Source organism: Paucisalibacillus globulus (assembly GCF_900184735.1).
Taxonomy (GTDB): Bacteria; Bacillota; Bacilli; order Bacillales; family Amphibacillaceae; genus Ornithinibacillus; species Ornithinibacillus globulus_B.
In genome coordinates this window covers 57,672-115,342 of sequence record NZ_LT855399.1, presented here as the reverse complement: position 1 = coordinate 115,342, position 57,671 = coordinate 57,672, and the positions used below count along the sequence as shown (strand labels likewise).

Below are 57,671 nucleotides of genomic sequence, written 5' to 3'. Positions count from 1 at the left end.
GAATAGGCGTGAAATTACCACCAACGACTGCTATTGACATAATTACCAAGGTAAGAATTCCACTTGCTGCATTTGTGTCCGTTACATTTAATGTGATGCTTGTAAATAACGCCGTTAAACCTGCGACTGTAAGCGCAAATGCCGTGATAACAAGTAGTAACCCTAACCAAAATTCTAATGACTTATCTGGAAAAACATCAAATAATAATTGGGTTATGGTAATCGTGAACATAATTTGTAACCAAGAAAGAATGAATGTGGAAAGTGTTTTCCCCATTAAATAGTGGAATGGATTGCTTCCAGTTAAAATGATACGATTAAAAACACGTTCTCTCTTTTCGGTGACTGTTTTAACTGCTAAAGTCTGTGCCATAAATAAGGCAAATAAGGTACTCATTGCGATGGTAATATATTGGGTGAAACTGAATGTTTCAACTCCCTCAATGACCTCTATACCTCCTTGTGGAAGTTTAGGTTCCTGATTCTCACCTTCTGCAATAGACCCGAGAGCAAATTCTAAATTAATTGATTCAATAAAGTCATTCATCATATTTTGTAGTGTACTTAGTTCAGTCGATTGTTCTTCTGCTTGTATAGATAAGGCAACATCCACTTCTTCCCCTAAAATAATCGAAGAGAGGACTTTATAGGTAAATTCTTCAGGAATTATTACAAAAGCATGCAACTCTCCCTCCTCAACCAACTCAAGGGCTTCCGCTTCACTCACAACTCGAGTAGTAAGAACCTGTTTTATTTCTGGATTGTTAAAAAAGCTATTCAACATCTCACTAGGATTAATAGAAGATGCTTGGGAGAGGATAGCCTCTTTCTCTGCTTCATCTATACCCAAGTTATTTAATGATTCAGCAAATTGCTCAAAACCCTCTAATGCTTGATCTTCCTCTACAATCCCAACTTGTATGTCAATTGAATCCCCATCTTTTGAGAACATGCCCGATAATGCTGTATTCAACACAACAATAAGAACAATAGGGAGTAAAAGCGCAATTAGAACTTCTTTTCGATCTCGCCAAAATATTAATAAATCTTTTTTCAAAAATGAGCCCATACCAATACTCCTCTCTTAATCTCGCAACGTTTTTCCTGTTAAATGAAGAAAAACGTCTTCTAGACTTGGGTCTTCCATTTGGAAATGGGTAATTTGAGTCCCTACATTCTCTGCTGCATGTACTAAGTCAGCTAGGATATTACTACCTTTTTTCGAAATAACTCGAATACCGTGGTTAGTATCTTCTACTTGCCTAACAGCTGCCATTCCTTTAATGGCCTCTAACAGTGCATCGCTCTTTTTACTCAATTGAACTTGAATCGTATCCTCTGTCGATAAAATACTTAACAACTCCTGCTTACTACCTGAAGCAACCACTCGACCATGATCCATAATGTATACTCGGTTACATAGCTGCTCCACTTCTTCCATATAATGACTGGTGTAAAGAATCGTCATTCCAGTTTCTTCATTTAACTTCTTTACCGTTTCTAAAATATGATTTCTAGATTGGGGATCAATTCCAACAGTCGGCTCATCGAGAATCAGAATCTTTGGTTTATGCAACAATGCTGCAGCGATATTGACCCTACGTTTCATCCCACCAGAAAAAGTCTTTACCAGTTCCTTTTGTCTTTCTTTCAAACCCACCATTTCTAATACTTCTTGAATTCTTTCTTCTAGAATGTCTTTTTTCACCTTGTAAATCTTTCCGAAGAATTTCAGATTCTCATAGGCTGATAGTTCTTCATATAAGGCAATTTCCTGTGGAACAACTCCAAGAACTTTTCGAATCTCTGATGGGTTCTTTATCGTACTTAGTCCATTTAGCTTTACATCCCCTGAAGAGGGTTTTAGTAGTGAGGAAATCATAGATATTGTGGTCGATTTGCCTGCTCCATTTGGTCCAAGTAATCCAACTGATTCCCCTTCATCTAAATACATATCAATTTCATCTACTGCTTTTTTCTCCTTAAATGTTTTACTAAGCTTTATCGTTTCGAGCATTTCCATACACTCCTTTTAATCAATCAAATCCGTTTATCCTTTTTTAATGTACAAAAAAAGAAACAACGTCACCACTATCTCCAGTCACGATGTTTCCGAATTACCATTACTTTCTTCATTTATTTTTTACATTATACCAAATTGTGGCGGATCGCATAGATGGCAAGCTGGGTTCGATCCCTTAATTCGAGCTTGTTTAGAATTTGACTTGTGTTATTTTTAACCGTACCAATAGATATAGCAAGCCGTTCTGCAATCTCACCATTGCTTAATCCTTCCCCAATACACTTTAAAATGTCTCTTTCCCTTGGTGTTAAGGTTGGATCTGGTTCGTTCCCTTCTTCCTGCTTCAATAATATCGGCATTACTTTTGCAGCCACATGATCCTCGATGGAAAGCCCCCCTGTTAAAGCACTACGAATGGAGCGAAGTAGAGATTCGGTATCTCCTGTTTTTAACACATATCCACTTACACCAATTTTTAACGATTCCAATACATATTGGTTATCATCAAATGTAGTTAAAATCAATATTTTCACATCTGGCCATCTCGAGTGAATCACTTTAGCTGCTTCGATTCCATCCATGACAGGCATACGAATATCGAGAATAACGATATCAAAGGATTGTTTCTCACAAAGTAGAATGGCTTCTTTTCCATTATTAGCTTCACCAGTTACTTTCATCTCTTCATCTGATTCAATCATTTTTTTCAGACCTTGCCTTACCATTACTTGATCTTCTGCCAATAATATCCTTACCATGTTATACCCCCATTTCAATTTTCACATAGCCTCTAAGTATAAACTGTTCATCCGTTTGGAAGACTTCCAAACCTCCACCAAATCGCTCTAGTCGATCCCTCATGGAAGTTAGTCCGAACCCTTCATGAAATGGTTGGTGTCCAGTTATGGGATTACTAATTTCAAATCGAAAAATACTACCACCAGGTGCCTCAAACATGACCTCTGCTTCCCTGGAAGTACTATGTTTCATAATATTAGTGAGTGCCTCCTGAACAGAACGAAAAATAGCAAAAGCCTGTTCACCAGTTAGTGGCGCAGTAAATGCACCATGCTTCACAGAAAAATGAATCCGCATAAAGCTTTCCATTTCTAATTTACGAATTAAGCGCAGTATTCCTGGGAGCCCTCCCGTTTCAGTCGTCTTGAGAGATTTAACAGCCCTTCTAGTCTCCTCCAGACTTTCACTTGCAAGTACTTTTAACGACTGGACTTGCTCCTGATTACTCTCCGATACATCGAGCCGAAATGCTTCTAGCTGCATGAGAAGAGCAGTTAGTTTATGTCCAACGGAATCATGAATTTCATGCGCAATCAACATACGTTCTTCCTGCCTCGTAACTTCATCATCCGATACTTTTTTCCGTTTCAGACTACGATATTCACTAAGTAATGCATCATATCGAGCCTCCAGATCATCAGCGTGTCCTTTTACTCTTTTATGGACTAGCATTGCTGCCAAAACAAGTATCCAATAGAAGATAATTAATAATTGTATGTATAAGGTCATTTCCATGCTAAAAGAAGCTACAAGGATACTGATGAAAATAAAGATGGCCAGTATCAAGCTTTCTCTACTATTCAAGTAATAAATCCCCTCCGCCATGACAAGGGTTAAGATGAGTAAAAGAAATGGATTCAATGCTTCCTCATGAATGGGATTCAGTGTGAGAATAGCAACCATTACATTGATCCCCAGTAGGATAAGTATCGCTTTTGGTTTCTGTTTCCATAACGGGGTAATGAAAAACAAAGTAAAATATAGCGCTGTTCCAAGAAGGTTTAACGTCATACCTTCTATCGACTCATCAACATATAGAAGAGCAAATGGCCAAAGTAGGATATTAAATAGTAGCCATAACCAGTAGGATTTCATCTTTTCAGGCCCCTTTCTTCCTTATCATATTTTAGCATACAACTTGTTCAGGTATTATAATTGTATGGGGCTGTTCCAATACTTCACCTCGAGTACCTAATCTATGGTAAGCTAATTGTAGCAAATTCGGACAAAATTGGCATAATAAGGTAATGACCAATTTTGAATTAATACAAGGATTTATTATGGTTTATTAGAAAAGGACAGGGAGAATACAATACATGAAACGTATTTTAATTGCTGACGATGATCCATATATTTTACAACTCGTATCTATTCATCTATCACAAGCTGGTTATCAAGTTCACCTGGCGAAGGATGGTACAGAAGCAGTAAATATTCTTATAAACAAACCGTGCGACCTAGCCGTTGTGGATATCATGATGCCTTTTATGGATGGATTCACCCTAACAAAACATATTCGCAAAAAATATGATATCCCAGTAATTCTTCTAACTGCAAAAAATGAATTGGACGATAAAGAAGAAGGGTTTCGCTCTGGAACGGACGATTACTTGGTCAAACCATTTGAGCCAAAGGAATTGCTTTTAAGAATTGAGGCTTTACTAAGGCGATATAACAAACAACCTATTGAATCCTTTATTAAACTAGGGATGACTACCATTAATAAACATAACTACGAGGTTCAAATTGGGGATCGAACGGTCATATTACCATTAAAAGAATTTGACTTACTTTATTTTCTGGCCTCTTATCCGATGCAGGTATTTACTAGAAATCAGATAATTGAGCAGGTTTGGGGATTGGATTTTGAAGGAGACGAACGAACGGTAGATGTCCATATTAAACGATTAAGGGAACGTTTTACCAATATAACGAATGATTTCCAAATTAAAACCATTCGTGGGGTAGGCTATTTATTGGAGGTAAAGTAAGGATGAGGTCACTATATATAAAATTTGTTGTTATCACCATTGGGATTATGATTTTTAGTGGTGTCCTATCCTTTTTTATATCTAATACCTATTACCAACAGAAATTAAAGCCGTATAATGATGAGAAAAACACCAACATAGCCTTAAGTATCTCTTCATTTATAGAAGACCACCCATCGATTAATATAGAGGAATACCTAAATCACCTTTCTTCTATTGGATATCAATTTTATTTAACGGACCGTTTAGGAAACGAATCCTTCTTTGGTTCACCATTTCGAGTTACGACACTTTCAGATTCCATTAGGGATGAAGTATTGAATGGGACTATTTATCATGGTATTTTACATTTTCCACAAGAGACTTTTGTAACAGGCTTCTTTGCAAATGAACTGGAGAATACGATTGGTGTGCCATTTATGTATAATAATAGGAACTATGCGCTATTCTTACGACCAGACATAAAATTACTCTTTAACGAAATGCATCTCTTATTCGGTTGGCTACTTGTATTAACCATTGTCTTAAGTATCCTTTTTGTATTATTTAGTACTAAATATTTAGTAAAACCCATATCGCAACTAACATCTGCTACAAAATCACTTGCAAAAGGAGATTTTAATGTCAAAGTTAGCACCAGCAGACAAGATGAATTAGGAGAACTATCCCATAGCTTTTTAACCATGGCGAGAAGATTAGAACAAGTGGATGACATGAGAAAAGAATTCGTCTCTAATATTTCTCATGATATACAATCACCACTCTCTAATATAAAAGGATACACCAACCTTTTGGAGAATGAATCGATCTGTCAAGAGGAAAGAAATCAGTACATTACGATTATTAATGATGAAATTAAAAGACTGTCTAATTTAACGAAACAGTTATTACTACTAGCATCCTTAGACAAAAACAATGACATTTTGAAAAAGGAATCCGTTGATATTGGAAAACAAATAAAAGAGCTAATAAGAAATTCCAAATGGTTAATAAATGAGAAGGACATTATGTTAGAGTACACCATACCAGAAGTGATAATCAAGGGCGATCCCTCCCTGCTCTATACCGTCTGGGATAACCTGTTATCCAATGCGATTAAATATAACAGACCGAATGGAAGTATTGAAATGACAATGAAGGAAAAGGAGAGTTCCGTATTAATCCTATGTAAGGATACTGGGGTTGGCTTGAACGAGAAAGATATAAATCGAATTTTTGACCGCTTTTACCGAGTAGATACGGCTCGTACAAGGTCAGTGGAAGGAACTGGATTAGGTCTTTCTATCGTTGCCACTATTGTCAAATTACATCATGGTACCATACATGTTGAAAGTAAGAGAGATGAAGGTACTATCTTCACCATTGAACTCCCTAAAAGTTAATACCATTATCATGCCATGACTCTACGAGAGCCATGGTTTTTTTATTTGTAATCGTTTGTTCATCTGTTGTTCATATTCAAAAAGTACATTAGAGATGGAAATAGAATAACGATTATTAGGAGGAATTTTAAATGAATAAAAATAGTAAAATCCTAGTACAATTTGCAGGAGTTTTTGGTTTGATAGGTGCTTTTCTTGGAGCCCATATGGCTGGTTCTGGCTCCTATGCCTTCCGACCAGTTCATGCCCATATTCTAGTAGTTGGTTGGTTAACATTATTTAGTTGGTCAGTATTTTATAAGGTATTCCAAACCACTACAAATTTGTTAACTAAAATCCATGTATGGAGTGCCATTATTGGTTCCGTTGGTTTAACCGTTGGCATGTGGTTGTACATGGTAAAGCCATTTGATCTCCCTGAAGGAGTCACATTAGCATTTTATATTGGTGGTGGAGTATTGTTATTAGTCAGCTTTTTCGTGTTTTTCTTGATTACATTATTCTACCGGGAAGATAACTAGTTGGACTAAAAGGACATGTTTGTTGTCCCTTCCATCACACATAAATTGGAGGAATAACCATGAAAATGGCCTGGAAAGAAATGCAGAAAAACAAGGCGAAATTTATCATATTAGGCTCCATCATTTTTCTAGTGAGCTTATTAACATTTATTATATCTGGCTTAGCTAACGGATTATCACACGATAATGCTGGACTGATCAAGGATTTACCAGATGGGCATTTTTATATGACGGAAGATGCAGAGGAAATGTATAATCTATCAACTATTAACAATGGAACCCAAGAAGATATTTTAATGAATCAAGAGAATTCCGTAGCCCTATCTATCCAAATGGGCTTTGTAAATGATCAGTTCGACAAGCAGCGAAGTGTTGCATTTGTGACCTCGACTGATTCTGATTTATTTGAACAAGTAAGTAGCGGTGAGATCATTCTGGATCGTTCATTAGAAGATGAAGGGATCAAAGTTGGAGACACGTTAACCCATAATCAATCTAACGGAACGTTTTTAGTGAAGGGATTTGTGAATCAAAAGAAATACAGTCATACCCCTGTTGCTTATATCAGTACGGAGGATTATCAGGACATCTATCAAACTAGTGACATGCAACTTATTTTCATCCCAGGAACAGAAAACGTACAGCAATTTACCGGCTTACAAGCTTTTACGAATCAAGAATTTCTCAAAACAATTCCAAGCTATAGTGCCGAGCAAATGTCTTTAAACATGATTGTATGGTTTCTAATCGTGATTAGTGGTATGTTATTTGCTATCTTTTTCTATATGATGAATGTTCAAAAGATCGGTCTATACGGGATTTTAAAGGCAATTGGAGTCAAAACAAGCACCTTGTTCCAAATGATGTGGACGCAAATGGTTGTTATTACTAGCATAGCATTAACAGTTTCTATTGCTGGTAGCCAAATTTTCAATTCACTTGCACCTAATGGAATGCCTTTTAGTCTAACCATCGAGACGACTTTACAATTATCATGTGTATTTCTCATTATAGGGTTTGTAGGAGCCACACTGTCCGGATTTCAAATTAAAAAAGTAGAAGCCTTACAAGCAATCCAACAAGGAGAGATGTAAGATGGATCGATTTACAATGGAAAAAGTACGGAAAACATTTACGAATGGGGAAACAAAAGAGGATATCTTAAAAGGTATCAACCTCTCCCTTATGGAGGGGGAAGTCACCGCATTAGTCGGTGCATCAGGTTCAGGAAAAAGCACACTATTAACTATTGCTGCTGGCCTTCAATCTGCGACTGAAGGCACGATACAATTTGATGGCCAAAATATTGCAACAATGAAATCGGATCAAATTCGTAAAATACGTGCAAGCAAATTCGGTTTTGTATTTCAATTTGCACATCTTGTCCCGTTTCTAACAGTAAAGGAACAACTACTATTAATGCTTGATATTGCCGATTCAAAACAAAAGAAAGTGGATAAGAAAAAGGAAGTGGATCGAATTCTAAAGCTAGTTGGAATGGAACATCGAAAAGACTCCTATCCTACCTCTCTATCAGGTGGGGAAAAGCAACGAGTTGCGATTGCACGTGCCATTATCCATAAACCGAAAGTACTGTTTGCAGATGAACCAACTGCTAGTTTGGACTCCAAAAGGTCTAGAGAAGTAATGGCATTACTACGTGACATCACTAAAACGTACCATATTGCTACCTTACTAGTTACGCATGATGAAGAAATGCTTATTTTTACCGATCGTGTCATTAAAATGTTAGATGGTAAGATCCTGGCAGAGTCTAATTAATACTATAATCGAAAAGCAACCATAAATTGGTGGCATCATTCTATCCAAAAAGATAGTTATGGTTGCCACCTTTCCTTATCTATTTACGAATTTATACTATATAGGCTAATTTTAAATGAGAAAAACTACTATCCATTCTCATTTTTGTGCATAATGTTATAATAATCTACAAATCTAGGGAACTAAGGGTGAAAAAACAATGCCAAAACTAAGACATATATTCTTTCTTTTATTGCTACTCGGTGTGCTTTGGCATTTCTACGGGGATACATTTCAGAAGTCGGGTTTCTCAGGTACCATGGATGAAATGAAGAGTGATGTAGAAGGGATAAAAGAGAATCCTAGAGTTGCGCTTACCATTGATACGATTAAACAAGAGATAGAATTACTATGGGGTAAGTTCTCACAGAACAAACAGGATGATACACCAACAACTCCGGCACCTGATGCCCCAAATTTACATCAACCAACAGAACAAACATTTTCCGTTCACAATATTGAAATAGGTGATATCCGTAGTGAAGTAGAAAAAGAAGTCGGTGAGCCTAAACGCTCCACAATAAATGAGTACGGTGTTGAGTGGGTGACCTATCATGAGAATTATCATAACTATCTTATGGTAGCTTATGACTCCTCTGACCAAGTAGCTGGACTTTATACGAATCAAGACCTAATAACCTCTACGGTAGGTATTACGTTTGATAGTACAAGAGATCATGTGTTGGCTACATTAGATGATCCGATTAAGGCCATTCGGAAAGGTAGAATACTCTATCAAGTGCAGGATACAAAAGAATATAATACGTTCTTAATCGATGATAATTACGTCACCATCTTTTATGATATCCATGAAAACAACACTGTAACTGCTATTCAAATCATAAGTGCAAAACTAGAAAAGGAAAAAGAAGGATTTTTTGGCCAGCCGAACACTGCTTTAAAAGAAGGATTAGAATATCAATTATTTGATTTAACCAATGCCGCAAGAGTAAATCATGGCTTATCCGTTCTTTCCTGGGAAGAGCCGTTACGTAAAACAGCCCGTGACCATAGTGCAGATATGGCAAAACACAATTACTTTAGTCATGAGAACTTAGAAGGTATGACCCCTTTTGATCGAATGGATGAGGATGCCATTTCCTACCGAGCCGCTGGGGAAAATCTTGCGACAGGTCAACCAAGTAGCATATTCGCCCATGAGGGTCTGATGAACTCCCTTGGACATAGGGAAAACATACTAAAAACGGAATTTAATTCTCTCGCTGTAGGGGTTGCCTTTAATACAGATGACCAGCCATTTTATACGGAGAATTTCTTAATGAAATAGTGGATGATAAATCTCCCCTTTTCCATGCTGAACTGTTAAACTGAGGTTAGGTGATATGATGACGAACGTAGTGAAAATCTCAGTTAGAAATTTAGTAGAATATGTGTATCGAAGTGGTAGTATCGAGTCGGGTTTTCGTACGTCTTCCACCATGACAGAAGGTACTAGAATCCATCAACTAATCCAAAAAAGTTACCGGGAACAAGATGAAAAGGAAGTATTCGTCGAAGCTGAAATTTCTTATGAAGACTTTATTGTGCGAGTTGATGGACGTTGTGATGGACTCCTTAAAGATGGGGATACCATCACGATTGACGAAATAAAATCTACTGTACATTCATTGGATGACATACAGGAGAATACACATCCAGTACACTGGGCTCAGGCTATATTTTACGGATATATTTATGCTGGTGACCATGACTTATCAGAAGTGACCATTCAACTTACGTATGTGCAGGTAAAAACGCAGGAACAAAAGCAATTTCAACGTGTGATGACCTATGAGGAATTGGAATCTTTTGTTTATGACGTTATCTCAAAATATGCTTCATTCCTTAAAGTGAAGCTCAAGCATAAAATAAAGCGAAACGAAACAAGTAAAGCACTAGAATTTCCATTTGATACGTATCGAGAAGGACAACGTAAACTTGCTGGCGCAGTATACAAGACTATCGCAGATAAAAAAACACTATTTGCTAGTGCTTCCACTGGTATTGGAAAAACAATCTCTACTATCTTCCCCACTATCAAAGCAATCGGCGAAGGTAAATTAGAGAAAATGTTTTATCTGACTGCAAAAACCATTACACGAACAGCTGCCGAAGAAGCATTTCGGCTATTGATTGAGAATGGTCTCGATATACAGGTGCTGACTATCACTGCTAAAGATAAAATTTGTTTTCAAGCAGAAACCATTTGTACAAGTGTGGATTGTCCATTTGCAGATGGCTTTTATGATCGAATAAATGATGCAGTTATCGATATTTTGAAGCATGAAAAAATGATGAACCGAAGCGTAATCGAACTGTATGCTAGAAAGCATCGAGTCTGCCCTTTTGAATTTTCCATAGAACTTGCCTATGCAGTGGATGCCGTTATTTGTGATTACAATTATATCTTTGACCCGAGAGTATCATTGAAGCGACTGATGGAAGATCAGAGAAAGAAAACCGCCATACTAGTCGATGAAGCACATAATCTTGTTGACCGTGCTAGAGAAATGTATTCTGCTGAAATAAATAAATCCAACTTCTTACAGTTGAAAAGAGAATTTAAAAACAGCCCTATTGGAACGTCGGCTAAAGCCATCAATGATCACTTATTATCAGTTAAAAAATCTGAGGAGTATGTACAAAAAGAATTAGATCAAGAATTAGTAGAGTTACTAGAAACATTCATCATCGATTCAGAGGCTGAACTAGTACGTCATGACCATGAGTTATTGCTAGATACGTATTTCGCCGCCCAAGCCTTTGTAAAAATCGCTACGCTTTATAATGACCAATTTGTCACGTATGTGGAAGTCCATAAGAGTGAAGTGAAGATGAAGTTATTTTGCCTTGATCCCTCTGAGCAAATTCTAAAAACGGGAAAAGGATTTAAAGCAAGAGTATTCTTTTCCGCAACCTTAACTCCGGCAGATTATTATAAAAATTTACTAGGTGGACAACCTGACGATTATGTTATCTCAGTCCCCTCACCTTTTCCAAGAGAAAATGCTGAGGTAATCATCCAACCGTTATCGACTAGATACCGGGATCGAGAGAATACATTGGAGCCAATGGTACGCTTCTTCAAAGATGTATTAGATAAGAAGGATGGAAACTTCTTAATCTTCTTCCCTTCCTATCAATATATGAGAGATGCCTATGAACAATTTATTGCGCAATACCCAGACGTGAGTACCATTATTCAGGATGTGGGAATGTCTGAGGTTGAAAGAGAGAATTTCTTAGCAGAGTTTGAGTCGGAACGAGCTAATAGATTGGTAGGTTTTGCAGTTCTAGGCGGAATTTTTTCTGAGGGTGTGGATTTAAAAGGAGAAAGATTACAAGGTGTTATTGTAGTTGGAGTCGGCATGCCACAGATTGGCTTCGAGCGAAATATTATGAAGGACTATTTCCAATCGGTTGGGAGAAATGGCTTTGATTATGCCTATGTCTACCCTGGAATGAATAAAGTACTACAAGCTGGTGGACGTCTAATTCGTTCGGATTCTGATACAGGTCTAATTGCTTTAATAGATGATCGATTTTTACAAAGGAAGTATCAGGCATTATTGCCCTATGAATGGCAGCATTATAGAGTTGTTGATTATTAATACTTACGGATAAAAATAGGGGGAGCCTAATTGACTCCCCTTTTTATATTACCGCTTTTGCATCTTTTATAGGCTAAACTTCATCCACTTTAGTTTTTCTGGAACTGTCTTTCTTGGGTCAGAAATATATATTTCTTTATGGGTCTTCTCTGCCCTTTTTAAATTGTTTTGTGTGCAATACTCTTCCATTAACTGGAAGGTCTTAGGTTCTTCATCATAACTTCTCTCATGCATTGCTTGAACACATAATCCTTCCGTTATGCTCTCGAATTGAACACTTTTAGGATTAAAATCTGGCTTTTTTTGTTGAACATGGTTTAGCGCATATTGAAACAAATCTTCTGTTACAAAATCAGGCTGTCTTATCATAAGCTTGTATACGAAATGATCTTTACTTAAATAATCTAATTTTCTACCCTCTTCATCTAAGTCCCAATGTCCCTCTAGAGGAAAAACTGTATATTCATAATAACCTTCGGGAGTGATTCCTTTTTTAGGCATCATTCTTATGGCATAGGACAAACCATAGAGGATTTCAATATGATCTTTAAAGTGTTCACTATTCGGGTTACCTTTCCCTTTTAAAGTGAAAAACTTCATTTCTGGAACATCAATTTTGGTAGGTTGCTTCTTAGGTAAATATAGTTCCTTCAATTGCTTTCTCCATTCAAACTTACTCATTATCTATCATCCTGTTCTTACGAATTTCCTTTTGAATTTTGCGAAGTGCTTTTTTGGAACCGCGTTCTATATCATGCTGCATTTTCCGTGTCTGGTAATCGATAAACAATGTTTCAAAATCATATCCCTCTGGATACAATTCCTGTGCTCGTACCTCTAGCGCGAGTCGCTTATCATTAACTTTAATAAATTCCTTGTTATAAAAGACGACAACATTATTGAAATTATCTCTTTCTTCATACACGATTCCAACGTCATCATGGTCTAATAATTTCACCCGATCCCCTTTTTTAAACTCATACACCTCTTGGTTTTTCTCTTTAACTTTTTTAGGCTTCCTTAATTTACCTTCATTTACACTGGCTAGATGATATTCTTTATTTTCCATATAACCTTTTGCTCTTTGTAGTACATTATCACGTAATCTCATTTTTTTTGAAATCCAAAGGGCATTACTTTCCCCTGATTTTCCTATTAATAGCTTATACTTCGGTTCCAATGTCTCATTATGAAATTGCATTGCTGCATTCATGAAATCCGGGTGCATTTCTGAAAAGTGTTTAATTTCTCCATAATGAGTGGTAGCAACAATAATACAACCCATATGATAAAACTCTTCTAAAATAGATATCGCAATTGCTGCCCCTTCATTCGGCTCCGTTCCACTACCTATTTCATCAAATAATAACAATGTATTATTATTAGATAAACTCATGATTTCGGAAAGATTTTTCATATGCGATGAAAATGTACTAAGGGCATTTTCCATACTTTGATTGTCGCCAATATCGACAAAGATGTTTTCAAAAATAGAAATTTCCGTTTCCTTATCCCCAGTAATATGAAAACCTGACATCGTCGCCAACGTTAATAATCCAATTGTTTTGAGTACAATCGTTTTACCACCCGCATTTGGTCCCGTAACTATTAAGCTTCGATAGTCTTGACCAATTTCAAAATCCAGCGGTACCGCGTCTCCTGATAATAGTGGATGCTTGCAGTTAACTAATTTTATATATCCGTAGTCATTTAACTTCGGCTCCGTACCGCCTATAAGTTTACTAAATTTTGCTTTTGCAAACACCATATCATATTGACTTATAAGATCCAGATTAATTTTGATAGCATCGATGTTCTCGAAGATCATACCTGATAAAGCTGCTAATATTTGATATTCCTCAATCGCTTCTTCTGCTTTCAGACTTGCAAGCTCTCCGTTTAATTTTGTAACGGTATCCGGCTCTATAAAGACTGTTGAACCCTTAGATGAAACTTCAATAATGGTCCCTGGAACTTGATTTTTATAGGAAGCTTTAATTGGTATTGTATAGCGATCGTCTTTCTTACTAATAAAATATTCTTGAATATACTTCTTATTGGTACTATGATTTAAAAATTTATCTAATCGTTCTTTAATCTTCTCTTCAACTGTTTCCATACTTCTTCTTATTCGTCTTAATTCCTTACTCGCATTTGAATCAACACGATTACCTTTTATTGAAAAATCAACCTCTTCTTCTACATTCTTAAATTCAGACATCGAATTCGCATACGAAGCGATTACCGGTGCGAAGAATTCTTTATCCAGCATGAACTGTTTAATCTTCCTACAGCCTCTTAAGAAATCCGATACACTAACCAAATCTTCCGGTTCCAGTATCACACCTTTTTCGAGATTTTGAATGATATGTTCAATATTAGAGACACCGAAAAATGGTACATTTCCTACCGCATCTAATATCGCTCTTGCCTCTGTCGTTTCATTTAAACGATTCTTCACTACTTTCATACTTGAGCTAGGTCTCAAATTATCTATCATTTTTTTCCCTAATCCACTAACACAATACGATTTAACTATTCCTTTTAACTCGTTATATTGCAACTTTTCAAAAGTCATTTCATTCACTTTTTTTGCTCCTCACTATGACTAATTTTTATCATACATGAAGATACCTCGCCGTTAGATTTCAATGAAGTTAGATTATGACTGACATGTCATGGTTAGCCACTTCATCACTTTAACCAAAATAAACACAAAAAAGCTACGGGGATACCGTAGCTTTCATTACATTTACAAGGCAAGTGTACTGTACATATTGAAATAAGCTATCTAAACGTATAGCTAACTCATCATGATTACGCGCTTTATAAAGTATTGTAGGTATCTTCACAGGTATTGAAATAAATCCATGACAAAACAAAGGGTATGAAATTCTATTATAATTCCCTCTCTGTCATCATATTTATTTCATTAAATTTCTCCTATTTAGAACCTACCGCACTCACAAATAAGCACCTCTTATTATATATAATGTTATCCATTGAAATCTAATCAACTGTAATTATTATACTATGCTTTATTAAAAAAGTGAAGTTCGGAATAGTGAAACAGGTTTGATGAATTCATCTGTATCACCTACCATCATACTTTTCTATAGATTCTCATTCACAAATTGGATTGTCTTATCGATATGTTCTTCAAAATGCATATTGTGACCAGCAAACGGATAGATTTCAATCGACTTAGGTGCCTCAAGCAAGTTATAAACTCCAAAAGTAGCCCTAGGAGGACAAATAAGATCCTTCAGTCCTTGCGATATCCTAGTTTTGCAAGTGATTTTCTCAGATAGATTTAAATTATCAAAATAGGTTAGATTATCATAAACTAACTCAATATGCTCAGGATATCGGTGCAGGAAGTTTTCTACATAAGTTAATGAGCCTTCCATTTTCTGTTCGATAGCTAAGGGGATATCACACATATTCGGCATATCAGCAATTGCAAGCTTTGGCTTGTCGTGTAGTGACGCAACCGCTAACGTAATACCTCCACCCATACTACCTCCCATGATACAAATTCTTTCAGCATCAATTTCTGGCTGAGAACAAGCAAAGTCTACCGCACGCACCCCATCTACATACACTTTCCGGTAATAATATTCTTCTTTATCTAGGATTCCTTTCGTTACCCAGGTCCCAAGTCCATCCGAAGAATACTGCGAATAATCCGCACTCTTCCCCTGTCCCCTACAATCCACTGCAATTACCGCATACCCTTGAATTAGCCACTTCATATAATCAGAGATGGATCCCTTATTTACCATATAACCATGAAAAAAGATGATACAAGGAAGAGCATCTTGGTGATTCTTTGGTAGGATATAATGAGCTTTGATTGGAGTTCCATCAAATCCATGATATGTCAGTTCAAATGCTTGAATTTGTTTAATTGGGTATGGTAATTCTTCTAACTGAGCATTTAATGGATGATGTCGAGCATCCTTCAACGTACGCTCCCAGAATGCATCATGATCCTCCCTTTTGTTGCGCTGTGGAAAATATGATTCTAGTTCTCTAATTGTTTGTTTAATATATTGCACATTTTCACCTTCTTTGGGTTTACTAAGTGAGTATTTTAACTATATAGTTCGACAGTGTGAGTTGTAATTCCTTTAACTTTTTGGGATTCTGTTGGGTGTTTTGTTTTTTAACTGAGGGGGTGGGGGCATGGGGGGACTTTGGGTACATGTTGGGGAACTTCGGGCGCATGGGTTAGAAGCTTGGGCACATGCTCTGGAACTTCGGGCGCATGGGTTAGAAGCTTGGGCACATGCTCAGGAACTTCGGGCGCATGGGTTAGAAGTTAGGGCACATGCTACGGAATTTCGGGCACATGGTTCAAAACCCTGGGCTCATGATCCGGTACTTCGGGCGTATGCTTCTTAACCTCGGGCTCATACTACGGTACTTTGGGCACATACTCTGGAACCTCGGACTCATGATCCAAAACCCCGGGCACATACTCCAATTCCTCAGTCACCTCCCCCAGAAACCCCAGTACTTTAGTTCCATTCTCCACCACAAAAGAAAACGCTTACAAAATTAATTGTGCACTATGTACAAACCCCACCAAATCACCTTATTCTATACGGTTAAACAACGTCAAACACACCAATTTGCTAATCTATAGAATAAAAGATTACTAGAAGTCCCATAATTTTAGTCAAATTGACTATAGATTTTCATCTCTATTTAAGTTAAAAATATTATAAATAATCCAAATATTAATCCTCAAGGAGGTGAATAGTTTGTTATTCTTGAATCAGAAGGATATCAAAGCTGCTGTTACCATGGAAGATACCATAAATGCTATCGATGAAGCTTACCGTTTATACGATGCTGAAAACTATACCATGCCAACAAGAATGCAAGTTGCAGATGGGGAGAATACCCTAATTCTTATGCCTTGTATGACAAACAACTCAATTGCTACGAAACTAGTAACTTCTTTTCCTAATAATACAAATCATCCTACACTTCATGGATTAGTCATTCTTAATAGTAATGAGACTGGTGAAATAAAAGCTATTTTAGATGGTTCATTTATAACTGGATTCAGAACAGGTGCTATTGGAGGATCTGCTATTCGTCATTTAGCGAAACCGAATGCTAGTAAACTAGCCATAATTGGAACAGGTGTACAGGGATTATATCAAGCATTAGCTGCTTGTACGGTAAGACCTATTACTGATATTTATCTCTACAACAGAACTCCTGAACGGGCAGATTCATTTATTCAGGAATTTAGGAAATGGAACAACTCCCCAATTACACTTCACAAAACAGAAGAGCTAGAAGAAGCAGTACATAACGCTGAGATAATTGTCACGGCTACTACTTCTTATGAACCTGTTTTACCTAATGATGCATCATTACTTCAAGACAAACTCGTTATTGGTATTGGATCCTTTCAACCGACCATGAGAGAATTCCCAGAAGCACTTTATCAAGTATCTGATCAAATATTTGTTGATTCTCATGATGCAGTGATCGAATCTGGAGATATCACGACACCTTTAGAAAACAATTGGATTCATGAAGATAGCATTCAGACCATGTCATCTTATCTTTTTCAATCAAACAAAATACAACCGAAAGCAGGCAGAAGTATAATTTTCAAATCTACAGGTATGGCATTATTTGATACCGTTACAGCAAATGTTATTTATCAACGTGCGGTGGAAAAAGGAGTTGGTACCCGTTTAGATTTCTGATGATAAGAACCACACTAAATTAATGGAGGTTATTATGAATATTATTCTCGTAGAGTTTATTATTTACTGTGTGATTATTGTTGCAGTCGGTTACTTTTTTGGAAGACGTAGTAAGACACAGTCTGATTTCCTACTAGGTGGAAAAAAGGTACCTGGATGGGTGTTAGCTTTCTCCGAACGGGCTACTGGTGAGTCTGCCTGGTTACTTTTAGGATACACAGGTTTTGTATTTATGACTGGTCTTTCAGGTGTCTGGGTTGCGGCTGGTATTGCTTCTGGTATCATTTTCTCTTGGTTATTTTTAGCAAAGAAGTTCATGCGCGAAACAGACAAGTATAAAGTATTAACCCTGCCTGACTATCTAGCTGTTCGTTTTGGAGACAAAGCAAAAGCGATACGGTGGTTAAGTGGTGTCTTAATTGCCGGGTTCTTAATGTTCTATGTTGGTGCCCAAATGGCTGGTGCAGGGAAGTTATTATTAACAACGTTTGGTATGCCGGAAATAGGTGGAGTAATTATCGCAACGGTAGTTATTATCCTAACTACATTTGCAGGTGGTTTTATCTCGGTTGCTTGGACAGATATGGTTCAAAGTATCATGATGCTAATTACATTAGTTGGATTACCGATTCTTGCATTAATTTACATTAATACAAATGATCTTTCCATTACGGAGTCCCTCATTTCAGCAGGGCCTACCTTCGACTCTTGGTTTGGAGGGGTAACAGGATTTGCAATTGGTGTACTGTTCTTTAATAACTTCTCCTGGTTCTTCGGATTCTTAGGGGGACAACCACAGCTAAGTTCACGTTTTATGGCATTAAAGAATGATAAAGAAGCTAATCACGGTAGTATCGTTGCTATTGTTTGGACATTCTTAGCGTATGGTGGAGCATTTACGATTGGTCTTGCTGCCATTGCCATGTATAACCAAGGGTCATTTGATGATGTTGAAATTATCCTTCCAACGATGATTCTTCAACTAATGCCACCTTGGATTGCAGGAATTCTATTAGCTGGAGTATTAGCAGCTATTATCACAACTGCAAACTCACAACTACTCGTTGTTACCAGTTCGGTTACAGAGGATATCATCCATAAGGCATTAGGGATTAAATTAACGGATAAACAACTTGTATGGTTATCTCGTCTATCCATCGCAATATTTGGGATTGTTGGTATGGTCATTGCACTTGTTTCAGAATCACTCGTATACCTCATTGTTGGTTGGGCCTGGGCCGGTGTAGGTTGTACCCTTTCCCCTGCCATCCTAATGACATTCTTCTGGAAACGGTATTCCGGCGCAGGTGTTATCGCAACCATTGTATCTGGTCTTGTCTCAACCATTCTTTGGATTAGCACACCACTAGAAGAAATCATGACATCTCGCTTCACTACATTCTTTATTGCAGCGTTCTTCGGGATTGTATTTAGTTTATTATTCCCAGATAAGAAGGCGGAAGAGAAGGTTGATATGGAGTCAGTGGAGAAGGTACTTTAATGAATTTGCCTGGACCTACAACTAAGAAGCTCAGGTTAGCTCCTGAGCTTCTTCTTGTTTTGATACATACTATCTTTTCCGAACTGGTAACCAAATCTCACTATATGCATAGCCTTCTTTTGGTTCATTCATTTTCGTAAATGAAAAAGTAGGTGCATTGATTACTTCATAATCGGAAGATGGAAGCCACTCCGAATAAGTTTTGGCCATTGTTTCTTGTAACGTGGAAGGGAATGGTCCTTCATTTGGAAATACTGCCCAAGTATAGGCTTCTACAGGAACAATATCTAGTTGAACACTAAATTGATCTTCTGTTGTTAGAACACCTATTAAATGCGTTAAGTCTCCCTCTTCTTTTAAGAAATTAGCATCCGCCTCAAAAGATGCATTGACAATTTCATATGGCGCGATGTTCTGAAGTGAGCGCATCTCTTCTCTTTGCTGTTCTGTAATACTTTGTGCAAGTTTTACAATCTCATTGTTTACTCCTTCAAATTGAATTGGGACACGTGCACTCACACCAACTAAGTTAAATGCTGGTTTCTTTTCAATTCTAAATTCCATCGTAACTCCTCCTTGAACGGTTATAGTAAATGAAAGTTTGGGAAATGATTTACTTACGCCACTCTTACCAACATCTGAAGGTAAGAATCCACTCCACTTTTTAAATGCTCTTGTAAAGCCATCCATGGATTGATAACCATATTTAAAAGCGACATCGGTTACTGTTTCACCTTGTAATAATTCTTTATTTGCCTCTGACAACTTCCTATTTTTGATATATTCATTTAGAGTCATGCCCGAGAGGTAGAAGAAGATCTTTCGAAAATGATAGTCAGAGACACCCGCATATTCAGAAATCATTTCAAGAGATAAATCTTCGGTTAGATGCTCTTCAATATAATCCATCACTTGATTTAATTCTCGTAACATGATTTCCCTCCTTTCATGTCTTAATCATACCGGAGCAATTCTTATGATACTCGACATTTCTTATATAAAAAATATCGACTACAACATTTATTTCTTAGTTTCAAACCTTTGAGGAGACAGGAACCGTAGCTCTCATTGAAAAGAATATCAGTCGCACATTATAGAGTATGGATTACTACCATTACCAATAATTAAAAGCCTGATTTAGTATCAGATTAACATAATTTATCTAGAATCATATAAAAAAGAAGGCCCGTTCTCACTTTAAGAATTGGCCTTCTTGTCGATCTATAAACATTATTTAATTAGCCTCGATTAATGGTATCGTTCAACTTCGTGCGGTATTTATCCATCCAAGTATTGTTATCCTTCATTAATTCATCACAAAAAGCTGCCACATCATTACCGGTAAGTTCTGTGACTTTCTTACCTTGCGGAGCTCCTTCTTCAAAGAGGTCAAGAATACCACCGAATATCCGTTTTATATCTTTCCAGTCAGAAACGCCACCTGAGTTCCACATATATTTTTGACTAGCATTGTAAGCGTTCCGGTATTCACTTGGAAGTGCCTTTGCTCGTTCCTCCAATGCCTTCCATTCTTTTTTCTCTTCTAAATCTCCAATTATCTTCTCAAAAATATTCATCTTATTGCTCCTTTTCATTTTGGTTTTGTTTTAATTCGTTAATTTTACTGGAGACAAATTCCCACTTTCTCCAGAAGACTTCTAGATGCTCTTGACCTGCTGCATTGAGGGTGTAGAATTTCCTCGGTGGTCCCATTGTGGAACGCTTTTTCTCGATATCCACTAGATTGTATTTCTCGAGTCTCATGGTAATCGTATAAACTGTACCTTCCACCACATCTGTAAATCCAAGTTCTCTCAGTTGTTGCGTAATTTCATAGCCATACGTTTCACCTCGACTAATGATTTCAAGCACACACCCCTCGAGCACCCCTTTCAGCATTTCAGTAATATTTTCCAAGTTTATCCCTCTTTTTTACTATTTTCACTTCTGCTATACCAGCAGTATTCAGTGATACTGGTAATAAGTATTACCGACTACAAGTATATAGTAATACATAGTACTGATTGTGTCAATACAAAAAAAGTATTTAGTAGCCCATTTTAGCATGCTCCTTAGTACTCTTTCTGATTATTGTTCTGGATCTGGAATATCCACTTCGTCTCCCCATTGGGTAAACGTATTAGATGTTTGTACACTAATTCCCCCCGCACTTCCAGTCGCAACAAAATAAGCACCGAGATAGTCACTTGTAATCCAAAACTCAAAATCGGAAATGACCGATATTTGCATATCAATGACGTCATCTGATGTTAGCTTCCAGGCTGTATCTGTAAAAGCCTCTGCATCCGGTACCGCCTCCTCACCAACAACAGTCCATGTATTCACCATTCCTAATAACTCTGCAATAAAACGTGGATCTGCAAATACACGATACCCTTGGATGATAGTATTTGCCATCCTCACTTCTGGATGATTGCTATTTGGGTCCTCTTGTATCCATCTACCGTCCAACGTCTTCATCCAACCAGTATCTTCCTTAAGAATGACTGCAAATTCTTCATTATCAACAGCAAGTGAAAAATGAGGATCCCATTTGAAATCAACTGTCGTATGAATACCACTTTCATCCTTCACAATATGACTCCCGCTTTGTTGTGCGAGCATCGCCTCGACGATACAATCTCCTAGTACACTACCTTCAATTTCTTGACTAACAGAAAATAATATTCCTTTACAGCTTTGATATTCTGTATTATTTCCCACTTCCGATTCTGTTTCGTCTTCTGTACTTTCTTGTTCTTCTCCCTCGTCTGTATTTACATCTTCTTTACCACCTTGGTCACGTTGCTCTACATCAGTCTGTTGATTGATATCTTCACTTTCTGCTTTATCTGATGTAGTACAAGCAACCATTAAGAAACACAATGCCATGATTATTAGTACACCTAATCGTTTCAATACTTTTCTCCTCCCCATTGGTTCCAATCAATATTTATATGTATATTATCTTCAGACAAAAAAAGAAGGCATTTGTTCTCTATTCTGAACAAATGCCTCTAGATGATGGTTAAATTTGGTTTTAATCCTCAATTACATCAATTATGTTAGTGTGTATGGTAATAAAATGCTCTTCTAATAACTTATCTAACTTATTATTAAGCTTATCATATTCATCGTTCGCTTTTTCGATTACTTTATAAAATGCATCTACTTCAATCTCGTCATTCTCTAACGCTACGTACAAATTCCACATTTCGCTTCCATACCTTTTTTCAATACTTGCATACTCATGAGCACCAATTTTCTCAAGAATTCCGATTAATTCGTTTAAATAATTATCTATCCCTACCTCATTAATATAGAATTCCCACCAATTAAGTAAGCTTTCATGTCCCCCACTTTCAAGCTCAGAATAATATTGAAAGAGAATGAAGTTTTCTTTTTGTAAGTCTTCCGCAGTTAGAAGATCATAATTACTTAGTACATCGATAACGGCATTCCATATGTCAGTCTTGCTTTGTAAACTAGTTCTGTGTATTTTAGGTTTCACGGTAGTTCCTCCTCTTCCACTTCTACCTCTACAATTGCCACATCATCTTCCTTATCCTTTGTTGCTGGTTCTATATCTTCCTTTTGGACTGCAATCCGTGATAAGTAGTACCTACGTTAGCCCTAGTACATACTTACCAAGTGTGTTATTCATTTGGTAATAGGCCTCCTATGTATAACCTTTTCTGTGTTGTATGAAACTAGCTTTAATATCTATGTTACTTTGATATTACATTAGAGCATTGTTTTTACTCATACACTTTGAAATGAAAGGTCTAACCCTTCTCACAATAATATAGACATATATTTACATCTTAAGGCGTGGTAAGAGCATACTGTAGTCTAGCTGTAAATCAGTAACCACCATCGCATGGTCACTTCCAGCCTTTAAGGAGTCTTCCATTCGATATTCAACATTCTTTACCTTAAATTCTTCTGAAGAGAAAATATAGTCATACCGTTTAGGAAATTTACCATTAATAATATGTGAAGCTGTTAATGGTGTATATTTCAATTCTTTCTCATCCTGAACACTATCCTGCTTAGCTTTAATAACATCTAATATTTCCTTATTTTTATCGAACCAAGTTCGATAAGTATCCTTCATTCTATGTACTGGTCTATTACTCAAAATTAATGATGCGCCGACTCCTCGGTCACCATTCTGTTTGAATAATTGCACATTGTCCATATCATAATGATCTACTTCTGTTTCATTTGCATCAAAGCAACATATTGTAGGTACTTCCTTGTGAAAGTGTAGATACTCTGCAACACCTGTAAATTGAGCTGGTTTTGTTTTCTTATACCCTACACCTGTTAGTGAATGAAAACATACTATTTTAAATGTGATTCCATCAATATTAATATCAGAAAATAAGGTTCTATCGGGAAATGCGGTTCGTGGAAGTACACCAAACTGCTCAACATCAAAATTTCCAATAACCCCAATCATACAGCCTAATTTACGATTAGTGGTATCATATGGACCAGGTTTTCGAAAATCGAGAGAGTAATACAACTTATCAAAAATGTGACTACTCGTGATATAATCAAAATCATTTTTACGTACTTCTTGTAGTGTAACTACTTTTAAATCGTCGATCACTCTGATTTCAACCTAGTTTAATCCTCCAGTCAAATATCACGCTAATATTTCCTTTTCTTCTATTAAACAGTATTTACCTCTTTCGACTCTTTTTAGCACTCCTCCTTTGATACTTTTAGATCACAAAAATGTCACAACTTAACCCCTATTTTGTTTATTCCATAGATTCTCTTTAACTATACCTGAATTGCTTTTGATAACACATTCTCTTTTACCTCTGGCACATTTAATTGAGTAATTCTATTTTGAGTAGTAATAGATATTAGTTTCTATTTAATCTATAGATCTTTATTCTGTTATTTGTTAAGATCCAAGTATGTGTATCAATATAAAAATGTATGAGGTGAAAGCATGTCTAATGTCATTATCCCCACGTACTTAATGAACAAACTGTTACCAACTAATGGTGGTAATATTATTTCTAAATTAAAAGAAAAATATAATTGGAAAACTTATGCTGACATTAATGAAAATGAACTGAAAAAGGTCTATAATCAAGACTTCGATGTATTTTGGACAGTGATTAAGTATCTATCTTTCCAGGGATTTGAGTTTTCAGGCAGATTATCACGGTATAATTTTTCTAGTAATAATGGAAACGGATATATACTTTTTTTACAAAAAGAAGAACACAATTCTAGATTAGACTTTGATTATAAGTATGCCTTTTTGAAAATACAATTGGCTCCTAATGGAATTCATGAGAAGTATGACCTTCATCTCGTGCCAATAGAACATATTTTAAATGAGTATATGAATTTTGAAAAAGCTACTGAATTCTTTTCCAAAGAAGGATTTTCTGTTATTAAAACTGATTCTATTAATCTCGATAATGAGTTTAGTGTTCAATCAAACAACAAAGAAGTAAAGAAGTCAACTGAAAAAAATCTAGTTTTCCAAGTGGGAAATTTCAGTTATTCAGTACCATGCAAAAGTACTAACATTTCTTTGTCAAGTGGAATTATACCTGCGTCAAAAGTTCTAAGCACATTAATTAAGAGGGGTTACAAAAGAGTTATTGATTTACCTAGTGACTTAAGCTTTTTGTTAACGGTACCCCAAGTGGGTCAAAGGTCAGTAGAAAAATTCTTTCTAACGCTTGGTAGTAAACCAAAAGAAACAACTCAACTAACTAGTAATAAGAATTACTCTACTTCTACCATCACTGAAAAAGGAGGATTTTTGTATCTAGGTGAATTTATTCCATTCAAAGATATATGGATGCAAATTCCTATAATGAAAGACTATTTTGGTCAAGATGTCCTAAAGTTATTCTTCGAAAGAGGTATAAAAGTACTCGGCGATCTTCCATATGAAATTGAAGAGTTCTTTCGTTCAAATGGATATAAAAAAATAGCAAGACGTGAATTAAGCACTAAGATATACAACCATCTACCTATTCAAGGTTTACAGGAACTTTTGTCTCGTTCTTTAAACCAGTTTATCATTAACAACAAACCACCATTCCTAGAACAAAGAGATTGGGAAATAGTTTTTCATAGACTAGAAGAAAGTACGTTAGAGGAGATAGGAGAAAAATATAATGTGACTCGTGAGAGAGTTAGACAAATTGTCAGAAAAAGTTTAGATAAAATGTTCAAAAGATATCAGAAATATTTTGATTATCTAGAACAGGAGATAAAAGACTATGTTTTTATTAATATCTACGACCTTTTTAAAGGTAAAGATAAAAATATAATAAAACTAATGCGGTCATTAGTAAATGTGTATTCCATGCCATTTTATGTTTACGATGATTATTTATCCTTATATGGTCGCGATGAATTCCTTCAAAAACTTAAAAGTTTTAAGTCTGATATCACAAATGACAAAAAAGAAACTCATCTATATTCTCGTGAGGAGATTGAAAAATATGTCGTAAATTTCCTTACTATAAATTCTGTTAGCGACAAAGATTTAAATTCAAACAAATTTGAAGTCGTAACAAACCAATTAATATGTGAATCGTTTGAATCAACTAACCAGTCCAATCTTTATACCTATAAGCAAAAATTCTCAAAAGCTCGTATGTGCCAAATAGTTTTTGAAGAAGAATTCGCTGATGGCTTGGATATATATAAAAAACAAGATTTATTTATTAAAAAGTTATTAGAGTACTTCCCAGAGGAATTTAAAAACGATTCAGCTAGATCTATTATTGCTAACTTAACTCGTGATGAGAATAAAATAGTACTTTGGAGATTAGGTTTCTTTAAACATATCTCAGCAGTTCACCCAGACGTTAACACTAATACACTTTCTCCAATCAAAGAATGGCTGCAGTCTCAACTTTCCGATAAAATTAAGCAAATTAACACAAATATAGCATTTAGCAAATTTGAAGATGAGCTAAAGAGACTAGAGATTGATACAGAACACGCATTGTTTTCTTTACTTAAGATACATTTTCCCGATGCATTTAATTACAGTCGCTCCCCGACTTTGGTTACAACAGGACAAGAGAGATTAGAAAAGAAAAAAGTCTTAGAAAAATATGTGAAAAATAACAATGGTTATATTTCAAATGAAGATCTTACAAATTATTTTATTAATACTATCGGTTGGACAAAAACTATGTTTGAACAAAACATATCAGCTTCAGAGGTATTATTAAAAACATCAAATGGCCTTGTTCACATTGATTGTCTAAATATTGAGAAAGAAGAACTCGAAGGAATATTCTTGTATGCAAAGAAGAAGATGAATCATCTACAAAATAGCTATTCTATTGAAACGATTTTCGAAGAACGAAAGTCCACATTACTACAAATGAATATCAAAGATAGTAGAGTCTTATACCATTTACTTGAGAAATATTATACTGAGGAATTTGACTTTTATCGCTTTCCACATATTCATCCTGTTGGAAAGTATAAAACGGAACAACTCTCTGTTGTAGGGCAGTTTGAAACATTCTTTTTAGAAAACGAAGATTATTTTCTACGTGATGAGCTTTATGAGGAATTTGTTCAAGAACGTGGCTGGGCAATGTCAACATATTATATGGCCTATTCTAAGAATAAAGAAGTAATTCTAGAGGTATTTCCAGAAGAGTTTGCACATGTAAATTTAATCGAATGGAATAAAGAAAAGAAAACCCTTCTAATAGAAGTTTTAGAGAATTTCTTGCATAATTCAAATAAACCTTTTATCCATATAGAACGAGACATAATTAATAATGATATCTTAATTGAGCAATTCCCGAGTATTAATCCGACATTTGAGTGGAATTACACATTGTTAATTTCAATCTTACAAACTACTAATAACTTTATTCTATTGGGGACGAAAAAGGCAGGAATCTTATCAAAGGATAATTCATTCGGTATTAAAAATGAACAGGATTTTATTTCTTATTTATTGAAAAATAAATATGATGGATATGTAAAAGTGTCAGAGCTGCAAAAATACTTGTATTCTATCGATATGTGTGGTAATTCTTCAATCCCAAATTATTATTTAAAATCCGATGATAGAAAATTAGATTATCAATTAACAAAAGATGAAGTAATACTAAAAGAATTGATGGTGAGATAATGACTTTTCGTTCACTAGATTTAAAGTATATTTATGATAATGAAAATGATAACATTTTCGAGGATTTATTTAATCCTTTACTTTCAAATTCAATCTCTTATAAAAGAGGCGTTGGATACTTCACGTCTTCATGGCTTGAAATGTGTATGGATGGCTTATTAAAAATGGCCGAAGAGCAAGGGAAAATCATCCTTGTCACTTCCCCTCATTTAAGTGAAATGGATTGGGACGCTTTCAGGCTTGGAACCGAAGCAAAAAAAAACAATATTGTTTATCAAACATTAGCTAAACAAGTAGAGAATTTAAGATTAAATATGACAAGTGCAAAACTTACCATATTAGCCTGGCTCATTGCTGATGGATTACTTGAAATTAAGATTGCTGTTCCGAAGAATAACCGTGGAGATTTTCATGATAAATTTGCAATATTTGAGGATAGTAACGGAGATAAGGTTGCCCTTCATGGATCATTAAATGATTCTGAGAAAGCAAGCTACAATGGTGAGGGGGTTTCCATATTTCGCTCTTGGATACCTGGTCAAGAGGGATTTGTAGAAGGGCATGAAACTAGGTTTGACAAATCGTTTATTCAGAATTCAAGTTTTTATCATGTTTATGACCTTCCTGAAGCAATTCAAATAGATATTGTTAAGCTGAAGGATAATAAACCTAGGCCATATAAACTTCCTGTACCAATTAAAAAGCTACAATTTAAACTCCCTAAGCATATTACTTTGCATGAGTTCCAATCACAAGCTATTGATAACTGGTTTGCAAATGATGGCAAAGGATTATTTGAAATGGCAACTGGAACAGGAAAAACTATCACTTCTCTCGCTGCAGCGTCAAAGTTTGCGAATGAACAAAATAGCAGTTTTATTCTAATCACTGTCCCATTTAACCACTTAATTGAACAATGGGAAGAAGAGGTTCGAATGTTTGGTTTTAATCCATTAGTCCGTAAAGATACAACTTCCACGTGGATTTCGCAATTACGCACCAAAATATTTGATATTAATAAAGGATTAAGAACTAACTTATGTATTATAACTACTCATGATACAGGTGCTTCTGAAGAGTTTTTAAAACTAATGGAAACTGTAAAAGCACCATTTCTATATATTGCCGATGAATCACATTACTTAGGAGCAAGAAAGCTTAGTCGCTTACTACATCCAAATTTCGACTATAGAATTGGTCTTTCTGCTACACCTGATAGATGGTTTGATGAGGATGGAAGTAGTAAATTAAGAAATTATTTTGATAAAACTGTTATAGATCTTCCCATTACTGAAGCCGTTGAAAAGGGATTTCTTACTCCCTATCGTTTTTATCCTAAAACAGTGACACTAACTGATACGGAATATGAGCAATTTCAATCTTTTACCCAAAAAATAATTAATGTGCAAAATGATAAGAACCTTTCAATTTCTGAGCGTAGGGAAAAAGTTCATCAGTTATTGATTTTACGATCTAGAGTTGTAAATAAAGCAGAAGAAAAAATGACTCTACTTGAAACACTCTTAAAAGAAAAAATAGAACGTGTTGGACTAAGTAATATTCAACACACACTAGTATACAGTCCCTTTGGTAAAACAAATGAGGTTGTAAAAATGCTCGCTAATTTGGGAATTCGTGCACATGAATTTATATACACAGTCTCAAATCAAAAGAAAATGGAACTTCTAGAGCAATTTGGAAATGGTAATATACAAATACTCGTTGCTATGAAATGTTTGGATGAGGGTGTAAATATTCCAGCTACGAAAGAAGCTTACTTTTTATCTAGTACAACAAACCCTCGTGAATTTGTTCAACGCCGTGGTCGTATTTTACGTAAGTATAAAAACAAGAAAGAAGCTATCATTTATGACTTTTATGCTGTTCCGCCAACATCAAACTGGGGGGAAGATGCAGGAGCTGGTTTATTAAAAAGAGAGATTCCAAGATTTGCTGAGTTTGCAGAAGGAGCATTAAATAAATTTGAATCTCGAGAAGTTATATTACCAATCCTTGGCGCTTATAATCTTCGCCATATTATTGATTTAAAACCTTGGGATGCCTATCGTATGATGCAAAATGAAGAAGGAAGTGACCAAAATGGAGAACTTTAAAATTAATGACAAAATCATAAAAAAAATAGAAAACTATGATGAAGAAGTACAAAACATTCTTAAAAAAGGAATCTTATACACAGAAAGAGCACAATTAACACGTGTAAAAAACCGTATTTCACGTGACATTGAGAAAATGGCGAAGGAGAGCATGAAATGAGACTTAGAAAGATTGTCATGCAAAACTTTAAACAATATTACGGAGAGCAAACTATCGAATTTTCTGGTGTAAATGAAGATGACAAATCTAACGTTACTGTAGTCTATGGTGAAAATGGTCGAGGGAAGACCACTCTTTATCGTTCAATGTTATTTGGTTTTTATGGCGACCGTTATCTAGAACAAGATGAATTTGAGGATAATAAAGATTCGGTAATTTATTTGGCAAATTTAAAAGCGATTGATGAAGCCGCTGAACGTGGAAAAGGAATTACAGTAGGAGTTACTATCGACTTTTCCCATAATAATGAACGATATGAAATTAGAAGATATTTCAATGCTATAAAGGATCAAAATGGAGAGATTCATGAAGACCTGCCAAGTGTCAAATTAACAATTATCAAAGATGATGGAAATACCGAATATCATGATGAATCGAAGAACGATGATATTCGTGAAATTATTAATTCAATCTTAGATGAACGTGTAAAAAACTACTTCCTTTTTGATGGTGAGCGTATTGAGTCTTTAACTAAAGCTTCAAAAAAGCAGAAAGAAAATATACGTACAGGAATTAAAAACCTATTAAAAATCGATAATTTATTTCTATTAAAGCAAGCGTTAGAAGAAAGCAAAAGAGACTTAAATAGTGAACTAAAAAAGATTTCAACAGGTGAAATGTTTAAGAACCTCCAAGAAATTGAAGCAGTCGATGAAAAATTGGCCAACATTCAAAACAAAATTGATAGCATAGTGAAAGATTTAAACTTTGCAGAAAGTCAAAAGGCAGAAATTGACCGGAAATTGAAAGAAATTGAAGAACAAAGACCTACTCTTAATAGAATCCTTGACTTAGAAAAAGCAATTGATGCTCTAAAGGAAGAGCATAGTCAGAGTAACCAACAAATGGTCGAATTAACTTCTTCACTTAGTGTACTACTTGCAAAAGACACGGTTGGAGAACTAATAGCTGATTTAGAGGGGCAAAGAATTCGTGGAGAAGTACCTTCTGAAATAAAGACAGAGCTAATTGACAGATTATTAAATGAGATGAGTTGTATTTGCGGCCGAGAGCTAAGTATTGGTTCAAAAGAATATGAGAGTTTACTAAACTGGAAACAAAAATCAAATACTCAGGTTTATGAAAAACATGCAATGAAGTTATTTGGTGACTTAAAAACAACAGCAAGTCATATTATGTACTCCTCAAATTCTATATCTCAAAGCCTTACTAATGCCGCCCAAATTGAAGAGCAGCTAGAAATATATACAAATGATTACGAACGGTTAAAGAAGGATGTTGGGGAAATCTCAGAGCAAGATATGGTTAACGACTTCCAATATCGAGATACTTTAATGAAGGATATAGCAAGAGCTGAACAACAACTAGAGAGTTATGAAGCAGAACGTGACGAGGCTCTCAAATATAAAGAGACACTTGAGAAAAAACAAAAAAGCCTTAAAGTTGAGAATGAATTACAAGCCCAAATTACCCGTCAATTGGAGATCGTTGATAAAAGTCTAACTGCTCTAAATGAAATTATTCAAAGCTTTGAACAAGAGATAAAAGTTGAACTTGAATCTAAAGCAAACGACATCTTCAAGAACCTTATTGATGAAGGTGGATCAACAAACTTAAAAAAAATAATTGTAAAAGACAATTATACTTTAGATGTACTAGATTGGAGTGGTCGTCCATTCCTTGCCAACATATCAGCTGGTCAAAGGCAGATTATTTCTCTATCCTTTATTACTGCATTAGCCGCAGTTGCTGGTGGAACTTCAATGTTGGAAATACCTTTATTTATGGATACCCCATTTGGACGTCTGTCACCAGATCACCGGTATAATCTTGTAAGTCATATCCCGACGATTACTCCACAATGGATATTACTTGTTACTGGTAGTGAATTTAAAGAAGATGAAGAAGCTAAATTTTTAAAAGATACTGGGAAATGGGGGAAATTCTATCTACTGGACGCCATCTCTGAAGGAGTAACGAAAATTGAAGAAGTATCCCCTGAGGATCTATCTAATATAAAGGCAATCGAAAGGAGTAAATCAATATGAGCTTAGGACATCGTATTTACGTTCGAAGGAGATTTATTGATATCTACCGAGAATTAAGAACAGATAAGAAATCGAGCCCTCGTATCTTCACAGAAAACAAAGATTTATTCACTCTTTGCTGTACTATTGGATATAAATCAGGAAATAGAAATGAATTAAAGAATACTGAAATGTTACTATGGTCTGGAACTCTTGATGAGCATCAGGAAACAGTATTAAGATCTATTGCAGTTAAATCATCCGGAGAGCAAAATTTAAATATTCTTGATGATGCTGAGAAAGTTTATAAAATCGCTGAACAATACGCTGACCATGGAATGGAAATACTAATTGAAGAAATCTTTAAGCCTTATATTAAGGAACAAGAAGATGGTACATTAACTATAGTTTATACCGAGAAAGCTGATTTACTAAAGGCAATTATTCATTTTGTTGATAGTTTAAATGAAGATAATAGTCCGTTTGACTAACTGCATCTATAATAGACAGGTATCACTGATACCTGTCTATTATCTTTTAAATATATTAATCCTTTGCACCGTAATTCTCGATGTATAGTAACAATATGAAAATCAATAACTGACTTAAGAGTAAAAATATACTAATATTCGACTATTTAAAATAATATATAAAGAAACATTCTTCACATAAATTATTGATTAATAATACAAAATAGACTACACTATTTTCAACCACTACTAATAGTTACTTCTTAACAGTATAAATTAACCCATCCACCCCCCTTTCACTACTGCATAAGAATAACCTCTATAAACAATAATTATTCATCTTTTCCATTGAGAATTTACATTTACTATATTCATAGAATTAGGAGTGATATTTTGATTAGTATTTTATCTTACCCTAACCGCGGACACTATGGTAATTCAAGTTATCGTGGTAACTGTTCTGGTTATGTTATTAGGGATCTATTATTACACTTTAAACCCAAAAATTTCTTAGAGTGTTTCGCCGGAGGTGGAAGTGGTTATGATGCTGCAATAGAATTAGGTTACACAAACAGTATCCATTTAGATTTAAACAACAGATTTGGCAATTTTAATATATTAGAGGATCCATTACCTGCAGGTGCAGACTTAGTTTTCAGTCATCCCCCATACTGGAATATCATTAAATATTCTGGTAAGAATAATGTATGGGGAAACAAAATACATGAAGATGATATATCACACATACAAGACTATAATGAATTTATAAACAAACTAAATTTTATAAACCAGAAAATATTTAATAGTCTAAGTACATTTGGAAGACATGCTATTTTGATTGGTGATGTACGCAGAAACAGAAAATATTATTCCATTATTAGAGATATGAAGTGGTATGGGGAATTAGAATCTCATTTAATCAAAATCCAGCATAACACTTTAAGTCAGAACAAAAAATACGCTACCGATAATTTTATCCCAATTGCCCATGAGCACCTACTTATTTTTAAAAAACTTTAAACCACCACACTCAATTATAAATAAGAACAAGACAGGTATAAACTTTTAACACTCAATATTTGCCCCACTATCTTTTCTTCTATAAAATATAATCAACAGCTATAAAAAATAAATGTTCTATAAACTTTTATATTAATAAATGGGTAGCATTTTCACTTGCAATCTATAAAAGCGAACGTATGTGTGTTATTCTATAATAGAAACAATTATCATTAGTATCATCAAAGTTATACTAATCTAGAAAGGTGTAAGTCATGTCAAAAAATACTATATTAAGTCCTGTACTAAAATGGGTCGGAGGTAAAAGACAACTACTTCACGAGATCATTCCACTAATTCCTCTAAATGCTTCTACCTATGTGGAACCATTCGTTGGTGGAGGAGCAGTTCTATTTGAATATCAGCCAAATAAAGCAATTATAAATGATTTTAATGAAGAATTAATTAATGTATATAATGTAATAAAGGATTCACCAGATGAATTAGTAGAGTTACTTATAACTCATAAAGAAAATAATAACCAAGAATATTTCTATGAGATTAGAGCACTTGATAGACAGGAAAATTATATAGACAATCTATCTAATGTTGAACGTGCAGCAAGGATAATTTATCTAAATAAGACTTGTTACAATGGCCTCTTTAGAGTTAATTCAGCTGGACAATTTAACACACCTTTTGGAAAATATAAAAATCCTAATATAGTTAATAGGCCCGTTATCTATGCCATGTCAAATTATTTTAATGAAAAGAACATTAAAATAATGAACACCGATTATAAGGGAGCATTAAAAAATTTAAGAAAAGGTGCGTTTGTTTATTTTGATCCACCTTATTTACCTGTTTCTACATCTTCTTCTTTTACAGGGTACACGGAAAATGGTTTTACACTGGAACAGCAAATAGAATTAAAAGAACAATGTGATAATTTAAATAGACGGGGGATAAAATTTCTACTATCCAATTCTGATCATCCAATAATTAGAGATTTATATAAAGATTATAATATAAAGACTATAAAAGCAAAACGGGCTATTAACAGTAAAGCTAATAAGCGTGGAGAAATAAACGAGGTGTTAGTTTACAATTATGAACATATCTAGTAATGAAGCTTGGAAGAAAATCTTCGACAAGTACGATATTGTTAATAAAGTGAAAGAAGATGGACAATATAAGATTCTATCAAAACAAATTAAAGAATTCCGTGAACCAAGATTAATGTCAAAATGGGATAGTTCCGAATCACTTCCTAGTATATTGGAAAAAAGCAAAATTAATATTCTTCCTGACAGTAGAAGTTCATATGTATTGGGCAACTTCCAATTATATGAAAAGGTTCCAGCCTTGACAGAACATGTTACTAAAATGCAAAAAGTGGAAATCCCTGACTTTGAAACAATTGATGTAAATAATATTTCTTCAGAGTCAAATGCAATTAATCTTCTAGTTATTTCTAATGTACTAGATGATTTTCTAGAGGTGGATCAAAATGTGCAAACCTTTAATGGTCGGATGGGAACTGGTGAGTTTAGCTTCGTTGTAAACACAAGACGAGGTAAGGAAAATGTCTTTGTAAAAAATGCACAGTGTGAAATAGACGGTGGCTTCGAAAATGAAGAGTCAGTAGTAATTTTAGAAGCAAAAAATGTTGTTTATCCAGACTTCCATATTAGACAATTATATTATCCATATCGTTTATGGCAGAAGCGTGTAAAGAAACCAATTCGACTAGTTTTTTCTGTCTATTCGAATATGATTTATAGACTATTTGAATATGAATTTCAATCATTAGAAGACTATTCATCGATTCAACTTGTAAAAGAAAGGAACTACTCACTGCAAGATACTGAAATAAATAATGAAGAATTGTTAGAAGTATATCACAAGACTAATGTCAAAACTGACGATAATATGAACAACACTGATATTCCTTTCGTACAAGCTGACTCATTTGAAAGGGTTATATCGTTGTTAGAACATCTTTATGAAAATTGTATGACTACTGATGACATCGCAGAATTGATGCAGTTTAAAGACAGACAATCTTATTATTATTTTAATGCTGGTAAGTACTTAAGATTATTTGAAAAAACAAATGATGAAAATACTGGTAAAGTCGTTGCCCAATTGACTAGCTTAGGAGAAAGAATCTATAAATTAAATTATAAAGCCCGACAGTTGAGCCTTGTGAAGTTAATTTTAGAACACAAAATATTTCATGAATTTTTTATTGACATTTATAATAACGGTGAATTTCCATCAAAGGAAATTGTGAAAAGTAAAATGAGAGAATATAATGTTTGTGGCGAATCACAAATCGATAGACGATCAGGAAGTGTATTAAGTTGGTTAAAATGGATATTTACTCTATCTAAAGTCTAATCTTCAACGTATTAATTAACTTACCTTTGCAGAGTATTATTCTTTTCAAAACGAAGTAACTGCCCCAACCAAGAAAAAATACATCTTATTAACAACATATTGGTCAACTGCTCTTTATGCAGTTTGTAAAAAGGGTACTTAGTAGAGCAAATACTAAGTACCTATTCTTATTATAATAAATAGATATTAATCAATATACTGTCAATTGGCAGTAGGATTATCTTCAAACAACCATATTATTAATAAGAAATCCACAATTACCTTTCTTTAGACATATGCTCTATCACCTTTCCTACCCTTATTCCCCTTCATGTTTATCACTCCCTACTTTCTCTAGAATCAAGTTATTTCTACCATAATCCAAACCCTATATTTCTTCTTTAAAACAGAATGAATTTAATGGCCCACCAAGCAAAAAATGGAAATTATCCTATGATAGGTTTATAATCTATGAGAATTACCTAAAACATCAATGAAAGGTATGATCTAACAAATGAAGAAGCTAACAAAGATACTTTATATGAATGTTGCACTATTAATCCTAGTGGGGTTACTTGCAGGCTGTGGAGATAATAAAAATGACTCAACATCTAATTCTACACAAGACAATTCTGTCCAAGAGTCAACCGATGAAAATACTACCGAAACAGATGAGAGCAATTCTTCTAGTGAGGAAGAAAAATCTGAAAGCACCACCGAAGATTTAGAAGAACAAGATACAGAATCTTCCTCATCTGAAAATAGTACAGAAAAAGATGCACTGTCCCAATATTCTTCACAAGAAATTGAATATGCTCGTGTGTGGTTACAGCTTGGTCCTAATCAAGAGTTGGATGAATTGAATGTCCTACATATTCCAGCTGGTACACCACTTAATCCTGATGATGAAACCAGTCTGACTTATCCAGAAGATGTTATCCAGTTAGCAGGCAGTCGCTTAGTGGATGGTTCCGTAACATATAGTGGGAATGGCGATGGCACGATAAATGTGTACAATGTCCCATTGCGTTGGGATGGTCAATACCCTGCCGGTGAAGAATTTTACCAAGAGTTGATTGATAATACCGAGTTAGTGGCAATTGATACAGGTGATGATGAACAGGTCATAAAACTAATCAAACTACTAAAAATCCAATAATTTTACGCTATAAAAATAGGAGGAAGGTTTTCCATATAACCTTCCTCCCTGTTTATTTCTCTAATAACTCGATTAACAAATCCGGCCGATCTGTCATAATTCCATCAGCCCCTAATTCGATTAGTTCCTTCATCGTCTCGGGATCATTAATTGTCCAATAATGGACATCCATCCCTCTATTATGTGCACCTCGAATTAGCTTACCATCGACAAGGTTAATATTACTATCCTCCGTTGGGATTTGGAGTGCATGGACATTTTGTCTATACAAGCTATTTAAGAACAACTTATGAAACACGACAAACTTAGTGATTTCATCCCTTCCACCACTGACAAGTGCTTTTCCATCGGATGCTTCCAGTACCATATCAATAATAGAGTGATCAAACGCTGCAATAATAACATTTTCTTCTAAGTCATATTCCTGAATTAACTCCCACAATTTCTCACTCATTTCTTGATATAACTCAGGGTCATTGGAGTCCTTAATTTCAATGGTATACAGCATATCTGAATCATTAATGGCCGAGAATATTTCATCTACAGTTGGAATATATACCCCTTGACCACGGTAACTGTATTCTCCATTTAAATCTTTGAAATTCACTCCTGCATCTAATGCTTGAACCTCTTCCAATGTCAAATCATTCACTTTACCGGTACCATTGGTCGTCCAATCAACAGTCGGGTCATGAATCGATACGAGATAGCCATCCTTTGTCATATGAATATCGAATTCCAGAACATCAACACCTAATTCATAAGCATTAGTGAAAGCAGCTAAAGTATTGGAAGGTGCTAGATGGTTTCCCCCACCATGTGCAATAACTAGTGGTCTCTCCCGGTCAAACTTATGTAAATCTGTATTTTCGGTAACTGGGAATAAGAAAATGATAAGCCAAATAAGAGCAATAACACCGAAAATTAAGCCAATAATCCGCCATACTTTCTTTCTTTTTTCCTGTTTAGACATTCCATTACCTCCTTTCTATATCTAGTTTATTATATCAAATGTCACGATAATACAGGCTTGTACTTAAAACCTGTTAAACCATTTTCCAATCTTTGCTATAATTATTAAATATAAAACCTGTACATAAATAGATTTTGGCACAGACTATTATCAACGAATGGACAGCCATCAAGAACACAGGGAGGAAATCAACATGCAAGAATCAATCCCACTTACCACCTGGAAAGCCCTAGTAGAAAACAAAACCAAGAAAAAAATCCTCATCAAGATGATTTGGAATGACCAGGAGAAAATCACACTACTTATCACACCAAATATGAAAATAAACTCCTTTATCTATGATGAAATAGAAGGCTACTTATTTTATGATGTAGTAGGAAACCTGATTGACTATGCCATCCCAAGTATTTTAACAGAGAGAGTATTAGTAGATGGACAAGTTAAATTGCCTAATGAAGAAAAAATAATCATTAATGGAGTGCCGCTAACACGGAAAGATATAGAATTTCTTCGTGGGCAGTAGTTTTTTAGAATTATTGAATAAAATTATATGAATATTTGCTATAATGATAACTAGTACATAATCAAATAACCAAGGAGGAAATTATGAACCTAGGAGCATTTTCTATCAGTCTAACTGTCAAAGACATTAACAAATCAAAAGAGTTCTACGAAGCACTTGGATTCGAAACACTAGGTGGAAACATCGAACAAAATTGGCTTATCTTAAAAAATGGTGATACCGTAATCGGATTATTCCAAGGAATGTTTGAGCAGAACATACTAACGTTTAATCCTGGTTGGAACCAAAATGCTGAGAATCTGGATTCTTTCACAGATGTTCGCGACATCCAGAAAGAGCTTAAAGCAAAAGGAATCGAATTGAAAACGGAAGCTGATGAGTCAACGGAAGGTCCTGCACATTTCACATTGGAAGATCCGGATGGTAATCAGATCCTTTTTGATCAGCATCGGTAAATACTGTCTGCAACACTCATTTTTATAAACAAAAAGAAGTAACCGTCCCTATAACTCGGGTGAGCGGCTACTTCTTTTTTTGTTATTCACATATACCCATCACTCATGTAAATTAACCAATTAAGAATCAATACTCTACCCAAAAATATAGTTTAGTGTTAAACTATATTCGAAAGTAGTTTAGCATTAAACTAAATTTGTCACTAAGTACATTCTGGTCATGCTGACTTTAAATAATTCAATTGGAGGTCGAATGTGGAACAAGCCAATATATTTAAATTAATTCATGCAATCGAAAAGATGAATAATCATAATATTATTCAGTTTACAAAGCAATATCCCTATCCATTAGGAATATCGCCAATTCTCGTTTTAAGTGAATTACGACAAAAAGGTCCGCAAAAACAAGTAGAATTGGCTGAGACACTTGGATATACCAAGGGAGCCATGACAAATATTGCAAACAAGTTAGTAAATTTAGAGTTTGTAGATCGTTTAGATGTTAAACAAGATAAACGTGCTAATCAATTATCCATCACCGCAACTGGAGAAAAGGCATTAGTAGAGGCACAAGAGATTGGAAAAGAAATGTTTGTAGATCTTTTTCAAGTACTGACGGAAGAAGAGATTAATCAATATCTCTCCATCCAAGAAAAGTTACTACAAGGCATTGAGGATAGAATTCAAAAAAGCAATTAGATGGGAGATTTTTACATGAAACGATTAGATGGGAAAGTTGTAATTATTACTGGTGGAGCACGTGGAATGGGCGCATCCCATGCTCGATTATTCGTTAAAGAAGGCGCTAAAGTAATGATCGCGGATATTCTGGAGGAAGACGGCCAAGCATTAGCAAAAGAACTTGGTGATCATGCCAAATTTGTAAAACTAGATGTGACTAAAGGAGAAAATTGGGCAGAAGTAATCACATTAACAGAAAATCAATTTGGACCAGTAAATGTCCTGGTTAATAATGCTGGTATTAGTATGAATAAATCTATCGAGGAAACTACCGAGGAAGAATATCGTAGAATTCTGGATATTAATCAAGTTTCCGTATTCTTAGGGATAAAAGCTGTGATCCCTTCTATGAAAAAAGCAGATGGTGGATCTATTGTAAATATTTCTTCTATCAATGGACTTGTTGGTGGAGCTATTGGGTACACAGATACGAAATTTGCTGTTCGTGGCATGACAAAAGCTGCTGCACTTGGTCTAGCACATTACGGTATTCGTGTGAACTCAGTACACCCAGGTGTCATTGAAACACCGATGATTGTACAAGAAGATTCCAAAGAAACAATCAAGGAATTTGCCAAATATATTCCAAATGGTCGCGTTGCTAAACCAGAAGAAGTATCGAATTTAGTACTGTATCTTGCATCAGACGAATCAAGCTATAGCACTGGAGCTGAATTTGTCGTGGATGGTGGAATAACCGCCAGATAACTAGTGTTAGGAAGATGGTAGTGAGGGATTTCCCCCACTACCTTTTTTTATTTTGGAATGTGTAATGGTATAGTCACACTCTTTTCATAAATACTAATCGTGTAGACTTTTTAATGAGAGTAGTGAACCAGTAATGAACAAACAAAAACGAAATGCAATCCTATTTATTATCTTATACCTCGCAGCCTTTTATGGTTGGTTATGGTTCTATGCAGATCATACATGGATGCGAATATTTGGTGCATCACTCTTTCCAATAATCGGTGGCGCTGTATCAATTTATTGGTTATTCAGACCCATTCGCATTCTATCAACTGACCATAGAATATTTATTATCTTATTAAGTACAGGGATATTTCTGCCTCTCTTGTCCAATTTGCTTTGGTTGTTCAACCTACTAGTCAATGGAGAAACTGGATATCCAGATCTATCATTTGTTCTATGGTTAGCAGGTTATGTATTTCTCTTACTTACTCTAATTTATAAGTTAAAGTTACTATACCACTCACTGTCTATGGGTCCGTTTCTATTTAATATTTTAATATTTATGATAGCCGCTATATCCATTAGTTATCACTATTTAATTAACCCAATAATTGAACTATCTAATGAACATGAAACTCTTGTGGCCGTTTATATTTCATATCCTATTCTCGATATAGGAATTGCATTTTTAGCCATCAATATTTTTTATATGACTCGATATACAAAGGAGTATAAGGCATTCCTTTACCTTTCACTCGGTTTCTTGGTTCAAATCATAACCGATACGATTTACATTCATTCGCTCATCAATCACCAATATGAAAATGGCAGTATGATTGATCCTCTCTGGACGTTGGCCATCCTATTACTAGGCTACACTAATTTCCAAGTCGAAATTTTTTCAGAGGATATTAAATGGATATCTAATTCCTACCCCAAGCATAGTGACAACGGCTTATTACTAAATCTTAGTGTTATCTTCCTTGCTTTTCTTGTCATGCAAAGTACAGGTTGGAATTGGAATGCCTTAGTGCTTGGTCTAGTCTTATCCATTATCTTCATCGTCATTAGACAAATATTAATGATAAAACAGCAGCGCGAGCTTGTACATGACCTTTGGTATCATGCTTATCATGATAAACTCACCGGGTTACTGAACCGTGCTAGTTATCAACAAGATATTAAAAATTTAATTAATTTTGCAAACGAAAATCAGAAAAAGTTTGCAATTATGCTCTTGGATTTTGACCGATTTAAAAATATTAATGATACACTCGGACATGGAATTGGTGATCAGCTATTACAGGAATGTTCCATCAGACTGAAAGAATCTATTCCAATTAATGGTCGAGTATACCGTGTCGGTGGGGATGAATTTATCATTATTCTCCAGGATGCTACAGAGAATTATTGTAAACACATTGCAGAAATGATTCTTGATACATTTTCAAAAGCCTTAACAGTAAGTATATATCAAATTTCCATTACCCCAAGTATAGGGATAAGCCTATACCCAGAAAATGGTTCTACTAGTGAAACATTATTAAAAAATGCGGATACATCGATGTATCTAGCGAAAAGTAAGGGAAGAAACCAATATGAAGTGTTTAGTCCCGAATTAAATAATCAGATGGCTAGAAAAATGCAGATTGAGAATGACCTAAGTCTAGCTATAACTAATAATGAACTCCTCTTGCATTACCAACCAAAAGTGCATTTACAATCTAGAAAAATAATCGGTACGGAAGCTTTATTACGTTGGAAACATTCAACATTGGGAGTACTAGCACCAGACGAATTTATTCCGTTAGCAGAAGAAACTGGAGAGATAGTCTCCATTGGTAATTGGGTTTTGTATAATGCTTGTAAGCAGTTGAAACAGTGGCAAGAATATGGTCATGATGATTTATTAATGTGTATCAATGTTTCCGTACGGCAGTTTCAACATAAGGATTTTCTCAACAATGTTAAAAAAATCATCGAACAGACGGGGGTAAATCCCGCTAGCATTGAATTTGAAATTACAGAAAGTATTATGCAAAATATTGTAGACACTACAAGAATTCTTAATGAATTACGAAAAATGGGCGTACAGTCGGCGATCGATGACTTTGGAACAGGCTATTCGTCCCTTTCTGTATTAAAAGATTTACCTATTTTTGCAATCAAGATTGATCGATCATTTATTATAGACCTTACAGAAAAAGATATTGCAATGGTCAAAACCATCATGAATATAGGGTTCAATCTAAATTTGGCTGTAATAGTCGAAGGAATTGAAAATGAAAAACAACTAACCACACTACTCGAAATCAGTAATCAGGATATCATTGGACAAGGATACTTATTTAGCAGACCAGTTCCAGCAGTTGAATTAGAGAAGATTTTACTTAGAGGGGAAATATAGTAGAGCCATGGGGACAGGTTCGCACTCAGTCATCTATTCTAACTGTAGTATCACTAAGGTACAGGAACGAAATGCATGCCCGTTTACTAGACCTAAATAATCGAACAAATATTCTATTTTGTGTATAAAAACTATCCAAATTATGCTAAACTAGCACTAACAACTACATAGTATAGTGGTCGGTAGCCATCTCCTTTTTGAAGGGAGGTGGTATAGATGACGACATATGCAGTACTCGAGTTTACTAGTTCAATTTAGTATCTCTTTAACAGCAGGAATAACATTAACAGAGACTATTGTCGTCTATCTAAATAAAAAGAAGTAACCGCCCCTTTGACTAGGTAAGTACGGCTACTTCTTTTTGAAATTCACATCAAAACCGGTCAACCGCTCTTTATGCGGTGAGTAGTTGTGGTACTTAGTAGTTCCAGCTACTAAGTGCCTTTTTCTTATTATCAGTATAGTGTGTTATTTTTATACTGTCAAGAAGCCATTGAATGGAGGGGAAATAGGTTGAGACCTAAGTTGACGAAGAATATTAACTTGCAAAGTTTTAAAGATTATTATTGGTTGAAAGAAGAGTTGCAATCCTTTTGTAGGGAAAACGGGATCAGTACATCAGGCTCCAAAATTGAACTTACCAACAGAGTAGAACTTTTTCTTCACACTGGTGAAATTACGAAACCTATCAGAAAATCAACAACACCTATGAAAACTACGCCACAAGCAGAATTGACACTTGATACAGTCATTACCGAAAACCATCGATGTAGTCAAGTTGTAAGAGCATTTTTCAAGACAATAATTCCAACATTTCACTTCTCTACTTTTATCCAGAACTATCTCAAAAATAATGTAGGAAAAACGTATCGTGACGTGGTGAATGCATGGTATGAGGAAGAAGAGAGGAAAAAAGATCCTTCTTATACAAAAGAGATTGCACCTCAATTTGAATACAATCGGTTCATTCGAGACTATTTCGCCGATCCTAGCAATAAAGGTAAAAGTCGTAATGAAGCAATTAGCGCTTGGAATGAAATAAAAAAACTCCCTGGTAGTAATCAATACATACCTAGTTAGGATGAGAAAGTTCGCTTGGACAAAGCGAACATCTTATTTTCGAATATTATAGCTATCTACTAGGAATAGGAAATAGATAAAGAAACAAACCCATATCGTCTATAAGGCTTTTCTTCTAAACATAATTATAAAATCCTAGTAAACAATATAACGTACAGTACTTTTAATCCATACTACATAATGGCAGGTGATTGTTATTCACGAAGAATTTGCATTAATTAGCATTGTTATCGTTATTTCCCTAGGAATATTTTCACAGTGGTTGGCATGGAGAATTCAGTGGCCTTCTATTGTTATCATGTCCGTATCAGGGTTATTAATCGGCCCGGTATTCGGATTAATTAATCCGCAGGCTGCACTTGGGGATCTCTACAGTCCCATTATCTCACTTGCTGTTGCATTAATTCTATTTGAAGGTAGCACAAGTTTAGATGTTCGAGAGCTAAAGGGAATATCGAAATCAGTATACCGGATAGTTACCATTGGCACGTTTATTGCTTGGATTGCTGGATCCCTAGCTGCTCACTTTATTGCGGGACTTAGCTTGGAAATATCTTTTATCATTGGTGGGTTATTTGTTGTAACAGGACCTACCGTCATCATTCCTTTATTAAGACAAGCAAAATTGACGTCAAGGGTTTCTTCGGTGTTGAAATGGGAAGGTATTATCGTCGACCCTATAGGACCATTGCTTGCTCTTTTCGCTTATGAAATTATCAAAATCACTTCTGTGGAATCATTTAGTTTAAAAGATTTTATCCCCTTCTTTGGTGATGCATTATTAGCGGTTATCGTCGGTTTTGTCATTGGGCTGCTAGTAAGTTTTCTTGCTGAGAAAGGATGGTTCCCTGAATATCTGAAATCTCCTATAACCTTTTGTTTCGTGTTGATTTGTTTTTCTATTGGAGAAGCGATCATGCATGAAACTGGAATGTTAGCCGTAACTGTTATGGGTCTAACATTAGCAAGAACAAAGAAATATGTTCAATCAATAAGTGGGATTACTCATTTCATGGAGAATATTTCCGTGATGTTGACGTCTACAGTCTTTATTTTACTCACAGCATCTCTCACCAGAGATACCATATTAGAAATCTTTACTTGGCCAATTCTAGCCTTTGTACTAGCGATGTTGTTTGTCGTTCGTCCTTTGTCCATTTGGATTTCCACAATTGGTACAGAAATGACATTTAAGGAAAAAGCACTTGTTGGGTGGATTGCACCAAGAGGAATCGTCGCGCTTACGGTATCTGGTTACTTCGCAGGAATCCTGTTGGAGGATGGGTATCCAAATGCATCCCTTTTAACATCACTAACCTTAGCATTAGTATTTATAACCGTTTGTGCACACGGGTTTTCTATTGGTCCAATCGCAATCAAACTAGGTTTAGCCAATACCGAATCAACGGGTATTATAATGGTTGGTGCGAGTAGTTTTTCAATAGCATTTGCCACTCATTTAAAAGAATTGGGTACACCAGTCCTAATAACAGACACTTCTAACTCGCGATTACATCAAGCAAGAAGATTAGGAATCTCGACCTACCATGGGGAGATTTTATCCGAGCAGAGTGAATTTGAAATCGACATGACTCCATACGATATGCTCTTGGCACTTACCGGGGATTCCGCTTATAATGCCCTAGTATGTCAGTCACACATTCCGGAGTTTGGGTATCAAAACATCTTCTCCCTATCCAATAACGCACAGAAAACAAAGGATAATGAAATCCCACATTCCCTGAAAGCCAACCTGCTATTTGGCCCAGAAGATACATTTATGGAATTAAATAAAAAAGTCAACATTGGTTATAAACTAATAAATATTACAATAGAAGAGAAAAAGACAGTCTCAAAAGAAGAACTGTCATTAAATGGTTCACCATTATGTATTAAAAAGAAAAATGGCAACATTAATTTTGTTACCTTTAAAGATAAGTTGAACTTGGATGTTGGTGATCAATTAGTTGCTTTAGTGCCGGAGGGGTAGTCAGTTAAAATTACAAGTGGACAGGTATAAAAATCCTGTCCACTTTTTTATTATCAACTTTATTCCTCTACAGGATTACCCCGCATCATCTTCTCAAACTTCTTCATCTGCTTATCCTGAATTTCAGTGAGCGTACTAAACTCCGTATCACGACGTTTCCCATATTTCATCCCGATTTGGGTACCTATAGAATCGTTGATAATACTTTCCTTTTTACCATCCGGATGTGGAGTGGTTTCTGTTCCTGTGTCTCTTTCTGGCATCACATGAACTCCTTACCAGCGAAATAACTTACTGACGCTTTTTGGTTTTCTTATTGTTGTACTTTTCATTTGGTGTCAGTGGCTCATTCGCAAATTCATGGTCAAATTGTTTCGAAAGCTTTTTTCGTACCGCTTGTTCATCACTGAATCCACCGCTACTAAGCTTCTTTTTTCCCATTAAGAACACCTCCACACCTATAGTGTTCTTCATTTGGGGTAAAATATGTTAGCTTCTATTTATTGGATATGGTGATGGCTTCGAGCGGGTGCATGGTACAGGCCAGACACATGGCCAGTAACTTTCACCCCAAAGTAACAATATCCTCTAATGAAACAATCCTGTTTCCTTCGCCTTTTCCTTCAGTTTATGGGTCTGTTTATTAATCACTTCTTTTAATCCTCCACCCAGAATAAGAGCTAGCAGGCCGAATATTCCTAGGAAAAGTAAATCATGAAAGGCCTTGTCCCATATAATTCCACCAACCGCTTCCCGCATAAGGGAAATAGCATACGTAAACGGTAATAATGGACTGATGAATTGAAAAAATTCAGGGAGCAAGACAACTGGGTATGTTCCTCCCGATCCGGCAATTTGCAGAACCAATAACACAATTGCTAATGCTTTTCCAACGTCACCAAATACGGAAACTAGTGTATATACAATTATCATGAAAATGGCACTACATATCATACCAAATAATACAAACCATACTGGCTCTCGAACTTCCACATGAAAGAGTATCATATCTCCTAATGTTACAATAATAGTTTGTAAAAATCCGATTGTTAAGAAGGTCATCATTCTTCCAGCATACACATGTCTACTAGTAAAATTCTGACGAGCTTGGTGAACATCTGTTGATAATAATGAAATTAATAATAAAGCTCCAACCCAAATAGCAAGTACTGTATAAAATGGTGTCATCCCTGTACCATAATTTGCAATGGAGAATACCTTATTTTCATTTAATAATACTGGTTCTTCAAAAAATCCTTTCTCAGCTTCTGGATCATTTCGAAGTAAGTTAATTAATTCATTAATATCCACTTCCCCTTGAATTTCTCTTATCCGGTTTGCAAGTTCATTCACTTTTTCGTTAATATAAGGAAACTCATTGGAGGCTTCATCTAGGACATCTTCACCATTAGCAAGTTTGTCTTGGGTTCTGTTTAGCATTCCTGATACTTCCGGAATCGCGGTCTGAACCTTTTCTAGCACTTCTTTAGCTCTTGAGACAGACTCTTTTGCACTGATTACTTTCTCTTTTACATTGGGTTTAATTACTTCTTGATAGTCTTTCGCAAAATTATCTAGCTGCGTTTTTAGCGTGGATGTGTTTTCCTTTAGATTAGGAAGTAATTTTTCCAATTCTGCAGCCTGATCTGTTATCTTGTTAACCTGCTCATTTACATTTGTTAAATTATCATTTATTGTTTGAATTTCTTGTATTGCTTGATCTAATGTATCATTCGTTTCATTCGAATTATCTTCTGTATTTTTTAGTTCATTTAGTGCTTCTTCCATATTATTTAGGGAATCCTGTGAATTCGTAATCTGTCCCGATATCTTGTCCGAATTCTCCTCAGATAGATTGCCCTCTAATTGTTGAACAAAGTCATTGGTTTCCGTTACTATTGTTTGCATTCTAGCAATATCTTCATCAATTTTCGGTTCAATTTCATCCAATCTTTGCTCCGTTTGGTTCAACAGATCGTTCGCATTCCCAACTATACTTATTCCCTTGGCTGCCGCATCTTCCGCTTCTGGGATAAAGTCTTGAGCTTGTCGAATCATTTCGTCTGCACGATTGGCATCATTAATTGTCTCATTGAGCATACGATGAATTTCCGGAAGTTTCTCCTCTAAGGTAAACAGGTAGTCTTCGAATTTCTTTATGTCAGGTAAGTTTTCTCCAAGTTCAATCCCTATTTCATTAAATTTCTCAAAAATAACACCATTTACTGTAACAGTAAACTTACGAGTTACCTGATCCACTATTACACTTGCGCCCTTATCGGTTATCTTTGGTGCAATTGCATTTATTTTTTCATTTACATAATACTCTACTTTGGCTTTCTCTGGGTTGTCGGTGATGACCGTTCCTAGGCTTTCAGAAAAGTTCTTTGGAATAACAATAACCGCATAATAATCCCCATATTCCAACCGTTCCATCGCTTCATTTCTATTAACAAATTGCCATCCCATCGATTTGTTATCCTTTAAGGTTTCAATTAGTTCATCACCAACATGGATTTCCTGTTCCCTAACAATCGCGCCCTCATCCTCATTAACAATTCCGATTGGGATTTGCTCCGTCTGAGAATATGGATCCCAAGAAGCAGCAATATTAAACCATGCGTATAGGGAAGGTAGTAAAATTAATCCACCTATTAATATCAAAGCTACCCAGTTTGTTCCAATGTTTTTGATATCACGTAAAAAAATGTTGAAGCTTACTTTCATCTGTATCATTCCCATTATTGTTATATTTCTTATAGTATCCAAAAAGGAGTATATCACCAATTGTTTAACCCTGTCTTTAAAAAGCTTCCCCTTAAAAAGACTTAAAACCAAAGTGGGGCTATTTTGCAAGGTTGATATAATCTTCTATAGAAATGATAATTCAAGGAAATCATAGCCTCTTTAATTAACGTCTCAACGTGTAAAATTCGTCATATACCCAGTTTAAAAGTGCCAAAGCCACCACCATCAAAATCGTACCAAACAAAAAGGGCAACTACGCTTGATACTGCGAGTTACCCTACCTAAGATTAACTTTTGCTTTTATTCTTCATCCCCACCACGATAACGCTTATACGGCAGTGGGTTCCAGGTACGATATTGTATATCATCCTTATGCAAAGGTGCAGGAATATCCTCTAAAATTCGCTTTGCAACTTCTAATTCCCTCTCTGCCTCCGATTTATCTTGGTACATAAACTCATCAGAAGCTTTCTCTAGAGCCTTGTCAACCTTCTCCTCTAAATTATCGACAACCATTTCTTGCTGGCGGCGAATCGCATCACGAGCCTCCGCTACCCAATCTGGTTGCACATTTCGCAAGTTATCGGTCACATAACTAAACTCATCAAAGATTCCTTTATAAATACGGTCTGCATTTTCGCGAACATCATTCACAACTGCTTCTAGATCTTCAATCGTTAATTGTTCCGCATCAAGAGCATTTCGACGTTTTGGTCCTCCAATACGAGTATTTTCTAGATAATAAGGAAAAATACTCTTAATGGTTTTACCAACTGGATTAATCGCTAGCCCATTTTCATCGATTCCTTTAGGCTGAATCCCCTGCATAGCTATACGTGCAGACTCTGGACGAACAATTTCTTTTGGCGGTAAAACGCCATAGCGAAGTAATTCACGGATACCAGTTCCAGAAATATTGATGCGATATTTCTTATCATGAGGACAGGTTTGCTCTGTTGCCGGGTTATCACAGCGTGTGCAATAGAAGACCTCATGGAATAATCGAATATCAATTCCTAGCTCATCAGGTGTAAACTCGTCAAAAATAGTGTGACTTGCATATTTATCATAATAATCACCAATACCAGCATGGTCTCGGCCAATTAATGCATGTGTACATCCATAGTTTTTCATAATTAATGCATGGAGAACGGCCTCTCGTGGTCCGGCAAATATATAGGTCACACGTAATGGTGCAAGCATGGTTCGTTCCTTTGGATAATACTCTTCCAGTACAGCACGATACGATAACATCCGGAATTCATGCCTAGTATATTCCCTTTTGGCCATTTCTACTAACGGCTGCACAAATAAGCCATCCATTTCTTCCAGTGCGTTGCGGTGAATGTATTCATGGCCGCGGTGTAATGGATTGGCACCAGTAATGAAGCCACCAACGGAATTCATTTTTTTGTCTTCATAAAATAGCTTCCATGTATCTTTCGGCTCCATTCGAATACTTTCAAATGGACCCCAATGCACGCGACGAACTAGTGTAATCGGTCCAGCTAATGCCGTATCACCCATCCGGCGATAAATCGCGTCAACACCTGGATGATTACGATCTTTCGTTCCAAATACATGCTCGGCACGGAAATCACGATCATAATGGAAGATGTCTTCCAGTTTCATAATTGCAACCGGCTCTTTTGTCTCATCTGCTAATGCAATTTCATCTCCAACTGATAAACCTTTAATAATCTGTTGATTTCGCTCACCAATTGGTGCGAAACTAAGTGGTACTGGCCAAACAACCCCACTTGTTAAGCGTCCTTCTGTTAGGACAGACTTATAATCTGCTTCATTCATAAATCCTTCGTTTGGAGATAATACACCTGTCGCAATCATTTCAAGCGTAATGACTGCTTCTAAGTCAACCATAATCATTGGTAATTGTTTCGCACGTTCTAGCTCTTCTTCTCGTTCTTTCCCTCTAAGTACTCGGTCCACCAATTTACCACCATGAGGTTGTTGTGGATAACTCGCAAATTTTTCTTCGGTAAACACTAAAGTATCCTGACTCATAAATATCCTCCTCATTTTCCCAGTTACTACTACTATATTTTGAAAAACAAGCTAACATAACTACTATTCCTAAAACGGGCCGGGGAGACAGGTTCCCAGGCCCAAATGAGCCGAGGAACCCGTCCCCATGGTCCCGCATCAACCTCGATAACCAGTATTCGCTCTAACCTTAACCTCCGCATATTTCTTAAAGTCATATTCCTTAGAAAATATAGTCCCGAAATATCCACCTAAGAATCCAAGTGGCACACTGACAAGTGCCGGATTATCTAATGGGAAGATTGGATTTCCAACAAATAAAGCTGCTCCTTCTACCGGAGAGAAAACACTTGGACTCATGGATACAAGAATTAATGCAGATCCTAATCCTGACAGTAATGCCCAAATGGCACCAGAAGTGTTAAAGCGTTTCCAATAAACGGTGTAAAGAATAACCGGTAAATTCGCACTTGCTGCGATACAGAATGCTAGTGAAACGAGGAATGCTACGTTTAGGTATTGCGCTCCTAAAGATAATAGGATGGATAACACCGAAACTCCTAGTGCTGCATAACGAGCAGCTAGCATTTGCTCACGCTCACTTGCTTTTCCTTTTTTAATAATTTCTCCATATATATCATGTGCAAATGCAGATGCACCGGATAATACAAGACCTGCCACAACCGCGAGTATAGTCGCGAATGCTACTGCTGAAATAAAGGCAAATAATATATTTCCACCAATGGCTTCAGCAAGTAATGGTGCTGCCATGTTTCCACCTGGATTAGCTGCTAAGATTTCACTTTGGCCAACATAGATTGCTGCTCCAAAACCTAGGAATAGCGTGAGGATATAAAAGATCCCAATGGTCCATGTTGCCGTAATAACAGAACTCCTAGCTGTCTTCGCATCCTTAACCGTAAAGAAACGCATCAGAATATGTGGTAATCCAGCAGTACCAAGGACTAACGCCAACATCAAGGAAATGGTACCTAATGGGTCATCATACTTAATTCCAGGGTTTAAGTAATCTGCACCATGACTTGTTGCCGTTTTTACTTCAGAAAACATTGCCCCAATATTGAAGTTAAACTTCATGAGTACAATAAAGGAAATAATCACCATACCAGCCATCAACAGAACTGCTTTAGTTATCTGTACCCAGCTTGTTGCAATCATCCCACCGAATAAAACGTAAATCGTCATCATGACTCCAACGATTAAAACAGCAATCCAGTATGGAATATCAAATAAAAGTTGAATAAGTGCACCAGCACCAACTAATTGTGCAATCATGTAAAAAAGTACAATAGTAATAGTACTAAGTGCTGCCGCTCCCCTTACTCTCTTTGCATTAAATCGGGAGTTAATCATATCTGCAAGGGTGTATTTCCCAAGGTTACGAAGTGGTTCTGCAACCAGAAGCAACACCACTAAGTACGCAATTAAAAATCCTATACTATAGAAAAACCCATCAAAACCATTTAGCGCAATCGCCCCTGCAATCCCCAAGAAGGATGCTGCGGATAAATAATCACCAGCAATCGCGAGTCCATTTTGCCATCCAGTAAGTCCCCCACCAGCCGTATAGAAATCACCTGTAGACTTAGTACGTTTAGCCGCATAATACGTAATGACAAGGGTTAGCAATACGATTGCAAGAAATAGAACAATAACAACCGGATCCATTAGGCATTACCTCCTTTTTCAATCTGCTCATTTACAATTTGATCAGCATCTTTATCGAAGGTATTAGCCTTTTTCACATAGATCGAACAAATAACCCAGGTCATCACAAATTGTGCAACTGCAAATACCCAAGCCCAAGTAATGTCACCAAAGACTGGTGTGTTCAGAAACGTTCCATAGGATGTTGAGATGGGTAATAAAAAGTAAAATACCAAGAAGAAAATGGTCATCGGTACAATAAACTTCTTTTTGTTCTCCATTAATTTCTTAAACTGCGGACTACTCTCCACTCGTTCAAAATCAACTCGATTGTCCTTTTCACTCGAAAGCTTTGGTTGAGCCATAAATCCATCCCCCTAATATCCAAAAATTAAACCTAATTTGTAAGCGCTTACTAATTAGTATAATAATTTTGGACATTCATAATATTGATTCAGGGTAAACGGTTGGATTTTATGTTTGAATGGTTTTGTTTGGCGAGTGAATGGTTAAATATCTTTTTATAGCTTTGTACTTTCTTTAATGGTCCTCAAATGGACCACTCTTTTCGGACTGTAACAATCCACCAATACCAGAAAGAATGATAAAAGAGTACCCTATAGCCGTAACGTATGTACCTATTCCATATCTTACAAAAGGATCAGAAACTAGCGCTTTTGGTGGATAGACAATTACGATCGTTATTATGCCAGACAAAATAAACAAAACGGAACTGAGCTTCACTCTCTTCCTAACGAAGAAAAAACAGCAGACATTACTGATTAACAATGCGAAAACAATCATGCCACCCCAAGTTCCAATGCCTAAGAAAGGCATAAAAATCGTATCAATCCAAGGTAGCAGGATTCCAATACATGTAATGATGGTGCCTACTAGGAAGATGATTGAAAAAATCTTGTTTTTAAACAAAAGTCCCTCCTCCCCATTAAAAATAATAATTATTACACTTTTCATAATTTTAACATAGCTATTTGTACAAAACTATCCTCTTTTATAAATCCCACTTAACTATATGACACGATTTAATTTTACAATTAGATTAAATGTTCTCAATAAAGAATACTTTCTATTGAATTTTCTTAATATTATTGTATAATTCAATTAAATGAAATAATTTTCATTTCATTTTTTTACTTATTTTGTTCTTTATAAAGAACAAAATGTTAGAGTGAAAAATCTGTACCTATCAAAATAAACGGAAGGGGGATGATTCCAGCACATCGAATCTATTAATCAAGGATGATTATTCATTTATTGGGATTAATAGATTTTCATACTTAAGTAGTAAAAAGTATTTATTTCCGTTACTTTGTCATGACACGGAAAAGAGGAGAAGGGAGAAATTTAATTGAAGAAAAGAAAGCTTACAAAACTACTTAGTAGTTTCCTAGCCTTTATGATGGTGCTTTCGCTTGTATTGCCTGTATCTGCTACAGAAGCGAATGGTCCTCAATCATTAAACGATTTGCAAAATAGTGACTCCATGGTAGAAAAGGCACAAGCAATTTCTGAGCAACTAGCTACATCAAAGGGGAAGTCAAAGTTACACAAGGATTTAAGCGGGTTATCTGGCGATGAAATGGTTCCCGTTATTGTCCATCTTTCAGAGAAACCTGTAGCTTTGGAACAAGGGATTGCCGATTTAAAAGGGAAATCCTTATCAAGTTCTAAAGCAAATGAAATTCGTGAAAAAATTAATATACAACATGGCCGTGTACTTAGTGAAATGAATGCTAAAAATATCCTATTCAATAAAGGATTTGAATACGATACAGTACTTAACGGGTTTTCTGCTGAAGTAAAAGCGGACGACCTTTACAAACTATTAAGTATTAAGGGCGTAACTCTAGTAGAACCAGACACAATTGTTTATGCAGAAGATGTTCGCAAATCTAGAGACGTGTCTAATAAGAAGCCAGTAGATTTGGATTCTAAGCTTGAAAAAGATGCAGAATTTGGTATTCAAATGAATACTAGTATCGATCACTTAGGAATTGAACCTATTTGGGAAGCAGGCTATAAAGGTGCTGGAATCAAGGTAGCAGTACTTGATACTGGTATTGATCCTGACCACCCTGAATTCCAAGGAATTTATAAAGGTGGAAAGAACTTTATACAAAGTAGTTCAGATTATAATCGTGAACGTGCAGATGATGATGCTCGTGAAACATCTCCAGCAGAGCGACCTGCACATATGCCAGAAGTAAATGCAAGCGGACGTACATTCTGGACAGATCACGGAACGCACGTAGCGGGAACAATTGCTGCAATTGGTGCGAATGAATATGGTATTAAAGGGATTGCTCCAGAGATTGATTTATATGCATATCGTGTGCTAGGTGCGTATGGTAGTGGTTCTACAGCTGGTATTATAGCAGCAGTAGAAGAAGCTGTTATTCAAGATATGGATGTTATTAACCTATCACTTGGTGGGGGAAGTAACTCTGAGAATGATAGTTTAGCTTATGCGATTAATAATGCGATGATGGCTGGGGTAACTTCTGTTCTTTCTTCCGGTAACTCTGGACCTAATCGTGGTTCCTTAACAACACCTGCAACGTCTCGTTTAGGGATTACTGTAGGTAATACAACAAATCCAGAAACACAACATAGTGCCGAAGTAACTGTCTCTGTTCCTAGTAATGATTACGGTTACTCTAAAGAATTAAAATTTATGGGAACAACTTTCGGTCAGGATTTAGCTACACAACTTGACGGAGAGTATGAGCTTGTTGCGGTTCCTGGAGTTGGAAGTGTGAATGACTATGAAGGAATAGATGTTGAAGGAAAAGTTGCATTAATCTCTCGTGGAGAACTTGCCTTTGTGGATAAAATTGCAAACGCAAAAGCGAATGGTGCCATTGCAACTATTATCCATAACTTCTCCGGAGGAACAAATGCACCAGATGTTTCAGATATCTTCCTTGGTGATTCATTTGCTTTTATACCGACAATTGATATGTCTGTAACAGACGGTGAGGCAATTCGCAGTGCACTTGAAGTAGGACCAGGGACTGTCTCATTCGCAGAATTTAGTTCTACACAATCTGAAGGTGATGAGATCAATGATTCGAGCTCACGTGGACCTTCTACACCAAACTTTGATATTAAACCAGATGTATTAGCACCTGGAACCAATATCATGTCTTCCATACCGGCTTACAAATGGGATTTCCCAGATGCAAGCTATGCAGAGTCATATGACCGTTTTACTGGAACATCTATGTCAGCACCACATATTACCGGAATCTCTGCCCTAATCTTACAAGCAAACCCAGAATGGGGCCCATTTGATGTAAAAGTAGCGCTATCTAATACTGCAAAATTACTTGATAAGGATCAATATGATGTCTTTGATCAAGGTGCAGGTCGTGTAGATGCTTATGCTGCTGCATTCCCAAGTGTACTTGCTTATGCTGAGGATGAAGCAATACTTGATGCAAGTGGTGAATGGGTACAGCATGATAAAGGTACCGTTACATTCGGTCCACAGGATCTAAGCGAAGAGATTTCTGTCTCGAAATTTATTCGTGTGAAAGATCTAAAAGGATTAGGTGGAGAGTTCGAAGTAGATGTAGAAGTCACAAAGCCATTTAATGATGCCTATCTGTCTACTATACAGTCCTTCACATTAGAACCAAATGGAGAAGAATTAATTGAAGTAAAATTATTAGTTGGAGGACAAGAAACCCAAAGAGGTGACGAGTTCTTAGGATATATCCATATCAATGGAGGAGAAAATCAAATATCTCTACCATTTGCTGCTGATTTTAGTCCTGAGGAAGAGGTAGTTTACGAAATAAGAGATATGAGTATCTCTGAAACTGATTTATCCTTCAATGGTGATGGAGTAAATGATGTAGCAAGACTTGATTTCACAATTACAGGGGATGTTTTAACAAACTACCTTGAAATTTGGGATTTCGCTAATCCAAATGGTGGATACTATGGTGATGGTTACATTGGATACCTACACGCTGGGAATTCCTTAGGTGCTGGATCTTACTATCTAAATATTACTGGGGATTATACACCTTGGGCTCCACCACAAGAATTAACAACAATTCCAGATGGAGTATATTCAATTGACTATACTGCTCTGACACCACCTGGTGACGTTATTAGTGAATGGGTTGGCCCAATATTTGTAAAGTCTACTAATCCTGAAATTTCTGGAAGTGTTGATGGCGACAAACTTTCAGGTAATGTTGACGACCAGTATATGGAATTTAACGATGTTTTAGTAGATTATGGTTGGGATTTTGACTTAAATGATAAGTTAAATGCATCTTATGTAGTCACAAGCAATGGTGAAGCTGGAGATGAAGTTCCTCTTACACTAAACCAAGATGGTTCATTCGAAATTGATGTTCCTGAAGGTGCTGAAATGGTTACTGTTACTGTAGAGGATGCTGCTGGTAATAGAGGCGAAGCAGAGTTTGAAATTGAACAAGGTGAAGACCCAGAACCAGTTGTAAGTCTAGAAGTTAATCCAGATGCTGTTGACCTTGAAGTAGGAGAAACAGCTTCAGTAGTAGTAACAGAAACTACTACAGTTGGTGACGAGTCTACAGAAGAAGATGTAACAGCTCTAGCTGAGTACACAGTTGCAGACGAATCCGTAGCAACTGTAGAAGCAGGCGTCATTACCGCAGTTGGTTCTGGTGAAACAACAGTTACCATAACTTACGGTGATAATTCTGTAACGGTGGATGTGACTGTATCGGAAGAAGATGGCACAGAACCTGAAGTTGTGTCACTTGAAGCTGATCCAGAGATCATGATGGTAACCGCAGGCGATACCGGCAATGTTACCATCAATGCAATAACATCAAATGGCGATGAAATCGATGTAACTGCATCAGCAACTTACGAAGTAGCAAACGAAAACATCGCATCCGTTGATACAGGCATTATCACAGGAAAAAATCCTGGTATTACTGTAGTAACAGCCACGTATGGTGGAAAATCTGTAGATATCTACGTTGCAGTAGCAAGTAATGAAAGCGTTAGACCACCTAGACCAATCAGATAATGGTCGCATGTTACTCCAAAATGGGAAGAAGTTCTACCCAAACGGGTACAAGCTCCCCAGCAAAGGGCATAAGTTTCACCCAAATGGTCACAAGCTCCCCAGCAAAGGGAACAAGCTTCACCCAAACGGTCACAAGCTCCCCAGTAAAGGTCGTAACCTTATAAAAAAAGGAAGAGTCAGCAAGCATTCACTGCTGGCTCTTCCCTTTTCACAACTTAATCGTACATGTAATCAATGTAGCCCTACCTCACCGCCGACATATACCTATTATACAAACCCGAAGCTTCACCCAAACACGCCAAATACAATTTCCGAATCCCATCATCCGGACATAATTTCAAATAACTTTCATTTTCCAATATCCCTATCAAAGGCTTCATTTCTACATAATAATCATAACTTTCATCTCGTTTTAAGAGTTCCAAATACCCCTTTAATATTCTCAAATAAGAATCATTTAATA

Annotated in this window: 50 protein-coding genes (2 of these 50 cut by a window edge); 27 read left to right on the top strand and 23 right to left on the bottom strand. The window is 35.9% G+C overall.

Annotation, left to right across the window (positions count from 1 at the left end; translation table 11 throughout):
* From BN999_RS17130 to BN999_RS17115, 4 genes are all read right to left on the bottom strand, one after another.
* Positions 1-1,069, bottom strand: partial view of an ABC transporter permease gene (locus BN999_RS17130; protein WP_096273432.1) — the 5' portion only. 191 nt of this gene lie to the left of the window's left edge; 1,069 of the gene's 1,260 nt are visible here — the first part of the coding sequence; the start codon lies at positions 1,067-1,069; its stop codon lies beyond the left edge, outside the window.
* A gap of 15 nt (positions 1,070-1,084) precedes the next feature.
* The gene (locus BN999_RS17125; protein ID WP_096273430.1) at positions 1,085-2,017 is read right to left on the bottom strand and encodes an ABC transporter ATP-binding protein; all 933 of its coding nucleotides are present in this window, start codon (positions 2,015-2,017) and stop codon (positions 1,085-1,087) included.
* A gap of 131 nt (positions 2,018-2,148) precedes the next feature.
* A complete protein-coding gene (locus tag BN999_RS17120) occupies positions 2,149-2,781 on the bottom strand; it encodes a response regulator (protein WP_096273428.1) in 633 nt (210 codons plus the stop codon).
* 1 nt (position 2,782) lies between these two features.
* A complete protein-coding gene (locus BN999_RS17115; RefSeq protein WP_096273426.1) occupies positions 2,783-3,916 on the bottom strand; it encodes a sensor histidine kinase in 1,134 nt (377 codons plus the stop codon).
* 221 nt (positions 3,917-4,137) lie between these two features.
* Between BN999_RS17115 and BN999_RS17110 the strand changes: the two genes are divergently transcribed.
* The 7 genes from BN999_RS17110 (at position 4,138) to BN999_RS17080 (ending at position 12,147) form a co-directional block, all read left to right on the top strand.
* On the top strand, positions 4,138-4,812 hold the full coding sequence (locus BN999_RS17110) for a response regulator transcription factor (protein ID WP_096273424.1): 675 nt from the start codon (positions 4,138-4,140) through the stop codon (positions 4,810-4,812).
* A 2-nt stretch (positions 4,813-4,814) separates the two neighbouring features.
* On the top strand, positions 4,815-6,194 hold the full coding sequence (locus BN999_RS17105) for a sensor histidine kinase (protein WP_096273422.1): 1,380 nt from the start codon (positions 4,815-4,817) through the stop codon (positions 6,192-6,194).
* A gap of 131 nt (positions 6,195-6,325) precedes the next feature.
* On the top strand, positions 6,326-6,715 hold the full coding sequence (locus BN999_RS17100) for a hypothetical protein (RefSeq protein ID WP_096273420.1): 390 nt from the start codon (positions 6,326-6,328) through the stop codon (positions 6,713-6,715).
* Between the two features lie 59 nt (positions 6,716-6,774).
* Positions 6,775-7,809 carry an ABC transporter permease gene (locus BN999_RS17095; RefSeq protein WP_096273418.1) on the top strand — a complete coding sequence of 345 codons (1,035 nt, stop codon included), beginning with the start codon at positions 6,775-6,777 and terminating at the stop codon, positions 7,807-7,809.
* A 1-nt stretch (position 7,810) separates the two neighbouring features.
* A complete protein-coding gene (locus BN999_RS17090; protein WP_096273416.1) occupies positions 7,811-8,497 on the top strand; it encodes an ABC transporter ATP-binding protein in 687 nt (228 codons plus the stop codon).
* Positions 8,498-8,696: 199 nt separating this feature from the next.
* Positions 8,697-9,824, top strand: coding sequence for a CAP domain-containing protein (locus tag BN999_RS17085; RefSeq protein ID WP_096273414.1), 1,128 nt, complete (start codon positions 8,697-8,699; stop codon positions 9,822-9,824).
* A 58-nt stretch (positions 9,825-9,882) separates the two neighbouring features.
* Positions 9,883-12,147: an ATP-dependent DNA helicase gene (locus BN999_RS17080; protein WP_096273412.1), complete on the top strand. Its 2,265-nt coding sequence runs from the start codon at positions 9,883-9,885 to the stop codon at positions 12,145-12,147.
* 66 nt (positions 12,148-12,213) lie between these two features.
* Here the strand turns inward: BN999_RS17080 and BN999_RS17075 are convergent, their stop codons facing one another.
* The 3 genes from BN999_RS17075 to BN999_RS17065 all read right to left on the bottom strand — a co-directional run bounded on the left by BN999_RS17075 (position 12,214) and on the right by BN999_RS17065 (position 16,208).
* The gene (locus tag BN999_RS17075; RefSeq protein WP_096273410.1) at positions 12,214-12,828 is read right to left on the bottom strand and encodes a GyrI-like domain-containing protein; all 615 of its coding nucleotides are present in this window, start codon (positions 12,826-12,828) and stop codon (positions 12,214-12,216) included.
* Positions 12,821-14,734 (bottom strand): endonuclease MutS2, encoded by a 1,914-nt coding sequence (locus tag BN999_RS17070; RefSeq protein ID WP_096273408.1) that lies wholly within the window; start codon positions 14,732-14,734, stop codon positions 12,821-12,823. The genes BN999_RS17075 and BN999_RS17070 overlap by 8 nt, the downstream gene beginning before the upstream one ends.
* Before the next feature lie 526 nt (positions 14,735-15,260).
* Positions 15,261-16,208 carry an acetylxylan esterase gene (locus BN999_RS17065; protein WP_096273406.1) on the bottom strand — a complete coding sequence of 316 codons (948 nt, stop codon included), beginning with the start codon at positions 16,206-16,208 and terminating at the stop codon, positions 15,261-15,263.
* Positions 16,209-16,335: 127 nt separating this feature from the next.
* On the opposite strand from BN999_RS17065, the gene BN999_RS17060 reads away from it, so the two are divergent.
* From BN999_RS17060 to BN999_RS17050, 3 genes are all read left to right on the top strand, one after another.
* The gene (locus BN999_RS17060) at positions 16,336-16,554 is read left to right on the top strand and encodes a hypothetical protein (protein ID WP_096273404.1); all 219 of its coding nucleotides are present in this window, start codon (positions 16,336-16,338) and stop codon (positions 16,552-16,554) included.
* Positions 16,555-16,916: 362 nt separating this feature from the next.
* A complete protein-coding gene (locus BN999_RS17055; RefSeq protein ID WP_096273402.1) occupies positions 16,917-17,882 on the top strand; it encodes an ornithine cyclodeaminase family protein in 966 nt (321 codons plus the stop codon).
* Positions 17,883-17,916: 34 nt separating this feature from the next.
* The gene (locus tag BN999_RS17050) at positions 17,917-19,383 is read left to right on the top strand and encodes a sodium/proline symporter (RefSeq protein ID WP_096273400.1); all 1,467 of its coding nucleotides are present in this window, start codon (positions 17,917-17,919) and stop codon (positions 19,381-19,383) included.
* Between the two features lie 69 nt (positions 19,384-19,452).
* Here the strand turns inward: BN999_RS17050 and BN999_RS17045 are convergent, their stop codons facing one another.
* The 6 genes from BN999_RS17045 to BN999_RS17020 form a co-directional block, all read right to left on the bottom strand.
* The gene (locus tag BN999_RS17045; protein ID WP_096273398.1) at positions 19,453-20,316 is read right to left on the bottom strand and encodes an AraC family transcriptional regulator; all 864 of its coding nucleotides are present in this window, start codon (positions 20,314-20,316) and stop codon (positions 19,453-19,455) included.
* Between the two features lie 305 nt (positions 20,317-20,621).
* The gene (locus tag BN999_RS17040; protein WP_096273396.1) at positions 20,622-20,960 is read right to left on the bottom strand and encodes a DUF1048 domain-containing protein; all 339 of its coding nucleotides are present in this window, start codon (positions 20,958-20,960) and stop codon (positions 20,622-20,624) included.
* A 1-nt stretch (position 20,961) separates the two neighbouring features.
* On the bottom strand, positions 20,962-21,300 hold the full coding sequence (locus tag BN999_RS17035) for a PadR family transcriptional regulator (protein ID WP_096273395.1): 339 nt from the start codon (positions 21,298-21,300) through the stop codon (positions 20,962-20,964).
* Positions 21,301-21,471: 171 nt separating this feature from the next.
* Positions 21,472-22,302, bottom strand: coding sequence for a hypothetical protein (locus tag BN999_RS17030; RefSeq protein ID WP_096273393.1), 831 nt, complete (start codon positions 22,300-22,302; stop codon positions 21,472-21,474).
* A gap of 121 nt (positions 22,303-22,423) precedes the next feature.
* Positions 22,424-22,894, bottom strand: coding sequence for a DMP19 family protein (locus BN999_RS17025; RefSeq protein ID WP_096273391.1), 471 nt, complete (start codon positions 22,892-22,894; stop codon positions 22,424-22,426).
* 306 nt (positions 22,895-23,200) lie between these two features.
* The gene (locus tag BN999_RS17020; RefSeq protein WP_096273389.1) at positions 23,201-24,001 is read right to left on the bottom strand and encodes a hypothetical protein; all 801 of its coding nucleotides are present in this window, start codon (positions 23,999-24,001) and stop codon (positions 23,201-23,203) included.
* Between the two features lie 351 nt (positions 24,002-24,352).
* Here BN999_RS17020 and BN999_RS17015 point away from each other — a divergent pair, with 351 nt between their 5' ends.
* From BN999_RS17015 to BN999_RS16980, 9 genes are all read left to right on the top strand, one after another.
* Positions 24,353-27,538 (top strand): sigma factor-like helix-turn-helix DNA-binding protein, encoded by a 3,186-nt coding sequence (locus BN999_RS17015; RefSeq protein ID WP_096273387.1) that lies wholly within the window; start codon positions 24,353-24,355, stop codon positions 27,536-27,538.
* Positions 27,538-29,652 (top strand): DEAD/DEAH box helicase family protein, encoded by a 2,115-nt coding sequence (locus BN999_RS17010; protein ID WP_096273385.1) that lies wholly within the window; start codon positions 27,538-27,540, stop codon positions 29,650-29,652. The genes BN999_RS17015 and BN999_RS17010 overlap by 1 nt, the downstream gene beginning before the upstream one ends.
* On the top strand, positions 29,639-29,812 hold the full coding sequence (locus tag BN999_RS20775; RefSeq protein ID WP_176482018.1) for a hypothetical protein: 174 nt from the start codon (positions 29,639-29,641) through the stop codon (positions 29,810-29,812). The genes BN999_RS17010 and BN999_RS20775 overlap by 14 nt, the downstream gene beginning before the upstream one ends.
* Positions 29,809-31,881 carry an AAA family ATPase gene (locus BN999_RS17005; RefSeq protein ID WP_096273383.1) on the top strand — a complete coding sequence of 691 codons (2,073 nt, stop codon included), beginning with the start codon at positions 29,809-29,811 and terminating at the stop codon, positions 31,879-31,881. The genes BN999_RS20775 and BN999_RS17005 overlap by 4 nt, the downstream gene beginning before the upstream one ends.
* On the top strand, positions 31,878-32,351 hold the full coding sequence (locus tag BN999_RS17000; protein ID WP_096273381.1) for a hypothetical protein: 474 nt from the start codon (positions 31,878-31,880) through the stop codon (positions 32,349-32,351). Before BN999_RS17005 ends, BN999_RS17000 begins: the two co-directional genes overlap by 4 nt.
* A gap of 372 nt (positions 32,352-32,723) precedes the next feature.
* The gene (locus BN999_RS16995; protein WP_255247513.1) at positions 32,724-33,350 is read left to right on the top strand and encodes a DNA modification methylase; all 627 of its coding nucleotides are present in this window, start codon (positions 32,724-32,726) and stop codon (positions 33,348-33,350) included.
* A 254-nt stretch (positions 33,351-33,604) separates the two neighbouring features.
* Complete coding sequence (locus BN999_RS16990) at positions 33,605-34,453, top strand: DNA adenine methylase (RefSeq protein WP_096273379.1); 849 nt, start codon at positions 33,605-33,607, stop codon at positions 34,451-34,453.
* A complete protein-coding gene (locus BN999_RS16985; protein WP_096273377.1) occupies positions 34,440-35,732 on the top strand; it encodes a type II restriction enzyme in 1,293 nt (430 codons plus the stop codon). Before BN999_RS16990 ends, BN999_RS16985 begins: the two co-directional genes overlap by 14 nt.
* Before the next feature lie 493 nt (positions 35,733-36,225).
* The gene (locus BN999_RS16980; RefSeq protein WP_096273375.1) at positions 36,226-36,870 is read left to right on the top strand and encodes a hypothetical protein; all 645 of its coding nucleotides are present in this window, start codon (positions 36,226-36,228) and stop codon (positions 36,868-36,870) included.
* Positions 36,871-36,922: 52 nt separating this feature from the next.
* Here the strand turns inward: BN999_RS16980 and BN999_RS16975 are convergent, their stop codons facing one another.
* Complete coding sequence (locus tag BN999_RS16975) at positions 36,923-37,843, bottom strand: glycerophosphodiester phosphodiesterase (RefSeq protein WP_096273373.1); 921 nt, start codon at positions 37,841-37,843, stop codon at positions 36,923-36,925.
* Positions 37,844-38,036: 193 nt separating this feature from the next.
* Between BN999_RS16975 and BN999_RS16970 the strand changes: the two genes are divergently transcribed.
* The 7 genes from BN999_RS16970 to BN999_RS16940 all read left to right on the top strand — a co-directional run bounded on the left by BN999_RS16970 (position 38,037) and on the right by BN999_RS16940 (position 45,732).
* The gene (locus BN999_RS16970; RefSeq protein WP_096273371.1) at positions 38,037-38,366 is read left to right on the top strand and encodes a hypothetical protein; all 330 of its coding nucleotides are present in this window, start codon (positions 38,037-38,039) and stop codon (positions 38,364-38,366) included.
* An 83-nt stretch (positions 38,367-38,449) separates the two neighbouring features.
* Positions 38,450-38,821, top strand: a complete 372-nt coding sequence (locus BN999_RS16965; protein ID WP_096273369.1) for a VOC family protein — start codon at positions 38,450-38,452, stop codon at positions 38,819-38,821.
* Positions 38,822-39,076: 255 nt separating this feature from the next.
* Positions 39,077-39,520: a MarR family winged helix-turn-helix transcriptional regulator gene (locus BN999_RS16960; protein ID WP_096273367.1), complete on the top strand. Its 444-nt coding sequence runs from the start codon at positions 39,077-39,079 to the stop codon at positions 39,518-39,520.
* A gap of 15 nt (positions 39,521-39,535) precedes the next feature.
* Positions 39,536-40,270, top strand: a complete 735-nt coding sequence (locus BN999_RS16955; RefSeq protein WP_096273365.1) for a glucose 1-dehydrogenase — start codon at positions 39,536-39,538, stop codon at positions 40,268-40,270.
* Positions 40,271-40,403: 133 nt separating this feature from the next.
* The gene (locus BN999_RS16950; RefSeq protein WP_096273363.1) at positions 40,404-42,662 is read left to right on the top strand and encodes a putative bifunctional diguanylate cyclase/phosphodiesterase; all 2,259 of its coding nucleotides are present in this window, start codon (positions 40,404-40,406) and stop codon (positions 42,660-42,662) included.
* A 513-nt stretch (positions 42,663-43,175) separates the two neighbouring features.
* Positions 43,176-43,742: a DUF6434 domain-containing protein gene (locus tag BN999_RS16945; RefSeq protein ID WP_096273361.1), complete on the top strand. Its 567-nt coding sequence runs from the start codon at positions 43,176-43,178 to the stop codon at positions 43,740-43,742.
* A 187-nt stretch (positions 43,743-43,929) separates the two neighbouring features.
* Positions 43,930-45,732 carry a cation:proton antiporter gene (locus BN999_RS16940; RefSeq protein ID WP_255247512.1) on the top strand — a complete coding sequence of 601 codons (1,803 nt, stop codon included), beginning with the start codon at positions 43,930-43,932 and terminating at the stop codon, positions 45,730-45,732.
* 59 nt (positions 45,733-45,791) lie between these two features.
* Here the strand turns inward: BN999_RS16940 and BN999_RS16935 are convergent, their stop codons facing one another.
* The 7 genes from BN999_RS16935 to BN999_RS16905 form a co-directional block, all read right to left on the bottom strand.
* Positions 45,792-45,995 (bottom strand): hypothetical protein, encoded by a 204-nt coding sequence (locus BN999_RS16935; RefSeq protein WP_096273359.1) that lies wholly within the window; start codon positions 45,993-45,995, stop codon positions 45,792-45,794.
* Between the two features lie 28 nt (positions 45,996-46,023).
* Positions 46,024-46,173 (bottom strand): small acid-soluble spore protein O, encoded by a 150-nt coding sequence (gene sspO / locus BN999_RS16930; RefSeq protein WP_042149740.1) that lies wholly within the window; start codon positions 46,171-46,173, stop codon positions 46,024-46,026.
* 147 nt (positions 46,174-46,320) lie between these two features.
* A complete protein-coding gene (locus BN999_RS16925; protein WP_306419018.1) occupies positions 46,321-48,501 on the bottom strand; it encodes a YhgE/Pip domain-containing protein in 2,181 nt (726 codons plus the stop codon).
* A gap of 279 nt (positions 48,502-48,780) precedes the next feature.
* Complete coding sequence (locus tag BN999_RS16920; protein ID WP_096273355.1) at positions 48,781-50,505, bottom strand: sulfate adenylyltransferase; 1,725 nt, start codon at positions 50,503-50,505, stop codon at positions 48,781-48,783.
* A gap of 138 nt (positions 50,506-50,643) precedes the next feature.
* Positions 50,644-52,173: a solute symporter family protein gene (locus tag BN999_RS16915; protein ID WP_096273353.1), complete on the bottom strand. Its 1,530-nt coding sequence runs from the start codon at positions 52,171-52,173 to the stop codon at positions 50,644-50,646.
* Positions 52,173-52,517: a DUF485 domain-containing protein gene (locus BN999_RS16910; protein WP_096273352.1), complete on the bottom strand. Its 345-nt coding sequence runs from the start codon at positions 52,515-52,517 to the stop codon at positions 52,173-52,175. Before BN999_RS16910 ends, BN999_RS16915 begins: the two co-directional genes overlap by 1 nt.
* Before the next feature lie 175 nt (positions 52,518-52,692).
* Positions 52,693-53,082 (bottom strand): hypothetical protein, encoded by a 390-nt coding sequence (locus BN999_RS16905; RefSeq protein WP_141249086.1) that lies wholly within the window; start codon positions 53,080-53,082, stop codon positions 52,693-52,695.
* Between the two features lie 439 nt (positions 53,083-53,521).
* Here BN999_RS16905 and BN999_RS16900 point away from each other — a divergent pair, with 439 nt between their 5' ends.
* Entirely contained in the window at positions 53,522-57,208 is a 3,687-nt protein-coding gene (locus BN999_RS16900) for a S8 family serine peptidase (RefSeq protein ID WP_096273348.1), read from the top strand.
* A gap of 10 nt (positions 57,209-57,218) precedes the next feature.
* Here BN999_RS16900 and BN999_RS20770 read toward each other — a convergent pair whose 3' ends face one another.
* Positions 57,219-57,395: a hypothetical protein gene (locus BN999_RS20770; RefSeq protein ID WP_176482017.1), complete on the bottom strand. Its 177-nt coding sequence runs from the start codon at positions 57,393-57,395 to the stop codon at positions 57,219-57,221.
* A gap of 55 nt (positions 57,396-57,450) precedes the next feature.
* Positions 57,451-57,671: the 3' end of a hypothetical protein gene (locus BN999_RS16895; protein WP_096273346.1), read on the bottom strand. 445 nt of this gene lie beyond the right edge of the window; the window shows 221 of its 666 coding nt (coding positions 446-666); its start codon lies beyond the right edge, outside the window; the stop codon is at positions 57,451-57,453.

What these genes read in the sequence shown, in the direction of transcription:
- BN999_RS17045 (WP_096273398.1), bottom strand. Translation starts at nt 20,316, where the DNA reads ATGTTACGAGAATTAAATCAAGTGATGGATTATATTGAAGAGCATCTA.
- BN999_RS16985 (WP_096273377.1), top strand. Translation starts at nt 34,440, where the DNA reads ATGAACATATCTAGTAATGAAGCTTGGAAGAAAATCTTCGACAAGTAC.
- BN999_RS17080 (WP_096273412.1), top strand. Translation starts at nt 9,883, where the DNA reads ATGACGAACGTAGTGAAAATCTCAGTTAGAAATTTAGTAGAATATGTG.
- BN999_RS17015 (WP_096273387.1), top strand. Translation starts at nt 24,353, where the DNA reads ATGTCTAATGTCATTATCCCCACGTACTTAATGAACAAACTGTTACCA.
- BN999_RS17090 (WP_096273416.1), top strand. Translation starts at nt 7,811, where the DNA reads ATGGATCGATTTACAATGGAAAAAGTACGGAAAACATTTACGAATGGG.
- BN999_RS20775 (WP_176482018.1), top strand. Translation starts at nt 29,639, where the DNA reads ATGGAGAACTTTAAAATTAATGACAAAATCATAAAAAAAATAGAAAAC.
- BN999_RS16990 (WP_096273379.1), top strand. Translation starts at nt 33,605, where the DNA reads ATGTCAAAAAATACTATATTAAGTCCTGTACTAAAATGGGTCGGAGGT.
- BN999_RS17095 (WP_096273418.1), top strand. Translation starts at nt 6,775, where the DNA reads ATGAAAATGGCCTGGAAAGAAATGCAGAAAAACAAGGCGAAATTTATC.
- BN999_RS16980 (WP_096273375.1), top strand. Translation starts at nt 36,226, where the DNA reads ATGAAGAAGCTAACAAAGATACTTTATATGAATGTTGCACTATTAATC.
- BN999_RS16950 (WP_096273363.1), top strand. Translation starts at nt 40,404, where the DNA reads ATGAACAAACAAAAACGAAATGCAATCCTATTTATTATCTTATACCTC.
- BN999_RS17010 (WP_096273385.1), top strand. Translation starts at nt 27,538, where the DNA reads ATGACTTTTCGTTCACTAGATTTAAAGTATATTTATGATAATGAAAAT.
- BN999_RS17060 (WP_096273404.1), top strand. Translation starts at nt 16,336, where the DNA reads ATGGGGGGACTTTGGGTACATGTTGGGGAACTTCGGGCGCATGGGTTA.
- BN999_RS16910 (WP_096273352.1), bottom strand. Translation starts at nt 52,517, where the DNA reads ATGGCTCAACCAAAGCTTTCGAGTGAAAAGGACAATCGAGTTGATTTT.
- BN999_RS17110 (WP_096273424.1), top strand. Translation starts at nt 4,138, where the DNA reads ATGAAACGTATTTTAATTGCTGACGATGATCCATATATTTTACAACTC.
- BN999_RS17005 (WP_096273383.1), top strand. Translation starts at nt 29,809, where the DNA reads ATGAGACTTAGAAAGATTGTCATGCAAAACTTTAAACAATATTACGGA.
- BN999_RS17115 (WP_096273426.1), bottom strand. Translation starts at nt 3,916, where the DNA reads ATGAAATCCTACTGGTTATGGCTACTATTTAATATCCTACTTTGGCCA.
- sspO (WP_042149740.1), bottom strand. Translation starts at nt 46,173, where the DNA reads ATGGGAAAAAAGAAGCTTAGTAGCGGTGGATTCAGTGATGAACAAGCG.
- BN999_RS20770 (WP_176482017.1), bottom strand. Translation starts at nt 57,395, where the DNA reads ATGCTTGCTGACTCTTCCTTTTTTTATAAGGTTACGACCTTTACTGGG.
- BN999_RS17085 (WP_096273414.1), top strand. Translation starts at nt 8,697, where the DNA reads ATGCCAAAACTAAGACATATATTCTTTCTTTTATTGCTACTCGGTGTG.
- BN999_RS16915 (WP_096273353.1), bottom strand. Translation starts at nt 52,173, where the DNA reads ATGGATCCGGTTGTTATTGTTCTATTTCTTGCAATCGTATTGCTAACC.
- BN999_RS17120 (WP_096273428.1), bottom strand. Translation starts at nt 2,781, where the DNA reads ATGGTAAGGATATTATTGGCAGAAGATCAAGTAATGGTAAGGCAAGGT.
- BN999_RS17100 (WP_096273420.1), top strand. Translation starts at nt 6,326, where the DNA reads ATGAATAAAAATAGTAAAATCCTAGTACAATTTGCAGGAGTTTTTGGT.
- BN999_RS16965 (WP_096273369.1), top strand. Translation starts at nt 38,450, where the DNA reads ATGAACCTAGGAGCATTTTCTATCAGTCTAACTGTCAAAGACATTAAC.
- BN999_RS17040 (WP_096273396.1), bottom strand. Translation starts at nt 20,960, where the DNA reads ATGAATATTTTTGAGAAGATAATTGGAGATTTAGAAGAGAAAAAAGAA.
- BN999_RS17000 (WP_096273381.1), top strand. Translation starts at nt 31,878, where the DNA reads ATGAGCTTAGGACATCGTATTTACGTTCGAAGGAGATTTATTGATATC.
- BN999_RS17125 (WP_096273430.1), bottom strand. Translation starts at nt 2,017, where the DNA reads ATGCTCGAAACGATAAAGCTTAGTAAAACATTTAAGGAGAAAAAAGCA.
- BN999_RS16935 (WP_096273359.1), bottom strand. Translation starts at nt 45,995, where the DNA reads ATGCCAGAAAGAGACACAGGAACAGAAACCACTCCACATCCGGATGGT.
- BN999_RS16920 (WP_096273355.1), bottom strand. Translation starts at nt 50,505, where the DNA reads ATGAGTCAGGATACTTTAGTGTTTACCGAAGAAAAATTTGCGAGTTAT.
- BN999_RS17075 (WP_096273410.1), bottom strand. Translation starts at nt 12,828, where the DNA reads ATGAGTAAGTTTGAATGGAGAAAGCAATTGAAGGAACTATATTTACCT.
- BN999_RS17050 (WP_096273400.1), top strand. Translation starts at nt 17,917, where the DNA reads ATGAATATTATTCTCGTAGAGTTTATTATTTACTGTGTGATTATTGTT.
- BN999_RS16955 (WP_096273365.1), top strand. Translation starts at nt 39,536, where the DNA reads ATGAAACGATTAGATGGGAAAGTTGTAATTATTACTGGTGGAGCACGT.
- BN999_RS16970 (WP_096273371.1), top strand. Translation starts at nt 38,037, where the DNA reads ATGCAAGAATCAATCCCACTTACCACCTGGAAAGCCCTAGTAGAAAAC.
- BN999_RS17105 (WP_096273422.1), top strand. Translation starts at nt 4,815, where the DNA reads ATGAGGTCACTATATATAAAATTTGTTGTTATCACCATTGGGATTATG.
- BN999_RS16975 (WP_096273373.1), bottom strand. Translation starts at nt 37,843, where the DNA reads ATGTCTAAACAGGAAAAAAGAAAGAAAGTATGGCGGATTATTGGCTTA.